The organism is Cereibacter azotoformans (assembly GCF_021391315.1).
In the GTDB taxonomy this organism is placed as follows: Bacteria; Pseudomonadota; Alphaproteobacteria; order Rhodobacterales; family Rhodobacteraceae; genus Cereibacter_A; species Cereibacter_A azotoformans.
Genome location: NZ_CP090022.1, coordinates 728,862 through 786,024 on the forward strand (window position 1 = coordinate 728,862; position 57,163 = coordinate 786,024).

The 57,163-nt window shown below is 67.5% G+C and carries 44 protein-coding genes, 1 tRNA gene, 13 pseudogenes and 1 riboswitch (1 of these 59 running past the window's edge); of the genes and pseudogenes, 43 read left to right on the forward strand and 15 right to left on the reverse strand.

Features of this window, described 5'->3' with window-relative positions:
- Nucleotides 1-319 precede the first annotated feature (319 nt).
- The 13 genes from LV780_RS18605 to LV780_RS18665 are packed head-to-tail and all read left to right on the forward strand — an operon-like array spanning nt 320 to nt 14,158.
- Entirely contained in the window at nt 320-1,057 is a 738-nt protein-coding gene (locus tag LV780_RS18605; RefSeq protein ID WP_233864209.1) for a hypothetical protein, read from the forward strand.
- Nucleotides 1,058-1,116: 59 nt separating this feature from the next.
- A complete protein-coding gene (locus tag LV780_RS18610; RefSeq protein WP_108222546.1) occupies nt 1,117-1,575 on the forward strand; it encodes a hypothetical protein in 459 nt (152 codons plus the stop codon).
- Nucleotides 1,576-1,588: 13 nt separating this feature from the next.
- A complete protein-coding gene (locus tag LV780_RS18615; RefSeq protein ID WP_108222545.1) occupies nt 1,589-3,100 on the forward strand; it encodes an FHA domain-containing protein in 1,512 nt (503 codons plus the stop codon).
- A 21-nt stretch (nt 3,101-3,121) separates the two neighbouring features.
- Complete coding sequence (locus tag LV780_RS18620; RefSeq protein WP_108222544.1) at nt 3,122-3,703, forward strand: FHA domain-containing protein; 582 nt, start codon at nt 3,122-3,124, stop codon at nt 3,701-3,703.
- Nucleotides 3,704-3,710: 7 nt separating this feature from the next.
- Entirely contained in the window at nt 3,711-4,838 is a 1,128-nt protein-coding gene (locus tag LV780_RS18625; protein ID WP_108222543.1) for a PP2C family protein-serine/threonine phosphatase, read from the forward strand.
- Entirely contained in the window at nt 4,838-5,953 is a 1,116-nt protein-coding gene (locus LV780_RS18630) for a serine/threonine protein kinase (protein WP_108222558.1), read from the forward strand. Before LV780_RS18625 ends, LV780_RS18630 begins: the two co-directional genes overlap by 1 nt.
- Nucleotides 5,953-7,179: a trypsin-like peptidase domain-containing protein gene (locus LV780_RS18635; protein WP_108222542.1), complete on the forward strand. Its 1,227-nt coding sequence runs from the start codon at nt 5,953-5,955 to the stop codon at nt 7,177-7,179. Before LV780_RS18630 ends, LV780_RS18635 begins: the two co-directional genes overlap by 1 nt.
- Nucleotides 7,176-7,895 carry an ATP-binding cassette domain-containing protein gene (locus tag LV780_RS18640; protein ID WP_011910357.1) on the forward strand — a complete coding sequence of 240 codons (720 nt, stop codon included), beginning with the start codon at nt 7,176-7,178 and terminating at the stop codon, nt 7,893-7,895. The genes LV780_RS18635 and LV780_RS18640 overlap by 4 nt, the downstream gene beginning before the upstream one ends.
- Nucleotides 7,895-9,085, forward strand: a complete 1,191-nt coding sequence (locus LV780_RS18645) for an ABC transporter permease family protein (protein ID WP_108222541.1) — start codon at nt 7,895-7,897, stop codon at nt 9,083-9,085. Before LV780_RS18640 ends, LV780_RS18645 begins: the two co-directional genes overlap by 1 nt.
- On the forward strand, nt 9,078-10,694 hold the full coding sequence (locus LV780_RS18650) for a formylglycine-generating enzyme family protein (protein ID WP_108222540.1): 1,617 nt from the start codon (nt 9,078-9,080) through the stop codon (nt 10,692-10,694). Before LV780_RS18645 ends, LV780_RS18650 begins: the two co-directional genes overlap by 8 nt.
- 17 nt (nt 10,695-10,711) lie before the next feature.
- Nucleotides 10,712-10,975, forward strand: coding sequence for a hypothetical protein (locus LV780_RS18655; RefSeq protein ID WP_011910354.1), 264 nt, complete (start codon nt 10,712-10,714; stop codon nt 10,973-10,975).
- 16 nt (nt 10,976-10,991) lie between these two features.
- Entirely contained in the window at nt 10,992-12,266 is a 1,275-nt protein-coding gene (locus tag LV780_RS18660) for a serine/threonine-protein kinase (protein WP_108222539.1), read from the forward strand.
- A gap of 2 nt (nt 12,267-12,268) precedes the next feature.
- A complete protein-coding gene (locus tag LV780_RS18665; RefSeq protein WP_233864069.1) occupies nt 12,269-14,158 on the forward strand; it encodes a vWA domain-containing protein in 1,890 nt (629 codons plus the stop codon).
- A 994-nt stretch (nt 14,159-15,152) separates the two neighbouring features.
- Here LV780_RS18665 and LV780_RS18670 read toward each other — a convergent pair.
- The 3 pseudogenes from LV780_RS18670 to LV780_RS18680 form a co-directional block, all read right to left on the reverse strand.
- A pseudogene (locus LV780_RS18670) lies at nt 15,153-15,693 on the reverse strand (hypothetical protein); the annotation flags it as partial.
- A gap of 469 nt (nt 15,694-16,162) precedes the next feature.
- A pseudogene (locus LV780_RS18675) lies at nt 16,163-16,968 on the reverse strand (3-keto-5-aminohexanoate cleavage protein).
- 207 nt (nt 16,969-17,175) lie between these two features.
- Nucleotides 17,176-19,377 (reverse strand): annotated as a pseudogene (locus LV780_RS18680) (heavy metal translocating P-type ATPase); the annotation flags it as partial.
- A 132-nt stretch (nt 19,378-19,509) separates the two neighbouring features.
- Here LV780_RS18680 and LV780_RS18685 point away from each other — a divergent pair.
- From LV780_RS18685 to LV780_RS22130, 16 genes and pseudogenes are all read left to right on the forward strand, one after another.
- Nucleotides 19,510-19,938: a MerR family transcriptional regulator gene (locus LV780_RS18685; RefSeq protein WP_108222654.1), complete on the forward strand. Its 429-nt coding sequence runs from the start codon at nt 19,510-19,512 to the stop codon at nt 19,936-19,938.
- Nucleotides 19,938-20,261 carry a YnfA family protein gene (locus LV780_RS18690; protein ID WP_108222655.1) on the forward strand — a complete coding sequence of 108 codons (324 nt, stop codon included), beginning with the start codon at nt 19,938-19,940 and terminating at the stop codon, nt 20,259-20,261. The genes LV780_RS18685 and LV780_RS18690 overlap by 1 nt, the downstream gene beginning before the upstream one ends.
- Before the next feature lie 539 nt (nt 20,262-20,800).
- Nucleotides 20,801-22,054 carry a sugar transferase gene (locus LV780_RS18695; protein ID WP_280523351.1) on the forward strand — a complete coding sequence of 418 codons (1,254 nt, stop codon included), beginning with the start codon at nt 20,801-20,803 and terminating at the stop codon, nt 22,052-22,054.
- Nucleotides 22,055-22,067: 13 nt separating this feature from the next.
- Entirely contained in the window at nt 22,068-23,651 is a 1,584-nt protein-coding gene (locus LV780_RS18700; RefSeq protein ID WP_233864073.1) for a lipid II flippase MurJ, read from the forward strand.
- Nucleotides 23,652-23,835: 184 nt separating this feature from the next.
- Entirely contained in the window at nt 23,836-25,236 is a 1,401-nt protein-coding gene (locus LV780_RS18705; protein ID WP_233864078.1) for a right-handed parallel beta-helix repeat-containing protein, read from the forward strand.
- 62 nt (nt 25,237-25,298) lie between these two features.
- On the forward strand, nt 25,299-26,531 hold the full coding sequence (locus LV780_RS18710) for a polysaccharide biosynthesis/export family protein (protein ID WP_108222658.1): 1,233 nt from the start codon (nt 25,299-25,301) through the stop codon (nt 26,529-26,531).
- A complete protein-coding gene (locus tag LV780_RS18715) occupies nt 26,531-27,904 on the forward strand; it encodes a beta-galactosidase (protein ID WP_108222659.1) in 1,374 nt (457 codons plus the stop codon). The genes LV780_RS18710 and LV780_RS18715 overlap by 1 nt, the downstream gene beginning before the upstream one ends.
- On the forward strand, nt 27,894-29,546 hold the full coding sequence (locus tag LV780_RS18720; RefSeq protein WP_233864079.1) for a GumC domain-containing protein: 1,653 nt from the start codon (nt 27,894-27,896) through the stop codon (nt 29,544-29,546). Before LV780_RS18715 ends, LV780_RS18720 begins: the two co-directional genes overlap by 11 nt.
- Nucleotides 29,547-29,653: 107 nt before the next feature.
- Nucleotides 29,654-30,724 (forward strand): polysaccharide deacetylase family protein, encoded by a 1,071-nt coding sequence (locus tag LV780_RS18725; RefSeq protein ID WP_233864080.1) that lies wholly within the window; start codon nt 29,654-29,656, stop codon nt 30,722-30,724.
- Entirely contained in the window at nt 30,721-32,115 is a 1,395-nt protein-coding gene (locus tag LV780_RS18730) for an O-antigen ligase family protein (RefSeq protein WP_108222662.1), read from the forward strand. The genes LV780_RS18725 and LV780_RS18730 overlap by 4 nt, the downstream gene beginning before the upstream one ends.
- Nucleotides 32,112-33,323 carry a glycosyltransferase gene (locus LV780_RS18735; protein ID WP_108222663.1) on the forward strand — a complete coding sequence of 404 codons (1,212 nt, stop codon included), beginning with the start codon at nt 32,112-32,114 and terminating at the stop codon, nt 33,321-33,323. Before LV780_RS18730 ends, LV780_RS18735 begins: the two co-directional genes overlap by 4 nt.
- Complete coding sequence (locus tag LV780_RS18740; protein ID WP_108222664.1) at nt 33,320-34,459, forward strand: glycosyltransferase family 2 protein; 1,140 nt, start codon at nt 33,320-33,322, stop codon at nt 34,457-34,459. Before LV780_RS18735 ends, LV780_RS18740 begins: the two co-directional genes overlap by 4 nt.
- Complete coding sequence (locus tag LV780_RS18745) at nt 34,456-35,616, forward strand: glycosyltransferase (RefSeq protein WP_108222665.1); 1,161 nt, start codon at nt 34,456-34,458, stop codon at nt 35,614-35,616. The genes LV780_RS18740 and LV780_RS18745 overlap by 4 nt, the downstream gene beginning before the upstream one ends.
- On the forward strand, nt 35,585-36,640 hold the full coding sequence (locus LV780_RS18750) for a hypothetical protein (protein WP_233864081.1): 1,056 nt from the start codon (nt 35,585-35,587) through the stop codon (nt 36,638-36,640). The genes LV780_RS18745 and LV780_RS18750 overlap by 32 nt, the downstream gene beginning before the upstream one ends.
- Before the next feature lie 130 nt (nt 36,641-36,770).
- Nucleotides 36,771-37,147 (forward strand): annotated as a pseudogene (gene tnpA, locus LV780_RS18755) (IS66 family insertion sequence element accessory protein TnpA); the annotation flags it as partial.
- Nucleotides 37,131-37,202 (forward strand): annotated as a pseudogene (locus tag LV780_RS22130) (transposase); the annotation flags it as partial. The pseudogenes tnpA and LV780_RS22130, both read left to right, overlap by 17 nt.
- Before the next feature lie 2 nt (nt 37,203-37,204).
- Here LV780_RS22130 and LV780_RS18760 read toward each other — a convergent pair.
- A pseudogene (locus LV780_RS18760) lies at nt 37,205-37,560 on the reverse strand (transposase); the annotation flags it as partial.
- A 112-nt stretch (nt 37,561-37,672) separates the two neighbouring features.
- Here LV780_RS18760 and LV780_RS22195 point away from each other — a divergent pair.
- From LV780_RS22195 to LV780_RS18795, 7 genes and pseudogenes are all read left to right on the forward strand, one after another.
- Nucleotides 37,673-37,792 (forward strand): annotated as a pseudogene (locus LV780_RS22195) (IS110 family transposase); the annotation flags it as partial.
- Nucleotides 37,793-38,336: 544 nt separating this feature from the next.
- Nucleotides 38,337-39,536, forward strand: a complete 1,200-nt coding sequence (locus tag LV780_RS18770; RefSeq protein ID WP_108222773.1) for a GTP-binding protein — start codon at nt 38,337-38,339, stop codon at nt 39,534-39,536.
- The gene (locus LV780_RS18775) at nt 39,533-39,790 is read left to right on the forward strand and encodes a DUF6525 family protein (protein WP_108222774.1); all 258 of its coding nucleotides are present in this window, start codon (nt 39,533-39,535) and stop codon (nt 39,788-39,790) included. The genes LV780_RS18770 and LV780_RS18775 overlap by 4 nt, the downstream gene beginning before the upstream one ends.
- Nucleotides 39,791-39,808: 18 nt before the next feature.
- Nucleotides 39,809-39,995, forward strand: a riboswitch (cobalamin riboswitch).
- 186 nt (nt 39,996-40,181) lie between these two features.
- On the forward strand, nt 40,182-40,748 hold the full coding sequence (locus LV780_RS18780; RefSeq protein WP_108222775.1) for an ABC transporter substrate-binding protein: 567 nt from the start codon (nt 40,182-40,184) through the stop codon (nt 40,746-40,748).
- Nucleotides 40,745-41,689 carry an ABC transporter permease gene (locus LV780_RS18785; protein WP_233864084.1) on the forward strand — a complete coding sequence of 315 codons (945 nt, stop codon included), beginning with the start codon at nt 40,745-40,747 and terminating at the stop codon, nt 41,687-41,689. The genes LV780_RS18780 and LV780_RS18785 overlap by 4 nt, the downstream gene beginning before the upstream one ends.
- 274 nt (nt 41,690-41,963) lie before the next feature.
- A pseudogene (locus tag LV780_RS22135) lies at nt 41,964-42,017 on the forward strand (hypothetical protein); the annotation flags it as partial.
- A 27-nt stretch (nt 42,018-42,044) separates the two neighbouring features.
- Nucleotides 42,045-42,212 carry an ATP-binding cassette domain-containing protein gene (locus tag LV780_RS18795; RefSeq protein WP_011910323.1) on the forward strand — a complete coding sequence of 56 codons (168 nt, stop codon included), beginning with the start codon at nt 42,045-42,047 and terminating at the stop codon, nt 42,210-42,212.
- 427 nt (nt 42,213-42,639) lie between these two features.
- Here LV780_RS18795 and LV780_RS18800 read toward each other — a convergent pair.
- Nucleotides 42,640-42,732 (reverse strand): annotated as a pseudogene (locus LV780_RS18800) (HNH endonuclease); the annotation flags it as partial.
- Here LV780_RS18800 and LV780_RS18805 point away from each other — a divergent pair.
- The 3 pseudogenes from LV780_RS18805 to LV780_RS18815 form a co-directional block, all read left to right on the forward strand.
- Nucleotides 42,729-43,587 (forward strand): annotated as a pseudogene (locus LV780_RS18805) (IS5/IS1182 family transposase); the annotation flags it as partial. The pseudogenes LV780_RS18800 and LV780_RS18805 overlap by 4 nt on opposite strands.
- 530 nt (nt 43,588-44,117) lie before the next feature.
- A pseudogene (locus tag LV780_RS18810) lies at nt 44,118-44,434 on the forward strand (integrase core domain-containing protein); the annotation flags it as partial.
- Nucleotides 44,435-44,472: 38 nt separating this feature from the next.
- Nucleotides 44,473-44,586, forward strand: a pseudogene (locus LV780_RS18815) (transposase); the annotation flags it as partial.
- A gap of 46 nt (nt 44,587-44,632) precedes the next feature.
- On the opposite strand, the gene LV780_RS18820 reads toward LV780_RS18815, so the two are convergent.
- Nucleotides 44,633-45,022, reverse strand: coding sequence for a hypothetical protein (locus LV780_RS18820; RefSeq protein WP_205029389.1), 390 nt, complete (start codon nt 45,020-45,022; stop codon nt 44,633-44,635).
- The gene (locus tag LV780_RS22140) at nt 44,920-45,138 is read right to left on the reverse strand and encodes a transposase (protein WP_407647921.1); all 219 of its coding nucleotides are present in this window, start codon (nt 45,136-45,138) and stop codon (nt 44,920-44,922) included. The genes LV780_RS18820 and LV780_RS22140 overlap by 103 nt, the downstream gene beginning before the upstream one ends.
- 398 nt (nt 45,139-45,536) lie before the next feature.
- On the opposite strand from LV780_RS22140, the pseudogene LV780_RS18825 reads away from it, so the two are divergent.
- From LV780_RS18825 to LV780_RS18835, 3 genes and pseudogenes are all read left to right on the forward strand, one after another.
- A pseudogene (locus LV780_RS18825) lies at nt 45,537-45,704 on the forward strand (transposase); the annotation flags it as partial.
- Nucleotides 45,705-45,880: 176 nt separating this feature from the next.
- Nucleotides 45,881-46,912: an IS110 family RNA-guided transposase gene (locus tag LV780_RS18830; RefSeq protein ID WP_108222813.1), complete on the forward strand. Its 1,032-nt coding sequence runs from the start codon at nt 45,881-45,883 to the stop codon at nt 46,910-46,912.
- Between the two features lie 383 nt (nt 46,913-47,295).
- Nucleotides 47,296-47,370 (forward strand) — tRNA-Asn (locus LV780_RS18835).
- 510 nt (nt 47,371-47,880) lie between these two features.
- Here LV780_RS18835 and LV780_RS18840 read toward each other — a convergent pair.
- A protein-coding gene (locus LV780_RS18840; RefSeq protein ID WP_117345120.1) for an IS3 family transposase occupies nt 47,881-48,968 on the reverse strand; the annotation gives its coding sequence in 2 pieces (ribosomal slippage) (nt 47,881-48,707 and nt 48,707-48,968; 1,089 coding nt in all).
- Between the two features lie 638 nt (nt 48,969-49,606).
- Here LV780_RS18840 and LV780_RS18845 point away from each other — a divergent pair.
- Nucleotides 49,607-50,191: a hypothetical protein gene (locus tag LV780_RS18845; RefSeq protein ID WP_117345072.1), complete on the forward strand. Its 585-nt coding sequence runs from the start codon at nt 49,607-49,609 to the stop codon at nt 50,189-50,191.
- A gap of 62 nt (nt 50,192-50,253) precedes the next feature.
- Here LV780_RS18845 and LV780_RS18850 read toward each other — a convergent pair whose 3' ends face one another.
- From LV780_RS18850 to LV780_RS18880, 7 genes are all read right to left on the reverse strand, one after another.
- Nucleotides 50,254-51,456, reverse strand: coding sequence for an IS256 family transposase (locus LV780_RS18850; RefSeq protein ID WP_117345032.1), 1,203 nt, complete (start codon nt 51,454-51,456; stop codon nt 50,254-50,256).
- A gap of 393 nt (nt 51,457-51,849) precedes the next feature.
- Nucleotides 51,850-53,271 carry a DUF4041 domain-containing protein gene (locus tag LV780_RS18855; RefSeq protein WP_233864087.1) on the reverse strand — a complete coding sequence of 474 codons (1,422 nt, stop codon included), beginning with the start codon at nt 53,269-53,271 and terminating at the stop codon, nt 51,850-51,852.
- A 70-nt stretch (nt 53,272-53,341) separates the two neighbouring features.
- Entirely contained in the window at nt 53,342-54,019 is a 678-nt protein-coding gene (locus tag LV780_RS18860) for an AbiU2 domain-containing protein (protein WP_146172361.1), read from the reverse strand.
- A gap of 1 nt (nt 54,020) precedes the next feature.
- Entirely contained in the window at nt 54,021-55,988 is a 1,968-nt protein-coding gene (locus LV780_RS18865) for an AAA family ATPase (protein WP_108222748.1), read from the reverse strand.
- A 44-nt stretch (nt 55,989-56,032) separates the two neighbouring features.
- Complete coding sequence (locus tag LV780_RS18870) at nt 56,033-56,494, reverse strand: DUF6262 family protein (protein ID WP_108222747.1); 462 nt, start codon at nt 56,492-56,494, stop codon at nt 56,033-56,035.
- A complete protein-coding gene (locus tag LV780_RS18875; RefSeq protein WP_146172360.1) occupies nt 56,491-56,937 on the reverse strand; it encodes a hypothetical protein in 447 nt (148 codons plus the stop codon). Before LV780_RS18875 ends, LV780_RS18870 begins: the two co-directional genes overlap by 4 nt.
- On the reverse strand, nt 56,930-57,163 hold the end of the coding sequence (locus LV780_RS18880) for a hypothetical protein (protein WP_108222745.1). The gene runs 1,578 nt beyond the window's last position; only the last 234 of its 1,812 coding nucleotides appear in the window; its start codon lies off the right edge, out of view; its stop codon occupies nt 56,930-56,932. Before LV780_RS18880 ends, LV780_RS18875 begins: the two co-directional genes overlap by 8 nt.

Below are 57,163 nucleotides of genomic sequence, written 5' to 3' on the forward strand. Positions count from 1 at the left end.
GCCGCGTGCGCGGCAGGGTTCGGGAGGAACGGTACAGCTGCGCAAGGCGGCACCTCGAACGATTGCGCCGCCGAGAATAGGAAAGGGCCGCGGCACCTGTAAACCCGATATCTCTGCAATGACCGCGAATTGCACTCAGATGATTTTAAAATTACTGAATATTGGTTAATTATCGAGATGAAAAGATTGCGGCGCAGGGGCCGCGACCTGTTGAAGCAGAGGGCGATCCCAATAGCGGCAAGGATCAAATCGGAGCCATCCCGGACTTGCGAATCAGTTTCGGTTCATTGGAGATGTGCTCACATATTTTTGAACGGTGATGCCTTTGACCAGTAAGCTCCTCACAGCCGCACTTGTCGGCATGATTGCACTTGCCAGCGGATGCACGACGGAAACGGTCGGCCACTCCACCAAATCCGCGCCCTCCGGGTTTTCGGTCAGCAGCAAGACCCCGAAGGAAGTCGCGCTCGAGAAGCAGGTGAAGTCGCTCAACCAGCAGTCGCGTGACATCGTGGTCCGCAACACGGTCGAAGGTGCCGTGGCTGGGGCTGTGGTGGGATGCGGCGTGGCGCTGCTCTTTGGAGGCAACGGCGACGATTGCGTGAAGGGCGCGGCAGCGGGCGCGGTGGTTGGCGGCGTCGGCGGGAATGCCGTGGGCCAGCAGGCGGCGCAGAAGAACCGCGATCTGGTCAAGCGCGACGAGGTTCTGGCGAAGCTGAAGGGCATCAACGCCTCGCTCGGGTCGGTGCAGACGAACCTGCGCGACGTCCTGCGCTCGCAGAATGCCGAGATCGCCTCGCTGAAACGGCAGGTCGATGCCAACCAGATCACGCAAAGCGCCTATGACAAGCGGGTGCGGGCGATCAACTCCAACCGAACGGCGGTTGTGAAGGGACTGCAGACGGCGGAGACGAACGTGAACAAGGAGCGCATGGAACTCGTCTCGCTGGAGAAACAGGGCGGCGGGTCGCTGTCGACGCTGCGCTCGGCGGCATCGAGCACCGAGAAGCGGCTGGCAAGCCTGCGCAGCACCGTCTCGCTCATTCCGACGAAATGAAGAAAGCGGGGCCGGCGCGGATTGCCGGCCCATTCCTTGCCCGCAGAGGATAAGCCTGCATGCGTTCCAATTCCTTGCCCGTCGTAGCACTTCTGATCGGCACGGCGCTTGCCGGATGTTCGGGATCGACCGATCCCGCGACGGCGAATCTTTTTGACAATATCGCCAATCTGAATTCCGGCGAATACGACCGGCAGATCGCGCAAAAGGATGCCGAGGCGGCGGCCATTGTCCGCACGAACCAGCGCATGCAGGTCGATATCGACTCGATGCACCGGCAGGCGAACGTCAACCGCCGGACGATCGCGGGTCTGAACCGGCAGATCGCCTCGGCCCGGTCCGAGGCGGCCTCGGTCCGCAGCCAGCTCGGCGGCGACAGGATCCGGCTCGGCCAGCTGAACGGCTACGAGCGCCAGCTGGCGGCGGTGGAGCGCGAGGCCTCGGCCGGCAGCGATCCGGCGGTGCTGCAGGGCGAGATCGCGCGGATCCGCGCCTCGATCCGCGCCCTGGCCAACTGAGCGGAGCAGCAGCATGATGCAGGCAATTGGCGGCTTTGGGCGGGGCGTCGTTCTCGGGCTGGGCCTCGCGCTCGCCGCAACCGGCGCCGGCGCGGAGGGCGTGGCCGAGACGCGCTCGCCCGCGACGGGGCTTGCGGTGGTGGACTGCAAGCCGGCGGCCCCCGCGCCGCAGGACAGCTGCACCCTGCGCATCCCGCCGCTGCATGCGCGCGGCGACATGCGCGGCTCGGGCGCGGGCTTTTCGTTCATCCGGCCCTCGGACAGCCGGTTCCCGGCCGCGGTCCTTCCCTCGGCGACGATGCTGCTGGTCGACCGCACCCCGGGTCCGGGCGGGGCGCGCAAGCCCTTCATCCGGTTCGAGAAGGAGCTGGTCGAGCGGCTGATAGGCGCGCTGCCCCCACAGGAGCTGGTGGCGATCTACACCTTCGACGAAGGCGGCACGCTCCAGCCGCTCGTGCCCTTCACCGACCTGCGCCAGCGCGCGATTGCGGGGATGGAGGGCTTCGTCGCCGGCGGGGTCAACACCCACATCGCGCTGAACCTGCTCGATGCGATCAAGGTCCTTTCCGAGCGTGACGACGTTCTCTACCGCAACATCGTCGTCGTGACCGACGGCGAGGAGGAGGGGCTGTTCGACGATACGGTCCACGAGAGGGCGGTGGCGGAGCGGATCGCCGTCTCCTCGCTCGGCTTCTTCTGGCGCGGCACCGGCAGCGCCGAGATCGGGCGCGCGAAGGACTACCTCGACACCCGCATCACCACGCCGGGCTTCGGCCTGACCACGACGGTGATGCTGCGCAACCGGACCCAGGCGCTGGCCGCGGTGGACGAATTCGCCGGGCGCTACGCCTCGGCCCTGCAGCAGTCGGGGCTGATCGTGCCCGAGGGCAAGCCCGAGGCCGCCGACGTGGTGGTGGAGACGGCGGCGCCGAAGGTGGGCGCGCCGGGCGGAACCGCGACCATCACCCACCGCGTCCGCTTCGAGCCGCACAAGGCCGAGGCCCCGCCGGCGGCGGAGCCGAAGCCCGAACCGGGGCTGATCTTCGGCTATCCGCGGATGTGGGTGCTGGGCGGCGGGGCCGGGGCGATGCTGCTGCTGATCGTCCTTGTCGCGCTGGTCGTCTTCGTCCGTCGCGGCGGCGACGGCGGCGAGGACGAGCTTCCGCTGGGCGAGGACGACGATCTGGACTTCGGCGCGCCCGGACGGCCGATGATGGCGGCTCCCGCCGCCCCGGTGCGCGCGATGGCGACGCTGGTGCGCGAGGACACGCGCGAGCGGCTGGTGGTGCCCTCGCCCACGGCCACCATCGGGCGGGCCGGAACCAACGCCGTGCCCATTCCCGACGACAGCGTGTCGCGCCTTCATGCCGAGCTGAAGCTGTCCGGCGGTGGCCTGATGCTGACCGACATGGGCAGCCTGAACGGCACCTTCGTCAACGGCCGCCGCATCAAGGAGGGGACGTGCGTGAAGGACGGCGACCAGATCGGGTTCGGCCAGATCCGCCTTCGGCTCGTCGCGCCGTGAGCAGATACAGGAGAGACTGACATGCCGAGCGACAAGACCAAGTGGATCTTCGAATCCGACGACCGACCGGCGCGCCGCCGCGACTTCACCGACCTCGGTCCCGACGATACCAGCCTTCTGGGGCCTGCGCCCGGTATCGGCGCGGCGCCGACCGCGCTGGACGCCACGCGCCTGGTGCAGGTCGCGGACGAGCGCACGCGGATCGAGATCGTCGAGGCCATCCCGTTCGAGGAGGAACTTGACCCGGTGGTGGGCTGGCTCGTGGTGACCAAGGGGCCGGGGCTCGGACGCTCGGTCAACATCGGCGCGGGGATGAACATCGTCGGCCGCGAGAGCAGCTGCCGCGTCAGCCTGCCCTATGGCGACATGACCATCTCGGGCGAGGATCACCTGCGGATCGTCTATGACGACGTGAGCCGGTCGTTCCTGGTCGTGCCGGGCAGCGGCAAGAACATCACGCGGCTGAACGGGCAGGTGGTGACGGCGACGCTGCCGCTGCCCACCCATTCCACGCTGGAGCTGAGCAAGAAGACCACCGTCCGCTTCGTCGCCTTCTGCAACGAGGAGTTCGACTGGGGCGACATCGCCCCGCCCGAGGCCTGAGACGACGATGGCGCAGGTCCACGGCCAGCAGATCCTCGGGCGCAGGGAGACGCAGGAGGATGCGTTCGACATCATCCTCCAGAACGAGACGGACCCCCGCTCGGACGTCCTGATGCTGCTGGCGGACGGGATGGGCGGACATGCGGGCGGCGAGGTGGCAAGCGGCCTCGCGCTGCGCGCCTTCGCCCACCATTTCACGCAGGTCGCGCGCGCCCCGCGCCCCGCCGACCGGCTGCAGGAGGCGCTGGAGGCCGCCAACGAGGCGATCCGCGGCGCGCTGGCGCGGGACGCGAGCCTGAGGGGCATGGGCTGCACCCTGATCGCGGCGATCAAGCTGCCCGACCGGCTGGTCTGGGTCAGCGTCGGCGACAGCGCGATCTACCTGCTCCGGCGGGGGACGATCCGGCGCATCAATGCGGACCACTCGATCTTCGGCGAGCTGATGACGCTGGTCGAGGCGGGGCGGATGACGCGGGCCGAGGCGGCGAGCCACCCGCGCCGCAACGTGCTGCGCTCGGCGCTGACGGGGGGTCCGCTGACGCTGGTGGACCTGAACTCGGTGACGCTGGAGCCGGGCGACGTGGTGCTGATCGCCTCCGACGGGCTGGACGCGCTGTCGGAGGCGGAAGTGGTCGAGATCGTGGGCGAGCGGTTTCGGGCCGGACCGCGCGCCGTGACCGAGGCGCTGCTGGCCGCGGTCGAGCGCAAGGCGAACCCGTCGCAGGACAACACCTCGGTGATCCTCTACCGCCACGCGGGGCAGGGCGCGGCCCCGGCGCGGACGCTTCCGCGCAGGCTGGCGGCAACGGCAGGGACGGGGGCCGTGCTCGCGCTGGCGGGACTGGCGGTTTATGCCGGGATGGGGGGCTTCTCGGACCCGCCGGCCCCGCCGACGCCCGAGCCGCCGCGCGGCGCTGCCGAGATGCGCGCCATCCCGGCCCCCGTCGAGGAGGCACCCGCCGCGAAGCCCGAGGCCGCCGAGCCTCCGCCACCCGAGGGTCCCGCCGCAAAACCCGAGGCCCAGCCTGAAAAGCCCTCCGCACCCGAGGCGAGCCCGGCGCCGGCACGGCGACCCGCCGCCCGCGAGGGACGCCCGGTCAAGGACGACGCGCCGGCCAGGGCGGACGAGACATGATGACCGAGCCGCGCCTTCCCAGCGGCACGCGCATCGCCGGTCATGTCATCGTGGACCAGATCGGCCGGGGCGGGTTCGGGATCACCTACCGGGCGAGCGTGCTCGAGACCGGCGCAATCGTCGCGCTGAAGGAATACTTCCCCTGCGACATGGCCCACCGCGACGCGCAGGGCTTCGTCCGCCCGCTGCCCAAGGCCGAGCGGATGTACCAGGAGGGGCTGCGGGCCTTCATCACCGAGGCGAACATCCTGAAGGCGCTGCCGCAGCAGGCCGGGCTGGTGCGGGTGCGCGGCGCCTTCGAGAAGTTCGGCACCGCCTATTGCGCGATGGACTTCATCGAGGGCGAGCCGCTCAGCCGTCTCGTGCAGGCGACGATCCAGCGCACCGGCTTCATCGCCGAGGATCTGCTGCGCAGCTTCCTCGCCCCGATCTGCCTCGCGCTCGAGACGGTGCATTCCACGAACCTCGTCCACCGCGACGTGAAGCCCGCCAACATCATGATCTCGCGCCGCGACCAGCAGCCGATCCTGATCGATTTCGGCGCCGCGCGCCCCTCGGGGCAGCGCGGGTCGCTGGCGATGTTCACCCGCTGCTATGCCCCGGTCGAGCTGTTCCCCCGCGCGCAGGTGCGTTCGGCGCAGCCGCTGGAGGAGGGGCCGTGGAGCGACATCTATTCGCTGTCCGTCATGCTCTACGAGATGGCGACGCGGCAACTGCCCCCCAGCGCGCCCGACCGGGCGGCGGCGGTCGCCGCGGGCGGCCCCGACCCTTACGTGCCGCTGACGGCGCTTCTGGCGCAGCGGCGGTTGCGCGGCAGCTACTCGCCCGCCTTCGCCTCGGCCGTCGATGCCGGCTGCGCGCTCTGGCCCGAGGCGCGGCCGCGGACGGTGCGCCAGTTCGCCTACATGGCCGGCGTCGAGATGGGCGCGGCCCCGCCGCCGTCGCGCCGCACCTCCACCGGGGCCGCGCCCTCGCCGTCCTCGGCGGTGCCGCGGACTCAGCGACGGCCCGTGAACCGCCAGTCCATCGCCATGGTGCTCCTGATGCTGCTGATCGCGGGCGCGGCTGTGGCCTATGGCGTCGTCTCGCGCCAGCCCGCCTGGGTGGCCTACTGATGCCGAGACTTCTGGGCGCGCTTTTCGGATTGCTCTGCGCCGCGGCCGCCGCGGCGCAGGACTTCACCTCTGTCGCGCGGTTGACCGATGCGTCGGTGGGCCGGATATTCGTGGATCATCCCCGGGGATTGATGACCGGCGCCGGCATGGTCTTCGGCCAGAGCGCCGGCGGCGGGTTGCTCTACCTGACCAACTTCCACGTCGTCGAGGACGGCGGCGGAATCGCCGTCTTCTTCAAGAAGGGCGAGGCGATCTCGATCTACAGCGGGACGGTCCTTGCCGTGTCGCAGGAGAAGGACCTTGCGGCGCTGCGCCTCACGCCCGAGGAGATCGGCACGCCGCCTCCGCCACCGCTGGCCATCGACACGCGACGGCTCGAAAAGGGAGAAGCCGTGGTGGCCATCGGCTATCCCGGCGCAGCCGACGGCACGATGGGCCGCGACATCAACATCGCCGCCTTCGAGACCACGCTGACCGGCGGCAGCGTGAGCCGCGTGCTGATGGGATCGTGGCGCGGCGCCTCGGCGGAGATCGAGATCGTCCAGCACACCGCACCGCTCAGCCCCGGCAACTCGGGCGGGCCGCTGCTTGATCAGTGCGGGCGGGTGATCGGGGTGAACACGATGGGCGCGACGGATGTGGCGGGGATCTACCTCGCCTCCTCGGCCGGCACCATCGCGGACTTCCTGGCCGAGGCCCGCCTCCCGGTGCAGACGGCCAGCGGCGGTTGCGGTGGGAAGCCAGCGTCCCCGGCCTTACCGGCCGCGGCGCCACCCGCCGCCCCGGCGGAGGCGGAGGGCGGCGTGCCGATCTGGATGATCCTCGGCGGAACCGGCGCCTCGCTGGCGCTGATCCTGGCGGTGATGGCGGTCGCGGCCGGCAGCCGAGGCAGCGAGCCCGCGGCGCCCCGGGTTGCGCTGACGCTGACCATCACCGCGGGCGGATCGCGCCGGCGGCGCGGCATCGGACGTGCGAGCCTGCAACGCGGCGTCATCATCGGACGGGGCGGCGCGGCCGAGGTGGTGATCGACAGCCCGCGCCTCAGCCGGGAGCATCTGCGGCTGACGCTGGACGGGCGGCGGCTGATGGCGACGGACCTCGGCTCGACCAACGGGACGGTGGTGGACGGCAAGCCGCTGCCGCCGAACCAGCCGCGGCAGGTCAGCGAGGCGACGGTTCTGGTGCTGGGCGGCGAGGTCGAGATCCGGCTGAGGGCAGGATCATGAAGGATCTGGCGCCTCCCGACGTGGCGGCATCGGACGCCGTCGCCGACATCCGGGATCTCTCGGTCCGGCTGGGAGAGCGGTTCGAGGTGGCGATCGAGCAGCTCTCGGTCGCGCCCGGCGAGGTGCTGGTGCTGGACGCGCCGAGCGGCAGCGGCAAGAGCACGGTGCTCGGGCTGGTTGCGGGTGCGGTTGCGCCTCAGGCGCGGCCTTCGCGACATCGGGTGGCGGGACACGATCTGGCCGTGGCGCCGTGCCCGCCGGGGCCTGCGGTGATGGGTTTCGTGCTTCAGACACATGCGCTGGTGCCCTATCTGACCATGGGCGACAACGTCGGCCTGCCGGCGCGGATCGCGCGGCTGCGGGTGGCGCCCGACTGGGCGCGGGAGGTGGTGGGCTCGCTCGGCCTCGCCGATCTGCTCGACCGTTTTCCGGCCCAGCTTTCGGTGGGCCAGCGCCAGCGCGCGGCCGTGGCGCGGGCGATGCTCGCGCGGCCGCGGCTGCTGCTGCTGGACGAGCCGGTCTCGGCGCTCGACCCCGCCAATGTCCGCGCGGTGGAGGAGCTTATCCTGCGGCTTGCCGGGGATGCGGGCTCGGCCGTGCTGCTTGCGGGCCACCAGATCGCCGGAAGCGCCTTTGCCGCCTGCCGCCGCGTGCGACATCGGGTGGAGGCTGCGGGTGCGCTGACGCGCTCGGTCTTCCAGGCGGAGGCGGTCTGATGCCGCTGCCCCTGGTTCTGGCGCTGCGCGAGTTGCGGCACGACTGGATCTCGGCGCTCTGCTTCGTGGCGGCGCTGGTGGGCGTGCTGGCGCCCATGCTGATCCTGCTCGCGCTGAAGACGGGGGCGCTCGACTCGATGGTCGAGCGGCTGGTCGACGACCCGGCGAACCGCGAACTGCTGGCCGTGGGCGCCGGTGCGCATGACGAGGCCTTCTTCCGCTGGCTGGAGGCGCGGCCCGAGGTCGGTTTCGTGGTCCCCGCCACGCGCAGCATCAACGCGCTTGCGGATGCCGTGGTGGCCGCCTCCCCCCGCCGCGTGGTGGTGCGGGAGGTGCCGCTGGTGGTCTCAGCCGCGGGCGATCCGCTGCTTGCGGGGGAGGTCGGGCCGGGCCGCGTCTGGCTGAGTGCGCCGCTTGCGAAGTCGCTGGGGGTCGCGCCCGGCGGGGAGCTGACGATGGTGATCGGGCGGCGCATCGACGGCCTCGAGCAGACGGCGCGGCGGCGGCTGGAGGTGGCGGGAGTCGTTCCGGCCGGAAGATACGGTCGCCCGGCGCTGTTCCTGTCGCTGCCGGACATGCTGGCGATCGAGCGGTTCCGCGACGATCCCGCCGTCACGCCCGAAAGCTGGCTGGAGGCCGCCGCGCCGCCTGCGGCCTTTGCCAGCTTCCGCCTCTATGCCCGGACGCTCGCGGATCTTGGCGCGCTCTCGGCGGTGCTGGAGGGGCGCGGCGTCGCGGTGCGCCCGCGGGCGGAGAATGCGGCGGTGCTGCTGCAGGTGCGGCGGGGCGCGGACCGGCTGTATCTTGCGGTCGCGGCCCTGGCCGCCGTCGGGTTCTGGGCTGCGATGGCCGCCAACCTCCGCGGCATGGTGGAGCGGCGGCGTCTGGCCTTCAGCCTGCTGCGGATGCTGGGCCTGACGCCCGCGCAGCGCGCGACGGTGCCGCTGATCCAGAGCCTCGTGCTGATCGGGGCGGGGCTCGGCCTGTCGCTCGCCCTCGTCCTGCCGGCCGTCGCGCTGATCAATGCGAGCTTTCCTGCCGTGGCCGAGGGGGCGGCGCTCGCGCGGCTCAGGCCGGACCAGCTGGGCGGGGCGGCGGTGCTTGCCTGCGTGACGGCGCTGACCGCGGCGCTCTGGGCGATGGTGGCGGTGCTGCGGATCCCGAGCGAGGAGGTGTTGCGTCATGGCTAGGGCATGGGGTCTTGCGCTGGCGATCCTGCTGGCTGCGCCGCCCGTCTCGGCGGCCGAGATCACGGTGGACGAGAAATACTGGAACCCGCAGCCGACCGAGGGCGACCTCGTGCTGCCGATGCCCTGCGGCGGCGCGATGGCGTTCCGCCCGGTGGCGACGCCCAATGCCGATGGTGCGGTGGGCGACGTTCCGGTGATCCTCGGCCGCGAGGACGAGGACCAGCCCTATCTGGTCGGCACGCGGCGGTCCTATGTCTCGGGCGGGTTTCCGGGGACGGGCGAGCCGGCGGCCAAGGCCATGTTCTACATGGCGAAATACGAGATCGCCGAGGCGCAGTACCGCGCGGTGACGGAGGGCTGCACGCAGAAGGAGCCGCGCCGGCGCGACTTCCTTCCGGTGAGGGAGGTGACGAAGACCGAGCTTGACGCCTTCGCGCAGGCCTGGACGGTCTGGCTGATGCGGAACGCGCCGGAAAGCCTCGCCCTCGCCGGTGCGGCGCCGGCACATCTGCGGCTTCCGACCGAGGAGGAGTGGGAGTTCGCTGCGCGGGGCGGCCTTGCCGTCGATCCGGCGCTGTTCCGCGGCGCGCTGCCGCCGATCCCGCCCGGCCACTCCGCGTCGGAATATATCGCGCATGGCGGCAACGACAGCGCGGGCGGCAAGGTGCAGGCGATCGGCACGCTGGCGCCCAACCCGCTCGGGCTGCACGACATGCTGGGCAACGTCTCGGAATATGTGCTGACCCCCTTCGCGATGGTGCGCCACGGCCGGCTGCACGGGCAGGCCGGCGGCCACGTCAAGCGCGGCGGCGATGCGCGCACGCCGCTCGACCAGATCACCAGCGCGACCCGGTTCGAGGTGCCGCCCTTCGACGTGCATTCGAAGGACGTGACGCGCGAGGCCTTCACCGGCGGGCGGCTCGTGCTGTCCACGCTCTCGATCACCTCGGCCGACCAGGCGAAGGCGGTCGCGGCGGCGCTCGAGACCCTGTCGCGGGCGGACCCGGCGCTCGATTCGGCGGCCTCGGAGGCGGAGGTTCTGGCGCTGCTCGACCGGCTCCAGCGCGAGGCCGGCGATGCCGCCGACCGCAGCCGCTTTGCCGCCATCGCCCGGACGATCCGCGAGGCCCGTGCCGAGACGAACGCGCAGCGCGACCGGACCATTCGCATGATCCTCGGCTCGTCGGTGCTGACCTGCGACCAGATCGTGCAGCGGTATCTGAACGCGCTGGCGATCGCCGCGCTGGTGCCGAGCTATGACGGGCTGGCCGCCGAGGCCGAGGCGAGCGGCGACGTGGCACTGGCGCAGGAGGTGGCCGAGGCCCGCGCCGAGGCCCGGGCCAAGCTGCGCGAGATGGAGGAGGCGGTCGGCCGCGAAAGCGTCGACTACGCCAACCTGATCGAGGGGCTTTCGGCCGAATTCTCGCAGGAGCTGCTGGCGGCGCAGATCGCCGCGGTGCGCGACGAGCACGAGAGCCGCGGCCCGCGGCGCGGCGCCTGCCTTGCTGCGGCGCAGACCCATCTCGACCGCCGGGGCCAAAGCGGGATGAACGACCTCGCCGCCATCCGGTCCGACATGCAACAGATCGCGGCCGCGCAGGCCCGCTAACCTGAAGGAGCAACCCAATGCGGGACTTTCTGAACAAGTCGCTCGCGGTCCTGATCTGGATCGCCACCGGCTTCAACGTCGCCCTGTCCTGCTATACCGGCGCGATGATCATCCGCTATTCGCCAAAGTACATTGTCGGCGACAGTGCGGTGATCCTCTACGGCTTCCTGATCATCCTGTTCGGGGTGACGCTGTCGCTGGTCTTCGCGGGCATCTGTTTCCAGATCATGGACATCCGCACCTTCACCAAGCATGTCGCGCTGAACCAGCGCCGGGTGTGACGGCGGGGTGACGGCGATGGCGAGCGAACTCCAGCCCGGCGACGTGATCCAGGACACCTACCGCGTCGAGGCGCGGTTGGGGCAGGGCGGCATGGGCACGACCTGGCGCGGGGTGAACCTGACGACGCAGGACGTGGTGGCGATCAAGGTGATGACGCCCGAGATCGCGCTGGTACCCAAGGCGGTCGAACTGTTCCGCCGCGAGGCGCAGCTCTTGCGCAAGGTCCAGAGCGACGCGGTGATCCGCTACGAGACCACGCTTCAGGACCGCGAGGGGCGGCTTTACCTGATCATGGAGTTCGTCGACGGCCAGCCGCTGTCGCATTACCTCGAGCGCGGGGCGCGGCTCGCGCCCGGGGACGTGCTGCGGCTGGGGCGGCGGATGGCGGGGGCGCTGGCGGCGATCCACGCGCTCGGCATCGTCCACCGCGACGTGGCGCCCGACAACATCATGCTGCCCGACGGCGACATCGGCCATTGCAAGCTGATCGACTTCGGTCTTGCCTCGAACACCTCGGGGACCGAGGCCTCGATCATCGGGTCGAGCTATGCCGGGAAGTACTCCTATTCCTCGCCCGAGCAGTTCGGGCTGCACGGGGCGCGGGTGGGGCCGGCCTCCGACATCTACTCGCTGGGCCTCGTGCTGATGAAGGTCTGCGGGCTGAAGGTGCCGGGCGAGGGAATGGGCATGGCCGCGGTCGAGGTGCGGCGGGAGAACGTGACGATCCCGCGCGACGCGGGCCTGCCCCCGGCGCTGGCGCGGCTGCTCGAAGCGATGCTGCGCACCCGGCCCGACGAACGCCCCGCCGATCTGCAGAAGCTGTTCGCCGAGGCGGCGCCAGTGCTGGAACGGGCGGCGCCGGCCCGCGCGCCGCGCCGACTGGGTCTGGCGCTTGCGGCCGGGGCGGGCGTTCTGGCCGCCGCGGGGGCGGGGATGTGGTTCGCTCTGCCCTATCTCGACGCGCCTGCCGGCAGCCGCGTGGCGAAGGACGCCCGTGAGGTGTTGGCCGCGCACGATCCGCTTGAGCAAATCGAACGCCGCTTTGCCGCGGGCGATGTCGAGACGGCCTTCGCAAGCCTGATGGCGCTGGCGAACGACCAGGCCTGCCCGCCCGAGACCCGGAGGGAAGCCTATCTCGCGCTCGGGCGGATGTACGATCCGGGCAGCTTCAACGCCAGCCGCAGCCCGTTCAAGGCGCCCAATGCCTCGGCTGCGCGGCGGAACTATCAGGCGGCTGCGGAGCTCGGCTCGGCCGAGGCGCGGCACGCCCTTGTCCTGCTGAGGGAATGACGATGCTGCGCCTGCTGGTTCTGGTTCTGAGCCTCGCCGCCACCGCCGTCTGGGCCGAGGATCGCCGCCCGCTGGTCATGGAGGGCAAGTCCGCCCTGCCGCAGCGCGTTCTGGTGCGCGAGGGGGGCGAGCGTCTGGAAACGCCCGGCGGCCGGTCGCTGGATGCGGTCGTGCCGCTGCAGCAGTTCTACGTCTATGCGCGGCAGGACGGCTGGGTCGAGGTCGGGCCGGGGCAGGACGGGCGCGATCTGGGCTGGCTGCCGGTGCAGGCGGTGGCCGACTGGAACCAGAACATCGTGGCCACGCTGGAGGTGACGGCGGGGCTGGAGCGCACGCTGTTCTTTTCCGATTTCGACGCCGCCTATGAGGTGGTCGAGGCCGAGGACCCGGGCCGCGACGCGGCGGCGCTGCGCGCCGAGGCCGAGGCGGCCGAGCAGAGCGGGGCGCCCTCCGACCGCATCGTCGCGCTCGGCCCGCGCGAGGCGATCGACCAGCGGCAGCGGCTGCACGTGCTGCCGATCCTCTCGGCCGAGGAGGCGCTGTTCGAAAGCGGCGCCTTCGTCAACCTGCTGAAGGTGGCGGTGGCGCGCACGCAGGCGCCGTCGGATGCCGCCCGACCCATCGGCCAGCCGATGCGCGCGGGCATCGTCTTCGTCGTCGATACCACGCATTCCATGGCGCCCTACATAAGCGCCACCCGCGACGCGCTGCGCGAGGTCTATGGCGAGGTGGCGGCGGCGGGCCTGACCGACCGGGTGTCTTTCGGGCTGGTCGGCTATCGCGACAGCCTGAAAGGCCAGCCTGCGCTGGATTACGCCGCGCGCACCTTCGTCACCCTCGAGGAGGGGCGGACGGCCGAGGGCTTCCTCGCCGGGATCGCGCAGATGACCGAGGCCACGGCCTCGAGCCGGAACTTCCGCGAGGACAGCTATACCGGGATCGACCATGCGGTGACCTCGCTCGACTGGTCGGGGTACGACGTGCGCTTCCTCGTGCTGGTCACCGATGCGGGGCCGCGCGAGTCGACGGACGACCTGAGCGGGACCGGCCTCAGCGGGCAGGCGCTGAACCGGCTGGTGCATGAGGACCTCGGCGGCTACATCGCCGTGATGCACCTGCTGACGCCGAAGGGCGGCGAGGTGGGCGACCATGACCGGGCGCAGCGGCTCTACAGCGAGCTGACGAGCTTTCCCAACCTTCCGCCGCTCTACTTCCCGGTGACCGAGGGGCAGGCCTCGGCCTATGAGGCAGCGGCGCGCCGGCTCGGGCAGGTGGTGGTGAGCCAGATGTCCGCGGGGGCCGCGCCGCCGGCCGAAGGCGGCGAGATCGCCGAGGCGATGGGGCAGGCGATGCAGACGCTGCATCTGGCCTGGCTGGGCCGGCAGGAGGGGGCCGAGGCGCCGGACGTCTTCGAGGCGGTGATCGCCGACCGCGATTTCGCGCAGCCCGCGCTGCGGCCGGTCTCGATCCGGCTCCTGCTGTCGAAGGCGCAGCTGTCGGATCTGGCCGAGGCGCTGAGCATCATCGTCGAGAAGGCCGAGACGAACGTGCTCGATCCCGACCGTTTCTTCGAGCAGGTGCTGGGCGCCGCCGCCGACATGAGCCGCCGCCCCGAGCGGGTGTCGCGGCGGCAGGACGAGACCCTCGCCGGCGCGGTCGCGGTTTCGGAACTGCTCGAGGGTCTTCCCTACCGCTCGCGGATCATGACAATCACCTCCGACGACTGGGTGCGGATGTCGATCTCGGAGCAGCAGGCCCTGGTGAACGATCTCTACGACAAGCTGGAGCGTTACCGGCGTTACAATGCCTCCTCCGATCTCTGGGTGAACTACCTGGGCGAGCCGGGCGCGGAGGGGCTGCTCTATCCTATGCTGCTGGACGATCTGCCCTAGAGCCATGATCGCGGTGTGACCTGACCGGATCGGTGGCCTCTCCCGCGGCGTTCTCCTTCGAGGGTTGCGCCAGACGGGCTGGTGCCGAGCCTCGAGAACGGGGGAGAGACCGCATGCAGGACAGCACGTTCATCGGGCTGGATGTCCACAAGGCGACGATCTCGGTGGCTGTTGCGCAAGGAGAACGCGGGGGCGAGGTCCGGCACTGGGGCACGATCCCGAACCGGCCCGATCACGTCCGAAGGCCTGCCGAGAAGCTGGGCTGCGACGGACGGCGGCTCCAACGAGGCGGGGCCTTGCGGCCATGGCCTCCATCGCCAGCTGACCGAACTCGGGCATGACTGCATGGTCGTCGCGCCCTCGCTCATTCCGGTGAAGGCGGGCGACCGGGTGAAGACCGACCGGCGCGACGCGACCATGCTGGCGAAGCTGCATCGGGCGGGCGAGTTGACGGCCGTTTGGGGTGAGGGGCGTCCCGGAATTGATCCCGTGGATCAATTCAGCCCCGAACGGGCGGAGCCCCGACGCGGCGCACGAGGCGATGCGCGATCTGGTCCGGACACGTGCGACGGCGGTGCGGGTCGCAGGCAAGGCGCGCCAGCACTTGCAGGGCTTCCTCCTGCGGCACGGCCGGATCTATCCCGGGAAGAAGGGCTGGACGAAGGCCTATCGCCGCTGGCTGACGACGGTGCGGTTCGCGCACCCGGCGCAGCAGGTTGTGCTGCAGGATCATATCCATGCCGTGACCGATGCCGAGGCCCGCATCGAGCGGCTCACCAGGCAGATCGCCGACCTGATGCCGGGCTGGAGCCTGGCGCCGGTGGTCGAGGCCGTGCAGGCGATGAGGGGGTTCGGCATGGGCCTCGGACCGGTGGCGGCACCATGCCGAACCCTTCATCGTGGCGGTGACGGTGATGGCCGAGGTCGGCGCCCGTGCGGGTCTGACGCGCAGGACGGAGAAAGGACACTTCGACCCTTCCGATGCGCAGGGTTGGGGGCGGAACGCGGTGACCATGTCGAGCGCGGCCTTCCGCTTGGCGTGCCCGTCCGCCTGCGTGACCTCGGTCTGCACGACGAAACCGTGAGGGTTTCCATCGGGCTTGCGTCGGGAAAACGGTCCACTGGACGGTCTCCTTATCCTCCTCCCATGAAACACAGGACCGCGCCAGCGCCGGGGAATTCTTGTAGAAACGCGCCTCCTGACCGGTGAATGGGGCGTGGGTGGCGTTCGAACGCATCTGGCCCCGGAAGTCGACGTCCTTGTTTGCGGGTTCAGGGTTTCGGCGGGGTCATCGGGCGATCTCGGGCTTTGTTTCGGTGGATCCGGTTTCAGAGGTGGGAGGACGGGCTGGCGGATCGTCAGGCCCACCACCGGGCCCTGCCGCTTCCTGTTTCGCTTTCGGCTGCAAGCTCTTCATCGACGCGTTCGCCATGGTGCTCGAACCCGAGGCGCACCATGGCTCACCCTTGATGAGCGTGCCATCCACCGAAAAATTCTCGTCCGATAGGAGCGGCGCGATCTCGCGATGGGCGAGCCTGCGGACGATCCCGACTTCACATGGGTCCTGGGCACAGCCAGGCTCAGGGCCTGCCGGCACGGCGAGGTCGTCGTCCATCAGGGTCAGGCCGAAGCGCCGGAGGCCCCCCGCCCAGAAGGCGAAGAGCCAGCGCTTGCCGCCGAGGGCGGCTCCCCCGCAGTGCCCGCTCGGAGCAGTTGTTCGACCGGCAGACCGGGACGCCGTCAGGAACCGGGTGAAGCCCCGCCAGTGATCGCGCGAGAGCCGGTAGTCGATCGCGGGGGCCAACTCGGCGTGCTTTGACAGGAGCGCACCTCGGCGCCTGCGTTCGAGGTCATCGACCTGCGGAGCCGACCGCGGTGGAAGTGATGGGACCATTCGCGGCAAGGCAAACCTGTGTCCTGGTGAGCGTGCGACCGCTTGGCCGGCTGGGAATTGCCATGGTTCTCCCCCGGCACAGGGGATCAGTCCGGTCGTCTCGGTCCATTCATGCGCTTGGCGGCAATCCGAGGATGGCGCGCGCCTGCTGCCAGCTTGCAACGGGGCGTTCGTGCGTCTCGCAAAGCTCCACCACACGGCGGACCAGAGCCGCGTTGGACGGCGCAAGCCGGTCCTTGTCGAGGCGCACGTTGTCCTCGAGCCCGGTGCGGGCATGACCGCCCGCAGCGACCGCCCATTCGTTGAGGACGATCTGGTTGGACCCGATGCCGGCCGCACACCACGGCGCGTCCGGCCCGAACAGTCGGTGGACCGTGTGGATGTAGAAATCGAAGACCTCGCGGTCGACCGGCATCGCGTTCTTCACTCCCATCACGAACTGCACGTAGGGCGTCGCACGGATCCGGCCGTCGCGATGCATCCGCTCTGCCTGGAAGATGTGGCTGAGGTCGAAGGCCTCGATCTCGGGCTTCACGTCGTACCGGATCATCTCGGCGGCCAGCCAGTCGACCTGATCGGGCGGGTTCTCGTAGACGCGGGAGGGGAAATTGTTCGACCCGACCGAGAGCGACGCCATGTCGGGGGCAAGAGGCAGCATGGCGCCCCGCTCCCGCCCCGCGCCGGATCGCCCGCCGGTGGAAAGCTGCACGATCATGCCGGGGCAGTGCCGCTCGATCCCTTCCTTCAGCCGCGCGAACCGCTCGGGACGCTGGTGGCCCTGCCCTCGTCGTCGCGCACGTGGCAATGGGCGATGGAGGCGCCCGCCTCGAAGGCTTCCTGCGTCGACTCGATCTGCTCGGAGATCGTGACGGGAACGGCCGGGTTGTTGGCCTCGCAGATGATGAAGGGTGTCATGTCGTCCTCCCGGAATTGGTGCTTTGAAGGGCGGGCCGCGTACGCCCGTGCGATGAAGGCCCGGCGGCCCTGAGGAAATCCCGCAGCACGGCGTTGAACGTGTCTGCGGATTCGAGGTTCACGATGTGCCGCCCCGGCAGCGCGACATGGCGCCCGTGCTGAACGGCACGCGCGATCGCTTCGAGGTCGGCGGGCGGACAGGCCCGACGGGCGGAGGAACAGCAGCCGAAGGGCGTTCATCGTGACCAGCACGGTGGCGCCGGTGTCCGCGAGGACGGCGATCCAGAGACCGGTGATGCCGAGCACCGTCGTCACGAGGAAGACCGCCTTCAGCCCCAGCGCGATGGCGATGTTCTGGCGGATGTTCCTCATGGTCGCGCGGGCAAGGCGGATGGTGGCCGCAGCGTCCGTCACACGGTTGCGCAGGATCGCGGCGTCGGCGGTCTCCAGCGCCACGTCCGTGCCCGAGCCCATTGCGACGCCGACATGCGCAGCGGCCAGCGCGGGCGCGTCGTTGATGCCGTCGCCGATCATCATCACGCGCGTGCCCCTCGCGAGGTCGCGGATCGCCGCGACCTTGTCTTCGGGCATCAGCTCGGAGCGACACGCCATCCCGAGCCCGTCCGCGATGGCCTGAGCCGTTCGCGGATTGTCCCCTGTCAGCATGACCGGCGAAATGCCAAGGGCGCGCAGTTGTGCGACCGCCTCGGCTGCATCGTCCCGCGGTTCATCCCGCAGGGCAATCAGGCCCAAGGCCACGTTCTCGCGCAGCACGAGGACCACCGTCTTGCCCTCGGCCTCCAGAGCCGCCACGCGGACCCCGAGGTCGCCCGTGAGGGCGCTGCGCTCCTTGGCCAGCCGCGGAGAGCCGACGCAGACGGACACTCCGTCGATCACCGCCTCCGCGCCCTTGCCGGGCAGCGCACGGCCGCCGGTGACGGCAGCGGCGCCGATGCCCCGCCGGGCGGCCTCCGCGCAGATCGCCTGGCCGAGCGGATGGCTCGCACCGCTCTCGACGCCCGCGGCGAGCGCCAGCAGCTCGTCGTCGCGCCCCGCCAGCGCGGAAAGGTCGGTCACGCAGGGCCGGCCATTGGTGAGTGTCCCGGTCTTATCGAAGGCCACGCGGGTGACCCGGGCCGCTTCCTCGATCACCGCGCCGCCCTTCATCAGGAGGCCGTTGCGAGCGCCCGTGGATAGCGCCGAGGTGATCGACGCCGGAACCGAGATCACCAGCGCGCAAGGGCAGCCGATCAACAGAAGCGCCAGCGCCCGGTAGATCCATTCGCCCCATGCCATCCCGAAGAGCAGCGGTGGAACCACCGCCACCAGCGCCGCGGCGCCGACGACCGCGGGCATGTAGACACGGCTGAAGCGGTCGATGAGGCGCTCGGTCGGCGCGCGGGCGCTCTCGGCCTCTTCCACCAGCCGCACGATCCGGGCGATGGTGTTGTCCCCGCCCTCCCGGATGACCTGCACCCGCAGCAGCGCCTCGGCGTTGATCGATCCGGCGAAGACCCTGTCGCCCGGCTCCTTGAGGCCGGGAACGCTCTCGCCGGTCACCGGGCTTTCGTCGACGCTCGAGGTGCCCTCGATCACTTCGCCGTCGCAGGGCACGCGGTCGCCGGGGCGAACCTGCACGACCTGGCCCACCTGAAGCCTGTCGGCCGGGACTTCTCGTGTCTGTTGGCCCACCTCGAGGCGCGCGGTCTTTGGCACGAGCCTTGACAGGGCGCGTATGCTGTCGCGTGCCTTTCCGGCCGAGACGCCTTCCAGCAGCTCACCGACCGCGAAGAGAAAGACGACCAGCGCGGCCTCTTCCGGCTCGCCGATGACCAGCGCACCGCCGGCGGCGATCGTCATCAGCATCTCGATGGTGAACGGCATCCGCGCCCGCGCCATCGCGACGGCGCGCTGCGCGACAGGCAGGAGCCCGATCAGGGTGGCGAGAACGAAGCCCCACTGCGCAATTTCGGCCGGAAGGATGAGGCGGGAGGCCCAGGCCGCCGCGAGCAATGCGCCCGTGCCGATGACCAGGCGACCCCTGGAGGTCTGATGCCACGCCGGCGTCAATGCGTCCTCGGGCGGTGGCGCGTCTTCCGCCTCCGGAGCCGCCATGGTCTCGGTAGTGGGGAGCAGATCTTCGGGAAGGACGAAGCGGCGCGGGCGCCCCTCCGGCTTCGCGCCCTTGGGCGCAATTCCGAAGCCGACGCCGCGCACCGCCTTCTCGACGGCCTCGGGCGAGGTCTGCCCCTCGTCCAGCGTCAAGCGCAGGCGTTCGGCCATCGGCGCGACATCGACATTCGCGACGCCTGGCAGCCGCTCGACCGCGCCGCGCACCTTTGCCGCGCAGGCGCCGCAGTCCATGCCCGTTACCCGCCATTCGCGTTGTTCCGTCGCCCCGTCCGACATGAGGTGCTCCATTTTGATTCTCGGTCGGACTTCGATATACGATCTCCAGTAACTGTAGGTTCAAGCCCGCCGCGAGGTTCCGCATCGCCGGCTCGGATCGGCACACGAGCCCCCGACCGGAGGAGATGACGCTTGCTGTCCATAGGCACCCTTGCCAGGCGGACCCGCACGAAGGTGCAGACGATCCGTTATTATGAGCAGATCGGCCTGATGCCGGAGCCCGGTCGGACGGCAGGCGGTCAGCGCCGCTACGGAGATGCCGAACTCGGCCGCCTCGCGTTCATCCGCCACGCGCGCGAGCTCGGCTTCTCCCTGGGGGCCATCCGGGAACTTCTGCAACTTTCTGACACCCCGGAGCGGTCCTGCGCCGAAGTCGATGCGGTGGCCCAGAGACAGCTTCGCGAGGTCGAGGCGCGCATCGATCGGCTCCAGGCCTTGCGGGTGGAACTGCAACGGATGATCAGCGAATGCAGCGCCGACCGGGTCGCCCATTGCCGCATCCTCGAGGTGCTGCGCGACCACGACGAGTGCCTTGCCGATCACGACGGACTGCGCGTCTGATGCCGGCTGTGATTGTCTATCCTCTCGCCGCATTGGCCGAAATCGCCGGCTGCTTCGCCCTCTGGGCCTGGTGGCGCGGCGCATCGGCCTGTTGGCTGGTGCCGGGGCTGGTGAGCCTCGCGCTGTTCGGCTGGCTTCTGGCGCAGGTGGACGCCGGCTTTGCCGGTCGTGCCTTCGCCGCCTATGGCGGCGTCTACATCGCCGCCTCTCTGTTCTGGATGTGGGGCGCCGAGGGGCAGCGGCCGGATCTCTGGGATCTTGCCGGCGCCGGGCTGTGTCTGATCGGTGCCACCGTGATCCTGGCCGCCCCGCGCCCCGGATAATCCCGCGCCAGCTGCCGCAGCGCCTTCCAGAAAGCCCCGCACCCGATCATGTGGAGGCTCAGAGAATCCTCCCGCCGAGGGGCATCCCGACATGCATGTCGAATGGCAGGCGGGATCAGCCATTTGTCACCATGACCCAGTCCTTCCGGGCAGGGTGTGATGCAGGAATCACGTGAATAGATGTGCAAAATTGCTGATTTGTCCGTAAGCGGTATAACAGGTTGAAACGCAATTCGCCGGCTTGGACATGGGTATTAATCCCACCTCTTTCGGTCGTTCGTCAAAATATGAAGGGATTCTCCCAAGTTATTGCGGACAAAGTATTTTACTGGAATGGCCACTTTCGTGGCTTCCCTTTCCGTTCGCTGAAAATTGAGGCGTGACGGTATTTTCAATTTCTGCGTGAACTGGGTATCGCGGTTTGGTCATGTTGACACAGTGGATCGCAAGGTTATCTTGAGATTGGCCGATTTGAGATTCGCCTTTTGGTATCCTATGCGAAATGAACGAATGCTCTGTGGTAATGAAAGTCTGGCATCATGATGAAAGCGCGGACCGACGCGGCTGTCTTGTCTGTGAGCAAGGCACCCGACGCATCTGATGTTCCGGAACGCGGTGCATTCATGGGGGCCACCAAAGTTGCCCCGAACATTCCTCTCGGCACATTTCAGGAAAAAACGCGCGATATTGCGCTGTTGCAAAACGAGTTGACCGGATCCGACATCGTATCCCCCCGGACACGGCGTCGGCTGCCGAAGCAGATCGGTTTCAAGCCAGGATATCCCTTGGCATACCGCGCTTATAATGTCGTCGCAGCCCTTCTTATTCTCACGGGGGCGCTGCCGTTCCTGCTCGTCATTTCGCTCGCCCTCCTTGCAACGCAGGGGCGCGAGATATTCTATGGCGGGCCGCGTCTTGGCAAGGACCTCAAGATCTTCCGGATTTACAAGTTTCGTACGTTGAACACCGCCGCGGCGGCCCGGATCACCGGAGACCGGACACTGCCCAGCAACTCGGGCCTGGAAACTCCCTTGGGGAAATTCCTGCGGGATACGCGGCTGGATGAGTTGCCGCAGATCCTGAACGTTTTGCGTGGCGACATGAATCTTTGTGGTCCGCGCCCGGTGCGTCCTGAAATCGCCGCGATAGAACGCGCGCGTATTCCCGGCTATGATATGCGCTTCACGGTGAAGCCGGGTCTCGTGGGACCGGCGCAGGCGCTGATGAGCCACGGAACTTCGAAGAGGATACGTGCGCTGTTCAACAACACCGCCTGCCGCCGCCCGGTGTCCATGAAGGCCGAACTCACGCTTCTCTCTGCGATCGGTTTCGCCGTGCTCCGGCGCAGCGCCGCCGAGCTTTACGTCAAGATCCGTCACAAGGTTTGGCAGGGCTGGTCGAGTGTCCGGTCGTTCATCAACCGGATCGTCCGGACCTTCGCCGGGCCGAACAGCCACGATTCGGTCTGGGTGGCGCTTCCCTGTGTTCCCTCACTGCAGAAGGTCGAGCTTCATCCGGGGCAGATCCTGGAGATCCCGTCCCTCGCAGGGCAGTCCGCCATGATCGAGGGTCCGACAGGTGTTCCGGTGACGCTGGTCGTGGCATTGCCGGGCGGGGGCACGCGGCGCGCGCGCGTCACGTTGAAACCTGCCGGAACGCCGGGCCGCTATGCCTATGCCGCGACCACGGCGGCATCGGGCTACATCATCGAACGTTACCTGCTGGGCCTCACGGTGTTGGGGCCGACGCGTCGCCGCCAGGTCGCAAGCCCGCACAACGTCCGGTTCGGCTAAAGGATCGGCGTTCGTGCAGGCCAGCAACACCTCGATGAACGCCCCTGCCGGTGCTGCTGCGCCGGGAAAGTCCAGGATGCGCGTCTCGTCGCTTCTGTCGGCGATGATGCACTTTGGCGGCCAACTGGTCGGGATCCTTCTGGCGCTGCTGGTGTCCCATCTGATCGCGCGCCGGCTGGGTATCGGGTCGGAAGCCGATGCCTTCTTCTTCGGTCGCCGGATTGCCACCAGCGTAATCGAGACACTCAGCCAGGTGATGGCGGTCTTCTACATACCGTTGGTTGCCGCACATGCCATCGGCTCGGGGCGCGGCTTCCTGAAGGCCACGCTGCGGCATGCCGGGATCGCCGCCGTCGCAGGTGCCGGTCTCAGCCTGCTGATCGGCTTCGGAGCCGGTGCGGCGACCGGCCTTCTCGCCCCCGGCTTCGAGGCGGACGCGGCCGTGCTGGCACGGCAGACCCTGACCATCTTTGCGGCCGTCCTGCCGGCGACGATGGCCTGCATCGTCTTTGCCGCGGCGCTGAACGTGGCGGGGCATTTCGGAATGCCCTCGATGATCCGGCAACTGCCGCGCGCCGCGATCGCGGTGACGATCGCGGTGGCGAGCACCAGCCTCGTGCTGACGGCCGCCAGTGCCTTTGCGGTCGCATGGTTCGTGGTGGCGGCGATCATGTTCGTTCAGGTCCTGCGCATGACCCGCGGATGGCAGCCCGAGGCGGGGATCGTTGCGCATCCGGCACGTCCCCTGGCCTTCGGGATCGCGGCGGTTCTGCTCGTGGTGGCGGCTCTGGCGAGCACTTGGCTCGAGACCGCCTTTGCGGCGGGCGTCGGCCCGGGTGGCATCACGCGACTCGAGATGACGCAGCGGCTCGGCACACTGCTCGGCAATGCGCTCGCGACCGCGCTCTCGCTCGTGGTCTTCACCGCATGGTCGAAGCGCACGGCGGCCGGAGGCGAGATCCTGGCCTCCGATCTCTGGCGGAGCGTCTTCATCGGGATGGCGGTGCTGCTGCCGCTGCAGGTGTACCTCGCACTGCATAGCCAGACGCTGGTCTCGTTCCTGCTGGGACATGGGCGTTTCGGCGCCGAGGACGTGCGGGAGGTCGCCGAAAGCCTTCGGTGGATGACGCTGGCCCCCCTGAGCGCCTTCGTTCTGCGCATGGTGCTGGTGCGCATCCTCGTGGACCGGACGCTGTCGGTCGTCCGGCTGCTCGCCATCAGCGTGACGGTCGATACGGGGGTGAAGTTCCTGCTGTTCGCCTGGCTGACCCCGGAGTTCGGTGTGAACGGGATCGTCCTGGGGCAGGCGGTGTCGCCGCTGGTCACGCTCGCCTTGCTGGCGGGTCTTCTCCGGCGCCGCAGGGTGCTCGCCGGCCCGGTGCGGCTGGGACGCGAATCCGGCCTGGCCGTGGCGGCGATTGCCGCGGTCGCCGGTATCGTCCTCGGATCGCTGTCAATGGGTGCCGGCTCAGTCATCTTCGGCCTGGCTCCCTCCGCAGGCGCGGATCTTGCGACGCTCGCGGTGTCCGGCGGGCTGGGGATCGGACTGTTTTTCCTTTCGAAAAGGGTGCTTCGTGTCTCCATTGCGCTCGACTGACGCTCCGGCACCCCTCCGTTCGTATCGTCGGAACAACCTTTCGTATCAAGGCGAGAAGTTGCCGGTTCCACCGCACCGTCGGCGGAATGCAGACCATCTACGTCGAACGGACAAAGTTCACCGATTTGCAACGCCAACCGTCCACATTATGCCCGCCCGCGCACTAATGTGGAAAGGTAGCCAATTGGCGTACACTAGAATTGTAGAGAACCTTGTTCTCACTTCGACCCTGCGACTCGAGGGGCCGGAGTGGGACAATACGCTCGTCCGCAACGTCACGATCAAGGACGTCAAGGGCGACGGCCTGATGCTGCGCAATGTCAGCAACGTGCGGATCGAGAACGTCACGATCGAGAATGTCAGCGGCACCGGGATCAAGCTGAGCAAGACCGGCTCGACCCGGAACGTCGAGATCGTGGACAGCACGATCAACGGCACCGGCCGCGACGGCATCAACTCGGGCGAAGCGACGGGTGTCGATCATGTCGGCCTGAAGATCATCGGCAACACGATCTCGAACACGGGGCTGGACGGCGGTTCGAGCGGGCTCCTGCACGGCATCTACCTGCAGAGCTCGGAGTTCCTGGTCGAGGACAACATCCTCATCAACAGTCACGACGGCAACGCCATCTCGGTGCGCAGCTCCGGCATCGTGCGCGGCAACCACATCGACGGCGCCTACAAGAGCGGCATCGCCTATTACGCCGACCATCCCGCTGGCGCGAGCAACAAGCTGGTGATCGAGGAGAACGTGGTCGTCGATGCCGGCAAGGGGGGCGCGCGCGGGGACATCAACCTGCTGAACCTGCCCGGCGGCAGCGATCCGGTGGACACGATCATCGTGCGCAACAACACGCTGTCGGGTGAGAAGGGCGTCGTCATCGACGCGGACTATGCCGCGAAGAAAATCGCGACCACGTCCACGGGCAACGTGACCGTCAGCGAGGCCGAGGCGCGCCGCATCATGGATCAGGACGATCAGGGACCGGCCGGGGCCTCTCCGCCGGAAACCGTCCGGCCCTCCGAGCCGAGCCAACCCGACGTGCCGAACCAGCCTGACGACGTGCAGGAGGGTCGCGTAGGCCTGTCGCTCTCCGGCGTGGGCACGCGCACCAAGGTCGAGATGACCCGCGACGACGTTCTTGCCGAGACCATGTCGGCGGCGAGACAGAAGATCGCTGCGGCAAACCTCGATGAGATCGACGTCCGGATCACCGCAACCAAGAACGGGGCGGCCGCCTCGCTCGGCATCGACAGCGGTCGTCTCGGCGTCGCGAGTGCGGGTGAGACGTCTGCCGATGCCAGCCAGATCCTCGGCAGCGAGTCGATGGTCTTCGACTTTTCGAAGCAGCCTGGCGAAGTGGTCGATGTTACGATCGACCTCCTCCTGCAGGGAACGGCAGTGCTGACAGGCTATCGGGATGGCGTGGCGATCGGAACGCAGACCGTCAGGGGCACAAGCGTATCGTTCAGCGACGACGAGGGCTTCGACAGGCTGGTCCTGTCGGCGGGAACGTCCAAGACGGGCATTTCGGTCACCGGCTTCGAAGCCGAGTATAGATATGATGACAGCTATCTGATCTGATCCCGTCAGGACACAGGCGGGGGCGACCACCAGGCCGCGAGGCGCAGCGAGTGAGAACGGTTATGAAGGATGACATCTTCCGGCACGTCTTGCGCAGCGTCTCACGCCTGGCCGTCGCCCTCGCCCTTGCAACGACTGTGGCTCTGGCCGAAGACCTGCCAGAGCCACAGTTCCGGCTCGCACCCGGCGACGTCATCGATATCTCGATCTTCGCGAACGCCGACCTGTCCGGCAGCTATCCGCTGCGCGAGGACGGATCGATCGCCCTGCATCTGGTGGGGGCGTTGCAGGTCAGTGGCAGCACGCCCGCCGAGGTCGAGCAGATGTTGCGCGACCGTCTCGGATCGATCATCCCCGAGCCGATCTCAACCACCGTGTCTGTCTCGCGCTGGCGGCCGGTGGCGCTTCTCGGCGTCGTGGCGCAGCCCGGACTTTATGACTACAGCAGCGGGCTCGACGTGATGCGCGCGGTGGCGCTGGCGGGCGGCTTGTCGCGCCTCGCCTCGGACGCTCCGGTGACGCAGGCGATGCGGATGACCGAAGAGGCCGGCCGCCACCTGGGCCTGAAGGCGCGACTGGCCGCTCTTCTGCTCGAGGAAGCGCGGCTGCTGCAAGAGCGAGCGGGAGGCGCCGATCTGCCGATCCCACCTGAAGTCGAACAACTGGTCGGCGCCGTCACCGCCAAGCGGATGATGGAAGAGCAGGTCCACCTGATGAATCTGCGCCGGCAGATCCACGAGATCCGCACCCAGGGCGAGGAGGAACGCGCGAGCCTCTCGCTGATCGAGGCGCAGTCCTTTGCGGAGCGGCGCTCGCTGTCGCAGCGCCAGATCGAGGAAATCGATCGCGACCTCGAGAAGCAACGGTCGCTGCGGGAACAGGGGCTTGCGGTGGCTGCGCGCTATCTCGAGGTCACGCTGGCCGCGGACCAATATCGCAGCAACGAACTGGAAGCGGCTGCGTTCGAGGCCGCCGCCCGGCAAAGCGCCAGCGCCGCGACCAGCGCCGCGCGCGGGCTTGTCAGCCAGCGCGACGAGGAGATTACCCAGCGCCTGACGGTCGTCCGGCAGGAGATCGCGGAAACACGCGCCACCCTGGCGGCAAGCCGCAATCTGCTGGTCGAATTCGGCGGCGGCGCCGGGCTCGCCGATTCAGACGCGCAGCCGCGCTATCTCGTCACGCGCCGGACGGAGGCGGCGACCCGGACCTACACCGCCACGCCGATGTCGCTGCTGCAACCCGGAGATACGCTTGAAGTGCTTCTCGACCCGCAGCTTCCGGAAGGGCCGCAGTGATGGGACTGGCGCAGCGGGTCGGGGTGCTTTGGGTGCTTTTGACCTGCCTTGCCACGTCGGGCAGCGGGGCTGCGGCCGGAACCATCGACCTCAGCCGGCTCGTCGTTGAGCCAAACCCGCGTATCGGTCTTTCCTTCCCCGGCTCGCAGGTCCGTTACTATCCCTACATGGCCAAAGCCGGTGTCGGCGTTGCGCGGATCGCCGTCACCTGGCAGTTGATCGAACCGGAGCGCGGTCGCTTCAACTGGCGCGGCCTTGACGAGCGCGTGGGCGCGTTGCTCGCCCTCGGGGTCCAGCCGTTCCTGACCTTCGAGTCGAAATCCGACTGGGGTACGCGGCCCGAGACCTCCAAGGTCAAGAACGGCGACCCGATCGACCTCGGTCTCTGGACGCGCTTCGTCGGTCAGGTGGTCGAACGTTACGATGGTGATGGCCGGGATGACATGCCCGGGCTGAAGGGGCGCGTCGTCTATTATCAGGCCGCGAACGAATGGGAGAGCCCGACGAACCCCTCGGGCGGGTGGATCGGCTCGGGCGCGTCGCTGATCGCCTATGTCAACGCCACGCACGACGCCGTGAAGGCTGCCGATCCGCAGGCGATCTTCGTTCTCGGGGGGATCGCGTCCTTCAATCTGGATGTCCTGCTTGTCGCGCTCGACCGTGCGGATTTCCGGGTTCAGCAACGCTGGAGCGACACCTCCACCACGGTCTTTGACCGCGAGCGGATCAAGAGCCCCGATATCAAGGCCCTGATCGACGAGCGGGTGATGCCGGTGCTGCGCGAGGCGCGCTATGATGTTGCGGATGCCCATCTCTACGGCCCCGAAGATCGCGACGCCGCCCGGCTTGCGCTTCTGGCCGAGTTGAGCGGGCGGCCGGTGATTTCGGCGGAATGCGGCGGCCCGTCGCGCGACTACGGGGATGATTATACGCCCGAAGGACATTTCGTTGCGGCCGTGCATCGGAACCTGAATGTGCTCGCCGCGGGCGGCGCCTTCTGCCTGTGGTTCCGGCTGGGCGAGGACGATAAGACCACCTGGGGCAACCGCTTCACCGCGCTCTATACCAATGACGCGCAGCCGAAGCCCGGCGTCTGGGCCTTCCGGCTGCTGGCCCGTCTGCTGGGGCCCGGTGTCGTGCCGCATCCGCTGCCATCGGGTGGCTTCGAGCTGCGCGGAAGCGGTGCGCCTGCGCGTCTCGCCTGGGGGCAGGGTGCAGCCGAGGTGCAGGACTGGGCGCAAAGCGGCGGCACGCCCGCCTGGTGCCTGAGCGATCCCGTCCGGGGGCTGCTCGCGCCGATGGGCACGGACTGCGCCGGAGCCTTCATTGTTGCAGGGTCGGACGTGGCCCGGCTGCTTTCTCTTGATCCATGATCGGCCATTACAGATGTTGACACATTTCCGGGATCTCATTCGTGCCAGCCATCGGATGATCCTCGCCTGCGCAATCGGGGCGGGACTCGTTGCGTTCGCCCTCAGCGCCATCCTGCTCCATGCCCGACCCTTGTACGAGGCAACGGTCACCGTCACGATGGAGCCGTCGGAGGAGGAGTTGCGCTTCAACCGCAGCTTCATGGGGGTCAGCCAGTTCAACCCGGCCACGATCATCGCGCAATCGCACATCGAACGCCTGCTGAGCCGCCCGGTTGCCGAGCGTGCGATCGACCTGCTGATCGAGGAGATGGGCGGGCAGTTGCCGGCGAAGGAACCGACCCTGTTGTCGGCCATCACCACCGGGATCTGGCAGGCCTGGAACACGCTCAACTACGGCTATTTCGTGCCTCTCAGCGAACGCGAGCAGATGGTGGCCGATCTGCAGAACGCGCTCGATGTCGAGATCGTCGAGGGGTCCTACATCCTCAGCATCAGCGTCAGCTACGACGTGCCTGAGATTGCCGCGGCTGCGGCGAATGTCATTGCCCGCGCCTATGTCCAGGTTGCGCAAGACGGGTTCCGCCGCGACGCGTCCGTGATCGCCGCGACGTTGGCAGAGGCCGAGAAGGAGGCGCGGGGCAGGCTCGCCGAGAAGCGCATCGAGCGGCAGGCGCTGGCTGAAAAGCTCGGGGTGTCCGACCCCGTCACGGAACGGGCGGTCATGCTGCAGGCGCGGCAGGACGCGCGGGATGCCCTGCGCTCGACCGAAGCCGACCTGAGCGGCGAGGCGCGCCGGCTCGAGGTGCTTCGGCAATCCCTGATGGCGCAGACCGATGTGACGATCGCGCGCGGAATCCGCGAGGTTCTCGCAACGGGTGAGGCGGACTTGCAGCAGCTGCAGGAGCTTCGCCGCCAGCGGCAGCAGACTCTGGTCGATCAGGAGGCCGCCCTGGCCGCACTTGACAAGGCACAGGCGCTGCTGCGTGTCCACGATGATCAGCTCGCGACGATCGACGCCGATCTTGTCCAGTTGCAGGAGCGGCGCGTGGCGCTGGATCTCTCGAGCCGGGCCGAGCTGTCGCAGGTGATGATCGTCAATCCGGCGACCACGCCGCTCTATCCGAAATTCCCGAAGCTGGCGGTGAACACCGTCATCGCCGTCATTGTCGGGGCGATCTGTGCGCTGGTTCCGGTCGTGGCACGGGATGCGTTGGGGACGCAGATCCGTACCAATCTCGACGTCGGCCAGATCCCCGGCGCACGGTCGCTGCCTCCGCTGGCGCGCGGCCGGATCGCCCGAGGTCGGCGGCTGGACCCATCCTATGTGGAGCGGCTGATCCGGCGCGTCTCGGCGGACCGCGGCGGCTGGCCGGGACGCGCGCTGAAGGTGACGGGCTTCTTGCCTGACGCACAGCTCGGGCAACTGACGCGCATGTTCGACGGGGCGACGGGCCGCGATGGCAAGCCGATCCGTGCGGAGGCGATGCCGGCGCTGACGGCGGCCCCCGACTGGGCGTCGCTCTCGGGTCAGGTGGTGGTGCTCGCGTTTCGGTCCGGCGATCTCGAACGGGAAGAGCTTGAGGCGCTTCAGGCCCGTGTCGAGGCCCTGCAGATGAATTGCTACTATCTGGTGGTGCTGTGAGGCCGAGGCCCGACCGACGATCCGCGCGGCGACGGACCCTGCTGCGCTTTGCGGCGTGTGTCTGCCTCGCCCTGCTGCTGCCGGCGGCGGCCGCGGACCAGGGTCACATGCTGACCGTGCTTCCGGCATCGGCCCTGCTGGTCTGGCTGGGAAGCCGCGGGATGCGGCGTCCGGGCGGTGTGCCGGTGGTCGTCTATCACAGCGTCGCGCCCGAGGCCGACTGGCTGCCCTGGCGCGACAGCATCACCGTCCGACCCGACGTCTTTCGCCGGCACATGCAGGCGCTGCGGGACATGGGGCGGATCGTCGTCTCCAGCTCCTGCCTGCGCGAACGGCGGGACTCGGGGGCGCCGTTCGATCCGAGATGGGTCGTGCTGCATTTCGACGACGGCTATCTCGACAACATGCTGCATGCCGCGCCGATCCTGCGGGACTTCGGTCATGCTGCCACGATCTTCGTGTCGGCCGATTTCATCGACTCCAGCAGCGGGCTGCGCAGTCACGGCATCGGCTACATGAATGCGGACGAGCTGCGCGCGATGGATGCTGACCCTCTGATCGAGATCGCGTCGCATGGTCTCGACCACGGCCGCATCCCCGTCTCGGACCGGATCGTGGACCATCTCGACGCCGGCAACTGGCGCCGGTATGCGCCGCATATCTGGTCGTTGTCGCCAGGCCCGAAGGCCCGGTGGTTCGAGGCCGCCGATCCGGCGCCCCTGCGCCTCGGCGCTCCGATCCATCAGAGCGACTCGAAGCTGTGCGGCCGCTGGTGGCGCGATGGCGCGCGGGAGAACGAGGCCGAGCGCGACCGGCGGGTTCAGGCGGAGCTGCGCGAGGCGCGCGCGCGACTCGAGGCCGTTCTCGGGCGCGAGGTGCGCTTCCTCTGCTGGCCCTTCGACAGCTGGACGCTGGCCGCGCGTAGTGCGGCCGAGGCGGCGGGGTTCCGCAGCTTCACCGGCGGGCGCGGCGAGAACCTGCCGGACGAGGATCCGGCGGTGCTGAGCCGGGTGCATGTCCATGATCATGCCTTCGGCGGTGGCCCGCTCTGGCTCGAGGATCTGGGTTTCCGGGCCAAGCTCGGCTCGATGAGCGGCAATCTCTACTGGGCGCCGGTGGTCATGGCCGCATCGCTCATCCGGCGGCGCCGCTTCGCGAAGCCGGGGGTTCATGCATGACCCGCCTGCGGCACATCGGCGAAAGCCTGACGATCATCACCACCTCGGCGTTTGCGGGGTTGGCGACGCTGGTGGCGGCTTTGGCTGCGTCGCCGGTCCTGGCGATCGGGGTGCCTGTCGCGCTGCTCGGTGGTGTCGTGCTGCTCAGCTACCCGTTCTGGGGTCTTGGTGTGCTGGTCTTCTTCAGCCATCTGGACAGTATCGAGAAGCTGATCTTCGGTTTCCTGCCGCTGTCCTTTTTCAAGGCGCTTACCGCGGCAACGCTGGTCGTGACGGTGCTGACCGCCGCGCAGCGCCGCCCCTGGATCGCCGCGGTCCTGAGGGATCCGGTCGTCGCGGCGGCGCTGATCTTCGGCGCGCTCGGGGTCGTGTCCTTCCTGCTGGCGGCTGAACGTGCCGTCGCTCTCACCGAGATGCGCAAGCTTGCCAGCCTTCAGGTCCTGCTGCTTCTGATCGTGGTTCTGGTGGACACGCCGCGCAAGGCGGGCGTGATCGCGTGGATCCTGATCGTCAGCTCGCTGGTTTCGGCCCTGATCCTGATGGCCGACACCGTGCTCGGCACCCATCTGGTCGCGGCTTCCGAGGCGGCGACCACGGCCCAATCCTCGGAAGGGTTCGTGCGCTCTTCGGGCGCGTCGGACCAGAACCCGACGACAGCGGCCTCGCTTCTGCTCGTTGGGGTGATCATGGCGCTCGTCCATGCGATCGAGACGCCGCGGTTCCGGCTGCTCATGCTGGGTGTTGCGGGTCTCGGGACGATCGCGCTGATCTTCTCGTTCGCGCGCTCGGCGGCGATTGCCTATGCGATCGTGGGCATCTGCCTCGCGTGGCGCTATCGCCGCTCGCGCTACACGCCCTTGGCCATGTTCGGAGTGCTGGTGGCCGCTGTCGGCGCGCTGCCCTTCATTCCGGCGGAGTACTGGGAGCGCATGGCCACGATCTTCGGCGGAGGAGGCGATTGGACCCTGGGGCGCCGGCTCAGCTACAACCTGATCGGCATCCAGCTGTTCGCGGAACGCCCCGTCTTCGGCATCGGACCGGGCAATTTCGCCGAACGTTTCAATGATCCCGAATTCCGGTTCTATCCCGGCCGGACGCTCCTCGGACGCGAGCTGCACAACATGTATCTGTCCGTGCTGACGCAATACGGCGTCGTGGGCGCGGCTGCCTTCTACGGGATGCTTGGCGGCGCGTTGGTGGCCCTGCGCCGGGTGCTTCGCGCACCGGCCAGCGAAACCCTGCGGATCTGGGCGCTGGCGCTGGGGTTCGGCTATTCGGCCTACCTCATCGCAAGCCTGTTTCTGCCGAACGAATACACGAAATACACCTGGATCCTGTGCGGCCTCTGCGCGGCGCTCCACCGCGTGAACGAGAAGGAGCGGCAGGGATGAAGATCCTCGTGGTGGTCAGCGAGTTTCCGAAGCTGACCGAGACGTTCGTCTATCGCAACATCGCCGAGTATCGCCGCGCGGGACATGGGGTCCGGCTTTTCTACGCCAAGAAGCATTTTTCGCAGGAACTGGTCCACGGCTTCGCCCGCGAGACCGCCGACAGCGCCTTCACCTTCGGCTTCCTCGCACCGCAAAGCCTTCTGGCGCTCGGGCGCGAGGTGCTGCGCCACCCGGTCCGACAGATGCGGCTCTGGAAGATCCTCGCCCGCAGCCACCGCCACGAGATCGGGCGGGGGCTGCGCAGCTTCGCGGTGCTGCCGAAGTCGGTGGCGCTGGGGCACTGGTGCCGGTCGCAGGGGATCGACCATATCCATGCCGAGTTCGCGGGCTTCCCCGCGACGGTCGCCATGATCGCCGCGCGGGTGTCGGGTGTGCCGTTCAGCTTCTCGGCCCATGCCAACGACATCTTCGTGTCGCAGGCGCTCTTGCCCGAGAAGGCGGCCGAGGCGCGTTTCGTGCGCGCCATCAGCCGCTACAACATCGACTGGCTGGGCCGCCTTCCGCGCTTTCCGGCCGACCGGCTGCGGCTGATCCATTGCGGCGTGCCGCGCGCGCTGCTCGAAGCACCCGAGCCCGACCCGCCGGGCTCGGGCCCGCTCAATGTGCTCTACGTCGGCTCGCTGATCGAGAAGAAGGGGGTCTTCCATCTTCTCGAAGCCCTCGCGCAACTGCGGGACCGGATGCCCCTGCGCTGCCGGATCATCGGCCGCGGCGATCTGGAAGCCGCGATGCGGCAGGCGGCGGAGCGGCTCGGTCTGAACGGGATCGTCACCTTCGACGGACCAAAGGATGCGGAGGCGGTGCGCGCCGCCTACGGCTGGGCTCATGCCGTGGTGGTGCCCTCGGTCGTGGGCGCCGGGGGGCGGGTGGAAGGCATCCCCGTCGTGGCGATGGAGGCGCTGGCTCACGCCCGGCCACTCGTCGCCTCGCGCCTGTCGGGGATCCCGGAGCTGGTCGAGGATGGTGTGACCGGCTGGCTTGCGGAGCCCGGGGATGCGGCCGGGATCGCCCGGGCGCTGGCGGCCATCCGGGAGGACTGGCCACGGGCCCTCACTCTTGCGCGCGCCGGGCGCGACCGCGTGCGCGCCGAATATCTGATCGAGGACAATGCCGCAGAGCTTCTGCGCGCGATCGAGGAGGCCGCATGACCTGGATCTTCTGGCTGTCCGCCGGGGCGCTCGTCTACAGCATCATCGGATATGGCGTGCTGGTGACGGCGCTGTCGCGCCTCGCTCCCCGGCGCGAACCCGTGCCTCCAGAGGCGCCCATGACCTTCAGCTTCCTGATCGCCGCGCACAATGAAGAGGCGCATATCGAAGCCAAGATCCGCAACACGCTGGCACAGGATGCGGGAGACCATGCGGTCGAGGTGATCGTGGTCTCCGACGGATCGACCGACCGGACGGTTGCGCTTGCGCGGGGTGTCGCGGATCCGCGGGTGACGGTGTTCGAGGTGAGCCGGCACCAAGGCAAGGCGGATGCGATCAACCTCGGGCTGCAGTCCTGCCGCGGCGACGTGGTGGTGTTCACCGATGCCAACAGCCTTCTTGAACCGGGCTCGCTTCTTGCGATCGCCCGGCATTTCGGCGATCCGCGGGTGGGCGGCGTCTGCGGCCGGATCACCGTTCCGTCGGCAAGGACCGGGCCCACGGGCCGGGCTGAAGGCCTCTACTGGCGTTACGATCAGGCGATAAAGGCGGCGGAGTCCCGTCTGGGGGGCACGGTCTCGGCTCAGGGGTCGATCTATGCCATCCGGCGCGACCTGACCAGGCCGCTCATCATGGGATGCGCGGACGACTTCCTGATGTCGGTCAATGCCGTCGCTGCCGGCCGGCGGCTGGTGTTCGAACCGCGCGCCGCAACCTCGGAAGCGGTCAGCGAGAAGGTCGGTCGCGAGATGGGGCGCCGCACCCGCTCGACCGAGCGCGGCTGGCGGGCGCTGATGGTGCACCGCGCCCTGATGAACCCGCTCCGGACCGGCTGGTATGGCTGGCAGCTGTTCTCGCACAAGCTGGTGCGGCGGCTGAACCCGCTGTTCCTGATCGGGCTGTTCGTCTCGAACCTGGCGCTGATGGGACAGCACTGGTTCTATGCCCTGACCGCGGGCGCGCAGGTGACCTTTTATGCGGCGGGTCTCCTGGCCATGACCGTCCCGGCCATCCGAGGGTTTCGGCCTGCGGCGCTTGCCGCCTTCTTTCTCTTCACCCATCTGGCCATGCTGCGTGGGATCCTGCGCTACTACAGCGGAAAGAAAAGCGTCAGTTGGCGCCCGGTGCGCGAATGAACGGACCGATCCGGCTCGGCTTCTTTCTGCCCCATTTCCGTCACGGCGGCGCCGAGCATGTCGTGCTGCTGCTGCTCCGGCATCTCAACCGTGGCAGGTTCCGGCCGGTGCTCATCCTGCAACGGGGCGAGGGCGAGTATCTGAAACTGCTGCCGCCGGATGTCGAGTTGATCGTCCTGCACCGGCCCCGGCCGCCCGCCTGCGGGGCGGAACTGGCGCGGGTTCTGCGCAAGGCGCGGATCGACGTGCTCTACAGCGCGACCAACGCCACGAACATCTATGCGGCCGTGGCGGCGTGGCTGGCCGGCGGCCGGACGCGCACCATCATCAGCGAGCATACGCCGCTCGCCTTCAGTCTCTCGACCGCGAAGCTGCTGGCGCTGCGCCGCTTTGGCATTCGACGCGCCTATCCGCTGGCCGATCTGATGGTTGCCCCGCTGGACCGGATCGGCGACGAGATGCGGGCCTATCTTGGCGCCGCGGCCCCGCCGTTCCGCTGCCTCCCGAACCCGGTGGTGGGAAGGCTCGCCCCGCTGCGGGATCAGCCCGCCACCGCCTTGCGGATCGTCAGCGTCGGGCGGCTGGCGGGCGTGAAGCGCTTCAACCTGCTGATCGAGGCCTTTGCCGCATTTCACGCCCGGCTGCCGGCGGCAAGCCTGACGATCTTCGGCGACGGGCCCGAGCGGGAGGGGCTTGAGCGCCTCGTGGCGCGGCTCGGGCTTGGCTCGGCTGTGGTCCTCGCGGGCTATGTCGAGGACGTGCCGTCCCGGTTGGCCGCGTTCGACCTGTTCGTCTGCACCTCCGAGCGCGAGGGGTTCGGCAATGCCATCGTCGAGGCGATGGCCGCCAGCGTCCCCGTCCTGAGCGTTGACTGCCCATTCGGTCCGCGGCTTCTGCTGCAGAACGGCCGGACCGGGCATCTGATCGCCGAGGCGGACCCGGACTCGGTCGCCCGTGCCATGACCGAGATCGCCGCCGATCAGCCCGCGCGGCAGCGCTATGCCCGCGCGGCGCGCGACATCGCGGCATCCTTCAGCGTGGCCGGGGCGGTCGCGGCCCATGAACAGGTCTTTGCCGAGGTTGCGGCCAAGACGTCGGCAATGTCGAGACAGGAAGGAGAGAGCGATGGCGGTTACGATCGAAACTCGAGGGTCTGAGATCCGCGACACGTTTCTGGCGAAAATGGCCGAGACGTTCGATGCCCAGGCGGTCGAGCGCAAGGCCCGGTGCTGGGACTGGATCTTCAACCCGCCGCTCGGACCCGAGGCTCCGGCGGTCAGCGTGCTGACGGCCTGGCGGGAGGATCGGTTCGTCGGCGGCAGCATCACGGGGGTCAGCGCCTACATGCTGCGCGGCGAGACATGCTATTTCCTCTCGCCGTACGGCACGAACATCGACCCGAAGGAGCGCGGACTGGGGATCAGTCTGATCAAGGCGTTCTATACGGGTCCCCACCGTCGCATTGGCATCCCGATCGATGAGCGGTTCGCCCGCGTGAACGAGAAGTACGGCGCGCACAGCAGGCCGCGGGTGCAGCTTTTTGCCCCGCTGCGGGCCGGCAGCGCCCTGACGCGTCGCAAGCCCGCTGCGGCGCCGGTGACCCGTCTGGGAAATGCCGTCTGGTCCGCCTGGCGCGGCATCTCGAGCCTTGCCGGCCCCCGGCTCAAGCGGGGGGAAACCGTTACGGACGCTCAGGATTTCGGGGCCGAGCATGACGCCTTCTGGCACAAGGCCGCGGCGCATCACCCCTTTATCGAGGTGCGGAATTCGGCCTTCATGACCTGGCGGTTCCGCCACATGCCCATTCAGAGCTACGACATCCTGCAGCTGCGGCGCGAGGGCGAACTGCGCGGCTATGTAGCCGTCGGACACGAGGTGGACCCGCAGCGTGGCACCGCCCAGGTGGCTGATATCCTCACGGTCGATGACGATCCGCGCGATCTCGCCCTGCTGTTTCGTGCAGCGGCCGATCGGCTTGAGGAACTGGGCGCCGAGGTCGCCGCCTTCGGCTGCGTTCCAAACGAGGCGCTGCTGCAGGCGGCGCAGATGGCCGGATTTTCTCGCACCAAACCGACGCGGCCGGCGCAGGTCTATTACGGCTCGCCCGAGGACACGGCATTTCTGGACGAGGATCTGCGCAACCTCTACCTGACTCGCGCAGACCAGGACGAGGATTACTGAAAAGCCGCCCATGCCAGGACGCCGTGGGCATGTCCCGGAAGGATGATTGTTGTTCAGATCGCGCCATGACCTGTGCTGTGACCAACTCCTCCATCTGATGCCAGAGTCCGGCCGAACCAGAGGACCGGACATGAAGAGATCGAGATTCACCGAGGAGCAGATCGTCGCGATCCTGCGGGATCAGGAGAGCGGCGTGAAGACGGCGGAGGTTTGCCGCCGCCACGGGATCAGCAGCGCGACCTTCTGCGCCTGGAAGGCCAAGTTCGGGGGCAGGGAGCCTTCGGAGGCGACGCGGCTGAAGGCTGTGGAGGACGACAACGCCAGGCTGAAGCGGCTGCTTGCCGAGGCCATGCTCGACAACACGGCCTTGAAGGATCTGCGTTCCGGAAAGTGGTGACGCCCGCCGCCAGGCGCGAAGCGGTCGCCCATCTCGAGGAGCGCTACGAGATGAACGCGCGGCGGGCGTGTTCGGTTCTGGGCGCGGACCGGGCTCGGCCTCGTCCCCAGCGAGCACTCCAGCGGCTCCACCACCCGCCGGGGAAGGATCACGAAGGCAGGCAATGCGCTGACCCCGAACGCCCGGCAGGCGAGCGCGATGCTGACCCCCTTCGTCGCCACCGCCTTCTCGGCCAACTCTCGGCGCTGAGCTGACCGCGTCACTTTTTTCCAAGCGCCTCTCGCAGCAGATCGGCCTGCATGCTCAGGTCCGCGAACATGCGCTTCAGGCGCCGGTTCTCGTCCTCCAAGGCCTTCATCTGGCTCATCATGGACGCGTTCATGCCGCCATACCTGGCCCGCCACTTGTAGAACGTCGCGCTGCTGATCCCATGCTCGCGGCATAGCTCGGGCACGGGTATCCCGCCCTCAGCCTGACGCAGCACGCTCATGATCTGGGCCTCGGTGAAACGGCTCTTCTTCATCGGAAGCTCCTCGTCCATCTTGCCGAGAAAATTCTACGGTCCCATCCCCTTGACCCTGGGGACGATTACCGGGGTGATCTCGACCCGCAAACGCACCGATCCCGGCGAGGATTGGCTGGGGCGCATGCTGGCGAAGAAGCCGCTGAAGGTCGTGGCCATCGCATTGGCCAACCGCATGGCGCGACAGGTCTGGGCAATGCTGAGAACAGGCGAAGCCTGGCGGGCGGCCTGAGGGCAGGGAAGCCCGGCCGATAGCGGCCTGATCGAACTGGCGAGGGCAAGGTGAGATGATGGCACACTGACGGAAGCGAGGAGGGATACCCCGTTCGGACCGAAGCGCACCAAGCGCGCGCCATTGACAGGGACCCAATCTTCACGCAAGGGCTCCGCCCGTTCCCGCCTCAAACTGTCCACCGGACAGTTTGCCGCTTCGCGGACCGGCGTTCACTTCATCAGGGCGCGCGGGCAAGCCGCAATCGAGACGCCGAATACATGGCCGCACCCGACCAGTTGCCGAAGACGCCGACCCCCCTTGTCACGCGGGAGCCATCCATACATGGTCCGAGGACAATGGCGAACGCGATCGCCCATGCCCATGTGAAGACGGACAAGGTGGACGCTCCTCGGACGCTAACGGCGCTTGATGAAGACGTTGTCGATGCATCGGCCTTTGCCGCACCGGGGCGAGGCCGGTCGCGGGAAACGCGGTGTCTCGGCCTGCGCGGCGATATATTATAACATACGGTCCGCTCCACCTGACGCCAGAGGAGCCCGTGATGACCGACACCCGCCTTCCCGTAACCGTGCTCTCCGGCTTTCTCGGCGCCGGCAAGACCACGCTTCTGAACCACGTCCTGGCCAACCGCGAGGGGCTGCGCGTCGCTGTCATCGTCAACGACATGTCCGAGGTGAACATCGACGCCGATCTGATCCGCGCCGGCGGCAGCCTCTCGCGCGGCGAGGAACGCCTGATCGAACTGACCAACGGCTGCATCTGCTGCACCTTGCGCGACGATCTGCTGAGCGAGGTGCGCCGATTGGCCGAGGAGGGGCGCTTCGACTACCTCCTGATCGAATCCACCGGGGTTTCCGAGCCGCTGCCCGTCGCCGCCACATTCGAGTTCCGCGACGAGGAGGGCAGGTCGCTCTCGGACGTCGCCCGGCTCGACACGATGGTGACGGTGGTCGATGCCGCGAACCTCACCCGCGACTTCTCGGCGCAGGATTTCCTGAAGGATCGCGGCGCGGCGCTGGGGGATGAGGACGACCGCAGCCTTGTCCAGCTTCTGACCGAGCAGATCGAGTTCGCCGACGTGATCGTGCTGAACAAGGTCTCCACCGCGACGCCCGACCAACTGGCCACGGCGCGTGCAATCCTGCGGGCGCTGAATGCCGATGCGGCGATCGTCGAAACCGACCACAGCCGGGTCGATCCGCGCGCGATCATCGGCACGGGGCGCTTCAGCTTCGAGGCCGCCCACCGCCACCCGACCTGGGTCAGAGAGCTTTACGGCTTTGCCGACCACGTCCCCGAGGATGCGGAATATGGCATCACCAGCTTTGTTTACCGCGCCGAGCGGCCCTTTGATCCCGCAAGGATCGCCGAGTTCTTCGACACGCCGCTGCCCGGCGTGATCCGCGCCAAGGGCCATTTCTGGATCGCGACGCGGCCCGACTGGGCAGGCGAATTCTCGGTGGCGGGGCCGATGGTCGAGGTGAAGGCGCTCGGCCTCTGGTGGGCCGCCGTGCCCGAGGCGCACTGGCCGCCCGAGGCGCGCGAGCGGATGGCCGCGCGCGTGGCGGGCGAGTTCGGCGACCGCCGGCAGGAGATGGTCTTCATCGGCATGCTAGGTGAGATGAACCGGGCGCGGATCTCCGCCATGCTCGACCGCTGCCTCGTGCCCGAAACCCGTTTCGCCCCCGAGGTCTGGGAGGGACTGGCCGACCCGTTCCCGCGCTGGGGCCGCGCGGCATGAGGCGCAACCTGAGAACCGCGCTGCGGCTGCGAGGGCGCGAGAATGCGATGCTGGCCCATGACCGGCTGCCGCCCGCGGCCCGGATCTGGGTGACGCAGGCGGTGCTGCCGTGGTGGGCGGCCTCGGTCCGGCGGATCTGGACGCGGGCGCTGGCTGGTTCGGGCGGCGAGGCGGCGGCGCTGGCTGCCCTCGCTGCGGCCGAGGCCGCGACACTGGCCCGAGAAGCGCGCCGCGGACCTTCCGCAGGTTGTTGACAGACCCGGCACTTTCGCCCATCACAGGGACGCTTTGGTTCCCGCGGCAGCACCGCGGGCTAAGAGGGAAGCCGGTGGGAATCCGGCACTGCCCCCGCAACTGTAAGCGGCGAGCCTTGCTTCGAAACCACTGGCCAATGGCCGGGAAGGGAAGCCGGGCGCCCGAGCCGCAAGCCAGGAGACCTGCCAGAGCCACAGAGACGACCACGGGCGGAGGGCCCGGGGGGCGTGTTGCCGCAGCGCCTGCACGCGCACGGCCGACCGTTCCCCGCCCGCCGTTCCCACGACAGGAGAGCCGCCCGGTGCCCCGACGAGACCTTCCCCCTCCGCAGGCCCGCGCCTCGCCCGCGCGGCGCTGAGCCATTCCCCCTGCACATCCAACGGAGTTCCCATGCTGCGCCGCATTACCCTTGCCGCGTGTCTCGTCACGCTTTGCCCGCTGCCCGCGCTCGCCCGCGACGGCATCTTCGACATTGCCGCGCCCTTCGAGATCAAGGGCCCCGACCCGTCACTTTCGGGCGACATCTTCCTGAAGATGGATCTCGCCGAGACCCTGGTGAATGCCGATGCCGAGGGCCGGCTGCTGCCGGGCCTATCCGACCGCTGGGATCAGTCCGACGACCGGCTGAGCTGGCGCTTCCACATCCGCTCCGGCGTGCGCTTCCATGACGGGACGCTTCTCACGGCCGAGGCCGCGGCACAGTCGCTGCGGATTGCGCGCTCGCGCAAGGGGCTGCTGGCGAAGGCCCCCATCGCCGCGATCGAGGCCGAGGGCGACGAGGTGGTGATCTCGCTGACCGAGCCCTTCGCGCTTGTGGCGACGCTTCAGGCCGAGCTGCCGGTGCTGCCAATCGCCTGGTATCAGCAGACCGCGGCGGTGGCGCGCGGGGTGACGGGCGCGGTCCTCGACCCCTACGAGCGCAGCTTCGGGCTGAAGACGAGGGCTTTCTCCCATTGAGCGGGGCGCTGTCGCAACTGGGCTTCCGGCTGGCGCAGGCTCTGGGTGTCGCGCTGGTGGTGGGGCTTCTCTCCTTTCTGATGATGCAGGCGCTGCCGGGCGATGCCGCCTTCCGCATCGCCGCAGGGCGCTATGGCTATGATCTGGTCACCGCCGAGGCGGCCGCCGGGGTGCGGGCGGAACTCGGCCTGGATCGCGGGCCGCTGGCGGCGTTCCTTGGCTGGATGGCGGATCTGGCACGGCTGAACCTCGGCACCTCGCTCGTGTCGGGCGAGCGGGTGGCAGAGGAGATCGCGCACCAGCTGGGCGCGAGCCTGCACCTGGCGGGGGCGGCCCTGGCGCTGTCGCTGCTGATCGGGCCGCCGCTCGGCCTCTGGGCCGGGCTTCATGCCGGCGGGCGGTTCGACCGGGCGCTCCTGGTGGCCTCGGCCGCCTTCCGCTCGGTGCCGCAGTTCCTGATGGGGCTGGTGCTGATCGTGGTGCTGGCGGTGCAGTTCCGGCTGCTGCCGGCGGCAGGCCACGGGGCGCCCGCGCATTTCGTGCTGCCGACCCTCACGCTGGCGCTGGGGCTGGCGGCCGCCTCGGCCCGGATCACCCGCGACGCGATGGCCCGGATCGAGGCGAGCCCGCAACACGCCTTCGCTCGCTGGAAGGGGCTGTCGGAGCGACAGGTGCTCTGGCGTCACGGGCTGCGCAATGTGGCGGCGCCGGTGCTGACCTTCCTCGGCATGCAGTTCGTGACGCTGGCCGAGGGGGTCGTCGTGGTCGAGACGATCTTCGGCTGGCCCGGCATCGGGCACGCGCTGATCCACGCGGTCCTTCACCGCGACGTGCCGATGGTGCAGGGGACGGCGCTGCTGATGGGGCTGGGCTTCGTTCTGGTCAATGCGCTGACCGACGTGGCCGTGCGCCGGATCGACCCGCGGGGGGTGGGGCAATGAGGGCGCGACAGAGCCTGATCGGCTGGGGCCTGCTGGCGCTGGTGCTGGCCTTCGCCGCGCTGGCGCCGCTGGCCGATGCGGTGGGTCCGCTGCGCCAGAACCTGATGCGCGTGCTGGCGGGGCCGGATGCGCTGGCGCCCTTCGGCTATGACCACCTTGGCCGGTCGATGATCGCGCGGCTGGCGCACGGGCTGCGGCTGTCGCTGATGATCGCGCTGGCCGCGGCGGCGACGGCGGCGGCGGTCGGGATCGCGCTCGGCACGCTGGCCGCCTGCTGGACCGCACCCCGGCCGAGGTCTCGGGAGGTGAACTCCAGCGCCTCGCGATCCTGCGGGCGCTGCTGCTCGATCCGGTGATGCTGTTTGCCGACGCGCCGACATCGCGGCTCGATCCGGTGACCCAGGCCGAGGCGGTGCGGCTCCTGGCCGACCTCGCGCGGGCCGAAGGGCTGGCGCTGCTCTTCGTCAGCCATGACCGCGCGCTGCTCGCCGCCATCTGCGACCGCATCCTGACCCTGCGATGAGCGCAAGGCGAGGCGGGTGCTCGTCAGTCGGCTCAGCTGAGGAACGAGCCCCCTGCTGCGGGCAACCTCGGCTTATCCTGCCAGACGCGGAACAGCTTGCAATGACCGATTTCCGGCCTTTGCCAAAACCGCCATGCTGCTGATGCGAAAGACAGCTCACCGCCCTCCTGCGCATCGCCTCGGGTTGCGCTGCGCCTTGCGCGACCGTCGGCGAAGGGCTGCTCGACCCCATCGCTGCATCGTGCTCGACTGGCCGCTTCGAAGGCCCGCGCCCGGAGGGTCGACCGGCGGCTCAGGGCCGACCTTGCTCTGTCACACGGCTCGAGCGCCACCGAGGTGGCACTGCGCGGCACGGGGGCATCGGGCGAGGGGGCAATGTAACAAGGGGGTGGTGAAATCGATGCTACCTTACAGGAAGCAGAACCCGCTTGCGCAGATTGCAGGACGAACAGGCGGCCACCACGTTCTGCCAGCTTGTCACCCCGCCGCGGGCACGGGGGAGGACATGGTCGAAGGCCGACCGTGTTCTCGAAGAACCGCAACCGGCTGCTGGAGACGGACGTCGCGCAGAAGTTCCTGGCCGCGATCCTCGCCCATCACGAGATCGCACCGCTCCTGTCGGACGAGCACTTTTCCGTCCATGGCACGCTGATTAAGGGTGAGCCTTGGTGCGCCACTGGTTCGAGCACCATGGCGAACGCGTCGGTAAAGAGCGTCCAGCCGAGGCCGGAGCAAGCCGGCGGGGCGGTCCAGACGATCCGCCTGCGCGTCCACTCGCGGCCAATGCTGAACCCACCGAGACGAAGCCCGAGACAGCCCCCATGGCCCTGCCGAAGCCACGAAGCCGCACCCGCGAGGTCTACTTCCGCGGCGAGAAGCGCTCGAATGCCACCCATGCCTCGGTCACCGATCCGGAGGTCCGGCTCTACAGGAAATCCCCCGGCGCCGGGTCACGCAGGCGGACGGGCACGCCGAGCGGAAGGCTGCACTCAACATGGTCCACCGTCACTCGCCCGTTTCCACGAAGCGGCTGACGCTCGGGGCCGACAAGGCTTATGACGCCGAGGAGTTCGTCCGGGATCTGAAGCAGGCCTGCGTCACTCCCCATGTCGCGCAGAAAGCGCGCTTCTACGCAATCAACGGCCGGACCACCCGGCACGAGGGCTACGCCCTCTCGCAGCGCTGCCGGACGAAGATCGACTTGCGTCGAGCCAACGATCCACTGGATCGTTGCCTGATCCTCCTCACCTACGGCTGGCCCAAGACCGTCGGGCCGATGGCGCAGATGATGCTGCACGGCGCGGCGCGCGTCGGCGCCCGGTTCACCTTCACGATGGCGGCCTGCAACCTTTCCCGGTTGCCGAGGCTGCCCGCCTTCACCGGAATGAGCGAGGGCGCGACGACCATGCAGTCATGCCCGAGTTCGGTCAGCTGGCGATGGAGGCCATGGCCGCAAGGCCCCGCCTCGTAGCGCCTCGTAGCAGAAATGGAGCCCCCGTCCGTCGCAGCCCAGCTTCTCGGCAGGCCTGCGGACGTGATCGGGCCGGTTCGGGATCGTGCCCCAGTGCCGGACCTCGCCCCCGCGTTCTCCTTGCGCAACAGCCCCCGACATCGTCGCCTTGTGGACATCCAGCCCGGCGAACGTGCTGTCCTGCATGCGGTCTCTCCCCCGTTCTTGAGGCTCGGCACCAGCCCGTCTGGCGCAACCCTCGAAGGAGAACGCCGCGGGAGAGGCCACCGATCCGGTCAGGTCACGCCGCGATCATGGGGTGAATCGCGCCGGGTTTGCCCACGCGCTGAACACGCGACCGCGCAAGACGTTCGGCTGGCAAACGCCGGCAGAAGCACTCGACCGACTGCTCAAAATGGATACGATCGAACGTGTTGCGACGACCGGTTGAATCCGCCCAGTATCTGTCCATTCGCTACACTGAACGTTTGGCGGAAGACGGGATCGAACCGTCGGTGGGCACCGTCGGCGACAGTTACGACAACGCGTTGGCGGAGACGATCAACGGACTGTTCAAGGCCGAAGTCATCCACCGCCGTGGCCCGTGGAGAAGCTTCGAGGCGGTAGAATACGCAACCCTCGAATGGGTCGACTGGTTCAACAACCGCGTCGATGCAATGCATCGCCCCTCGAACCCATCGGAAACATCCCGCCTGCCGAAGCCGAGGCGAACTTCTACGCCGCTCTGGACGCTGAACCCATGGCCGCGTAACTAACGAAAATCAGCCTCCGGCAAACCCGGCGCGGTTCAATAACCTCGTGCAGGCGATGGGTGGCACCGGTATCTCCAAGAGCCAGGTCAGTCGGCTCTGCGAAGAGATCGATGAGCGGGTGGATGCCTTCCTGACCCGACCGATCGAGGGCGGCCGGTTGTGTCGGGTCAGTCGGCCCATCTTGGGCAAGGCGGCGTTTACTGGGACCCTCGGGCAGAGTCCTGCGGGCCCGGCGGGGTCCTCGGCGGTTGCGTCTTCCAGCGCGCCACGAACTGCTCGTAGCTTCGCTCGGCTTGCCGCGCCAGATCCGCTTCCCGCTCCCGCAGCTCCTTCACGTTGTAGGCGTAGGCCGGGCCGCGTCGGTTGCCCTTCTTCTGCGGCAGCCCGGCTCGGAGTTCCATGTCGCGGGTCTTCCTGGCCACCAGCGCCGGGCGCGCCCAGAGATAGTCCTGCTCCTTCGTGAGCAGATGCCAGCGCAGCACCGTCAGCTTGCGCGCCAGCGCGACCGCCGCGACCTGATGCCCGCGCCTCGCCCGGATGCGGACGAAGAAGGCATGCAGCGGCCCGGCGCCTTCGCCGCGGCCCACGCCGCCTCGACCAGCATGGCGCGCGCGTGGCTGCGCCCGACCTTGCTGATGCGGCCATGATGCGCCGCACCCAGCCCCGACTGACGATCCCGGGGATCGAGGCCAAAGCAGCTCACCAGCTTCTGTGGGGTCTTGAAGCGGCGTATGTCGCCGATCCGCCATGAGGCCGGTGGCGACCGTCACGTTGACGCCGGTGATGGTCAGCAACCGACGCACCTCCGCGCTGTCCAGCGTGCCCTGTGCGATGGCGCGATCGGAGCTCCTGCAGATCCTCGCCGAGCCGGTCGAGTTCACGGACATGCCGGTCGATGGCCGCCCGCTCGTCGTCCGGCAAAGGCTGGCGCGACAGCCAGTCCCGTCCGTGGCCATTGAACAGGTCGGCGTGCGGACACTTCGGGATCAGGTGGCTGTGAAGGATGGAATGCACCTCGTTCTTGATCCGGGTGGGATGGCGCACGACCTCACAGCGCCGCGCCACCAGCCGGAACGGAGCCCCGATCCTCTCATACCGGTTACCAATCCCATCGAACGGCTGAACAAGGAAGTGAAGCGGCGTGCCGACGTCCTGGGGATCTTCCCGAACGAGGCCTCCATCATGCGCCTGATCGGCGCGATTCTGATGGAGCAGACCAAGGAATGGACCGTCCAGCGCGGTCGCTATCTCACGCTGGAAACGCTCGCGCGGTCTGCGATGACCGCCAGCGTCACCCGCGGCCGCGCGCTGCGCTACGCCGGAGGCTCCGCGCGCGGCCTCCTACACCACTTAGCGTAATCGCCACGTCCCACCCGCGGTCGTCGCCGTTGCAGGATGGGTCTGTCGCTCCGGCACTTCGCCGGGGCTTGAGCAAGGAGGATGCGATGGGAGTGTTTGCGGCGTTGGACGTGTCCCAGGAAGAGACAGCGATCTGCGTGGTGGGGCAGGACGGGGTGCTCGTAGCCGAGACGAAGGTTCCGACCTGCCCGGATGCGATCACCGGCTGGCTGGCCGAACGCGCCAGCGGTCTCGAGCGGGTCGGCATGGAGACCGGGCCTCTGGCGGTCTGGCTCTGGAACGCCCTTACGGAAAGGCAGGTCCCGATCATCTGCATTGATGCGCGCCACGCCAATGGCGTGCTGAAGATGATGCCGAATAAGACCGACCGGCATGATGCCCGCGGGCTCGCGCAGATCGTCCGCACCGGGTGGTTCGAGGCCGCGCAGATCAAGAGCCACGATGCCTATGTCAACCGGGCGATGCTGACCGCGCGGGAGGCGCTGGTTGGCATGCGCGTCAGGCTGGAGAACGAGATCCGGGGGCTGCTGAAGACCTTCGGCATCATGTTCGGCAAGCGGGTCGGCGGGTTCAAGCGCCGCGCCGAGGAGATCATCCGGGACGAGCTGACCGTTGTCCCGGACCTCGTGCCGATCTTCGAGGCGCTCATGCAGGCCAGGCGGGACATCCTCGCCCGCATCGCCGCGCTCGATAGTCGGATCAGGGCGGTTGCCAGGCGTCATGCGACGGTCCGCCTGCTGATGACTGCGCCCGGCGTGGGACCGATCACGGCAATGGCGGTTGTCGCGGCCTTCGATGATGCCTCCCGCTTCCGCCGATCCTCCAGCGCGGGCGCTTATCTTGGGCTGACGCCCAGGCGCTACGAGTCCGGAGAGATCAGCCGGAACGGGCGGGTGTCCAAACGGGGAGATGCCTTCACGAGGAAGTGCCTGTTTGAAGCCGCGAACGCAATCTTCTGCCGGAACCTGGGTGGCCCACGCCTGCGGGATTGGGCCAAGGCGATTGCCGAGAGGACCGGGCCGCGCAAGGCAAAGGTGGCGCTGGCCCGGAAGCTGGCGGTGACGCTGCACGCCATGTGGCGCACCAACACGCCCTTCCGGGAGGCCGCGGTGGCATAAGGAAAACGAACGGAACGACGCTGACAGCCAGCGTAACGGAATGCGTCCAGCCGGGACGCGCGGCGAGGGTGAGATCGCTCCCGGGTATGCGGTACCGACCGCGCACACCACTTCGATCCACCCGACCCTGAACGCCAACATGTGGCTCCCGCGCGGTGACCACGGAGAGAACCTCAGAGCCCGGCACCCAGGATCAACGGCAGAGAGATCAGCGCCTGACCAAGGCGATTAGAGAACGAAGTGGGACGCCATCCATGTGTGTGCGCTTGAAAAGCAGGCGACAACTCCTTTGACGAAGATCGCAGGTCTCGGCGAAGAAAAATAGCGATTCCTGCAAAATCGCTCTGGACGCCTCCCAAACCCGTTGATATATGGCGCCCAGTTCCGGCGTAGCTCAGCGGTAGAGCAGTTGACTGTTAATCAATTGGTCGTAGGTTCGATCCCTACCGCCGGAGCCAAAAATCCTAAGGATTTCAGCTACTTACAGAGCCCCCTGACGGGGGCTTTTGTAGTTTCGCGGGCTGCGTAAGTTGGGCGTAAGAGCGCGCTAACGCCAGCGATAGTGCGTAAGTTCCCGACTCCGTTGAGCGATCAGCAAAGCGCCCCACACCGAGAGGTGCAGGGCGCGCGGCGTCAGGCCAGCAGGATTAGGGACCAGCCCCGCCGCTGCGGTCGTTGGATTAACGAGGGACGCACCGCCTTACCTCGTCGCGGCTGGCATCAACCGCGCACCTCTCGCGCCCTACTCGCTGAGAGGCTTTTCAAACCCGATTCCCTTGCATCGGTCACACATCCGCAGCGCCTTCACATCGGCACTGAAGAATGGGCGTGCGCACCGCATACAGCACCGCCAGCCGACATGCCGAACCACCACTGGCGGGCTACGGTCAATGTCCAGCACAGGTTCCCGCCGCGCGCCGCCGTCATACGGTAATCCTCCCGGTTTTAGCGGGATCCGGCCGTAGAATTCACGCGGCCATCTTCAGCTTCATGGTAGGTGTGACCCCGCCGATGCCCATGTTGGGGCGTTCATTGTTGTAGTTCCAGAGCCATTCGGTGGCGATCTGCTGCACTTCCTCGATGGTTTCAAAGATGTAGAGGTCCAGCCATTCATGCCGGACCGTCCGGTTGTAGCGCTCGACGTAAGCGTTCTGCTGCGGCTTGCCGGGCTGGATGTAGGTCAGGGCGATGCCCTGCTTCGAAGCCCAGGTCATCAGCGTGGAACTGACGTATTCCGGGCCGTTGTCCACCCTGATCGCCAAGGGCTTGCCGCGCCACTCGATGATCTGGTTCAGCGACCGGACGACCCGCTCGGCGGGCAGCGAGAAGTCGACCTCGATACCCAGACCTTCGCGGTTGAAGTCGTCCAGCACGTTCAACAGCCGGAACTGCCGCCCATCCGCCAGCCGATCGGCCATGAAATCCATCGACCAGACCAGGTTCGGCGCCTCGGGCACGGCCAGTTCCTCGGGCTTCTCCCGCTTCAGCCGTCGCCGCGGCTTGATGCGCAGGTTCAGTTCCAGTTCGCAGTAGATCCGATGGACCCGCTTGTGGTTCCAGACGTGCCCTTTGACGTTCCGCAGGTGCAGGAAACACAGCCCGAACCCCCAGGTCTTGTGGACATTGGTCAGCCCGACCAGCAGGTCTGCGATCATCTCGTTCTCTTCGTCGCGCTTCGGGCTGTAGCGGAAACAGGTCTCGCTGACGCCAAACGCCCGGCAGGCCAGCGCGATGCTCACACCCTTCGTCGCCACCGCCTTCTCGGCCAGCTCGCGGCGCTGAGCTGGCCGCGTCACTTTTTTCCAAGGGCCTCGCGAAGCAGGTCGGCCTGCATACTCAGGTCGGCGAACATGCGCTTCAGCCGCCGGTTCTCGTCCTCGAGGGCCTTCATCTGGCTCATCATGGACGCGTCCATGCCGCCATACTTCGCCCGCCACTTGTAGAACGTCGCAGTGCTGATCCCATGCTCGCGGCACAGTTCGGCCACGGCCAAACCGCCCTCCGCCTGACGCAGCACGCCCATGATCTGGGCTTCGGTGAAACGGCTCTTCTTCATCGGAATCTCCTCGTCCATCCTGCCGAGAAAATTCTACTTCCGCATCCCTCTAACCTTGGGGAGGATTACCGCATGAGCATCCGTGGGGTAAGGGGCGGTCACGCCTCAGGCGTGAGTTCTGCAACAACGCCCGTTGCACCTATGAATGACTGGCAAATAATCAAAAGAATGCGACACTCAGAACTGTGTGTGTGGTGATGGGTGCTTGCCCGGCATGAGGCTGGAGCAGCATCGCACGCTGTTCTCCCAAACTACCGGTCGTTTTGCGGCGGTTTCGGGCGCAGGTCGGGCGCTGACCGGTAGTTTTACAAATGCGCCGGTGGGGCGGAGACCATAGCCCGAAGTGAGCGGCAGGTTAGAGGCGACCGTTCCCAACCGTGTGCTCGGCCGATCAGAGCGACGCCGGAAGAGCCTCTCGCTCAGGTGCGGCCATATCCTGAAGCGCTTGGTTTCGGCGGGCGAGGGTTTCGTGTAATCATGCCGAGGTTCTGAACTCGGATGCCATCGAGCGCGGGCGCGCCGGAAAAGTTTCACCCGTCATGCAGGCTTCCAGTTTCGTGCCGGTGCGGCTTCAACAGGTGTTGCCTGCCTTGATCAGGACGTGTTTGTCTCGTTGCGTGTGAGACGGCGGAGGCAAGATGCCGAAGTTCAGTGTGAGAGGCAGCAGAGGTAACATCTATCAAATCACGGTGACGGGGGCCGGATCCGACCTTCGTATCCACTGCAAGTGTCCAGCCGGACGCATTGCGGGGAAGTTTTGCAAGCATGTGAGCGCACTGCTGAACGGCGACATCACGAACGTCATCGAGGGGGCTGATGACGTCCATCTGCTGAAGGAAATGCAGCAGGGAAGTCCCTTGTCGGCAAGGGCTCGCAGATATGAAGAGGCGGCGGGCGAAGACCTGCGCATAGCGGAGTTCTCGCATGTGATTTCCATCGACCTGTTCCTGGAGAATTTCTCGGCGCAGGTCGAAGAGGCCGGCTGGAAGATCGAACGCAGATTGCAGCCGGAGCGGTTACCTTACGTCCTTCCTCAAGAGCGGCTTGAGTTTTTCGGGAAGAAACGAGGTGGCGTCTGGAGAGCCACGCCCAGCCATATACTTCACTACGAACCATTCACAGCCGAAGTCAACCATGACGACCAGATGGCGTTCTTTGGCGGGCAGGAGACGATCGAGGTGCGGCTGGAGGACGTCAAGCCCAAGAAGACGCCATGGCGGTGATCGTGTCCCATCTTGTGGTGTAGCTGACCGCGGGCCTCGTGCTCGGAAGCGGGTCGAGCTGGTCAGTCGCGCTGCGCGGCAGGCAGGCTGACGGTGAGATCATCGCAGACCGGAGCGAGGGTTTCCAGCGTCAGGTATCGGCCGCGCTGGACGGTCCATTCCTCGGTCTGCTCCATCAGGATCGCGCCGACCAAGCGGCGGATGGATGCTTCGTTCGGAAAGATCCCGACCACGTCGGTGCGCCGCTTGATTTCGCCGTTGAGACGCTCGATCGGATTCGTGGAATGTAACTTGGCGCGGTGCTGGGCGGGAAAGGTCATGTAGGCCAGCACATCCTCCTCAGCCGTGTCCATGAGCGTGGCGAGCTTCGGCAGCTTGGGCCGCATCTGGTCGGCCACGAGCCGCCATTGCGCCTTGGCCGCCGCGTGGTCCGGCTGGGCGAAGGCGGTGGCGATGAAGGCGGAAACCACCCGTCGGCTGTTCTTGCCGGCATGCGCCAGGGCATTGCGCTGGAAATGGACCCGGCAGCGCTGCCAGCTGGTGGACAGCACCCGGGCCGTGGCAGCCTTGATGCCCTCGTGCGCGTCGCTGATCACCAGCTTCACGCCGGAGAGCCCGCGGCGCACGAGGTCGCGCAGGAACTCGGTCCAGAACGGCTCGGCTTCCGAGGCCCCAATGGCCATGCCCAGGACTTCGCGTCGCCCATCCGTGTTCACGCCGACGGCGATGGTGACGGCCACCGACACGATGCGCCCGCCCTGGCGGACCTTGAGGTAGGTGGCGTCGATCCACAGATAGGGCCATTCGCCCTCGATCGGCCGCGTGAGGAAGGCGTCGACCCGCTCGTCGATCTCTTCGCAGAGCCGGCTGACCTGGCTCCTGGAGATCCCGGTCCCGCCCATGGCCTGCACGAGATCATCCATCGCGCGGGTCGAGACGCCCTGGACATAGGCTTCCTGGATCACGGCCGTCAGCGCCTTCTCGACCGAGCGCCGCGGCTCGAGGAAGGAGGGGAAATAAGAGCCGGTGCGCAGGCGGGGGATGCGCAGTTCGACACTTCCGGCCCGGGTCTGCCAGTCCCGGTCGCGATAGCCGTTGCGCTGCGCCAGCCGCTCGCTGCTCTTCTCGCCGTAGTCGGCGCCAGTCCTGGCGCCCACCTCGAGCTCCATCAGCCGCTCGGCGGCGAAGCCGATCATCTCGCGCAGCAGGTCGGCATCAGCGCTCTTCTCCACCAGCGCACGGAGGTCCATCATGGGTTTGGTCATCGGGGGCATTCCTCGGTTCAAGGTTGGCTCAGCAACCCGACCCTACCGAAAAACCCGATGACCACCGCACCGCCGCCCGCCCGCTACGGCGCTTGATGTGAGCGCGCGAGCGGGCGGCGGCGCTACCGGCGAGCTACACCATTTGAAGGGACGTCACCATGGCGGTTCGAGGGCAAATGGCGAAGCAGCTTGCCGCGCTTGATCCCGCATATTCTAGAAACTCTCTGTCCGCAGAGGCTGGCAGGTTGAGTTGGAACAGCCTGGCTGGCGAACGGCGATGACGTTTCCTGTCCGCCGAAGGTCGTAGCCGCATCGCACACCGTTTGTTGGAGTGCCCGGCAAAGCTGGTTTTGCCTGCCGGGCACGAGGCGTTCCGTTTGTGTGCCTGGTTGGTCAGATCGACACCGGAAGAGCGTCTTCCGCAGGTTCTGCCAATTCCTGAAGCGCCTGGTTTCGGCGGGCGAGAGTCTCGTGCCACTCCTGCGCCTCCCGATCCTTGAAGAAGGCGGCGGACGGCGCCAGGCGAGCGACGGCTTCTTCGACCTCCTCGAGCTTCACGCGGAAGAACTCTTTCCGGAAGTTTGACATGTTGATCCTGCGGTCGGCGAACTCGCGATGAAGCGCTACTTCGAGGGCCGGCGCCTCGTCGCTGTAGATCATCGCATGGGTGTCGAACGAGAAGGGCACAGAGGCATCGCCTAGTTCTCGCACGCGGTCGTCCGGGTCCAGGCGGCGGGTGAGGCCGATCTTGACCACGTCCTCGCCGAAGGATCCGATGTTCGAGATGATGTAGACGTAGCCGGACTTCGTCATCTCGGCCATGGCGCGTGCGCGCTCGCTCGCGCTGTGCGCCTCGGCAAGAGAGGCTTCAAGTTCGGTGATGCGGCGACGCATCTCATCGGTCGCAGAGCCGGCCTCCGCCTCTCTGCGTGCCTTGTCGAGGAGTTCCTGGTATTTCCGTTCTGCGCGCTCTGCGGCCTCCGCCTCGGCCAGCAGTTTCTTCTCCTCACGCTCCATCCGTGCCAGTTCGGCGCGCTCTTCCTTCTCGGCCTTCAGGCGTTCGCGACATTCGTGTGTCAGCCGCAGCTCCTCGATCTTCAGCGCAACATAGGCGTCGCTGATCGAGAGGTTCATGGAGCTGTTCTCGCGGTTGATCGCGGTGGCCGCCGCCATGATCCGCTTCTCCATAGCCACCGCGTTGTTCCAGCGGGTGTTCGCTATGGCGGCCTCGCACTCGTTGTTGAATGCGCGCATCGTCAGGCGCATTTGCCGATTGACCATTGTCTGACCCTTCGACCGGCTTCCATCGACAGTCCAGCCCGTCGGGCAGATCGTGGCAGTTCCCTGCGTGATCATCGCCTTCTGACGCTCCCGCACCTCCTTGATGCGGGACTTGTAGGTCTCGCTGTCCCCAAAATCGAAGTGCGGCTCGTAGACACCCAACTCGGCGAACGCAAGACGTTCGTCGTAGATCGCCACCTGCTGCTCAAGTCTGTCAAAGACCTTGCGTTTCTCGGCGTAGCTGGCACGCAGATCTTCTACCCGCCGGTTCTCTTCGGCTGCGGCGGCTTTTAACTTCGTCACCTCCTCATCGATGGACAGAATAGGCGCAAACCGCCCGCGCATCTCGTCCACCACACCGGTCAGCCGCTCGCATTCGCGCGCCTTCTCGTTCTGTACTTCCACGATCCTGCTCGCGGCACGGCGCGCTTTCCGGGCGTATATCAGCCACAGGATAAGGAAGAGTGGTGTTGACAGGAACCAGACAAGGATCCCCAAGACTACTGGATCCGCGAGCGCGCTGGAGTCGTTCACAAGAATCTCCCATCAAAAAGTAACGCGGCGATCATATCACGGTCTTCACTGCCGCATCTGATTACAGCGGTCACAATGATTTCCACTCCTCAACGTCCCTCAGCACCGGCACGTTGCGCCAGAATTCGCTACAACAACGTTCGGCGTAAGCGATCCGGTCGGGGTATGGGTTACTGAGACGATCCCAGAGATAGCCAAACTCGCCGACAAGCGAGACGGTGGTCACGGCGAGCCTCAATAAGCCATCATACGTGGCAGGGTCCACGTCCACTCCAGCCTTTGCGAGTTTCTTGCGATCATCGCTTTCGATGACACGATGAGCAAAATATTCCGTGCGCAGAAGTCGGATATGATGGTGTTCCGGTGAGGCTTCCGCCACACCGTATTCTTCAAGAAGATTCGCATGGCGGCCGGCAAGAGTGGCCTCGTCAAACTCGATCCCAAGGGTCGCCAGCTGCTCACTGCGTCGTGCATTAAGGTCATCAAGCGCAGGGAGCTCGTCAAATGCCCGGCGAAGTGATACGGAGTTCCGTGCCTTGTCCCAGGCTCTCGCGCAATACAAAATCACGGCAGCCTTGACGGCACTTCGTGCGACCAATCCGGCATATCCGGAGTAAGATCCGTTGAGACGATCCGCGATCATCTCATTCTGGCCAATCGCCACCTTCATGAAGCCAATATGCCAAGCTGCCTCATCCGCCTCGTTGCGGAGTTCCGTGATCAGCGCATCAAACTCAACTTCATTCACTCTATACTTCCATCGCCTCGGGTACATAATCTGTGTATGAAGAGAATCCGTATGCCTGCCGCAGCCTTTTATCCAGCCCAACAGAGCGTGCTGTTGAAGCAGGCGTGTTCTCTATAGCAGCCGCTAGGGCGCGTCGGTCCCCCAATATGATGACTTGCTCCGTGGCTCTCGTGATGGCGGTGTAGATCAGGGTCCGGTCCAGCAGACGGGATGGGAAGACCGGAATGATGACGCGCCGCCACTGAGAGCCTTGGGCCTTATGGACCGAGATGGCATAGGCCAAGTCCAAGTTGTCCGCGTCGGCAGCATCGAGTTCGAACGGCTTGCCGTCGATCGTGACGTGCGCGATGCCGTCGATCACCGACTGGACTCGGCCCATCGACCCGTTCATGAGTTCCCGGTCCCAGTCGTTCCGGGTCCAGATGATCGGATCGCCCTCGGCAATGTCGCTGCGACCGGGGAAGAGGGTGCCATCGGTGGCCTGCCGTCGTAACGCATGGAAGTGACTATTGATGGCGTCGATACCGGCCGGGCCGGCCTTGACCGGTGCAATGATCTGGGTGTCGCCGGGGTCGGCACTCGATGAGCGCATATCCCGTCCGATCCCGCTGATGACGCCAATCGCGTCTTCGGGCGCGGTGGGGATGAAGGAGACGCCAGGGCGGATCCCCTCATAGGTTGCGAGGGCAGGGGGCTTCCCCAGCCGCACCGCCTCGGCGACAGAGGGGATGCCGCTCGCATCGGGCTGTCGGAGCACCCGATCCAGCACCACATGGGGTATGCGCTCGGTCTGACACAACACATGGAACGTCAAGCCGAAGCCAATGGGGGGCAACTGGGCCGGATCTCCCACCAGCATAAGGTTGGCGTCGCCCAGCACCTTCAGGATCCGCCAGAGCGTCGGCAGATCGAGCATCGACGCTTCGTCGACGATCACCATGGCACCAGGCGGCAGCGTTTCGGCGTCGGAGCGCGCCATGGATTGAAGAAAGCCGGCGATGGTCCGAGCAGGGCGGCTGGTCGCAACTGCCATGCGCTGCGCAGCGCGACCGGAGAGCGCCATCAGGTGCAGGGAGCGGCCGAAGGACTCCGCGAGGTCACAGATGCCGCGAAGAGACGTGGTCTTGCCCGAACCGGCATATCCGGCGAGCACCATCACTCGTTGGGAAAGCGCCGTCTGGATCGCCGTCTTCTGCCTCTCGGTAAGAGGATGGAGTTGACCGGCGTCGAAGACTTCGATGCGGGCTTCGACCAGCTTCGGGTCCGGCTTCGGCACCACCAGGTCGTGATAGGGTTCAGAGCGCAGGCAGTCGGTGATGGTGCGGGCGATGAACTCCTCCATCACGGCGGCTCCGAACGGCTGCAGGCCATCGCCCAGCCGGCAGGCGCCGCCGCTCTCCACCGCGGCGTCGATCGCCGACAGCGCGGGGTGTCCGGCGGGCGTCGCTGCGCTATTGAGGAGTTTCGCGACGCCCGCCTCGACGTCGCGCTCCGCCGCGAAGGTATCGTTCCGGTCCAGCGCGGCGTAGAGCACAGCTTCAACGGCCGCCACTGCGCGCCGCGGATCGTCCGGTGCGATGCCGAGGGCCGTCGCAATCTGTTCGACCCTTCGCCAGGGCAGGAAGGCGGTCAGGAGGTAGGGGTTCTCCCTAAGAGCCTCGACCCCTTCGCCACCCCAGCACCGGGCAACCCGGATTGCGGTCTGAACTCCCACGGCCTCGACCACCCCGTTCCGCTCTAGCCAGTCAAGAAGATCGGCCTCCTGTGCCTTTACGTCGAAGGCCGCGAAGGTCGTCTCGGCCAGATCGTGCCCCAGGATCTCGATGACACCGGGATCCCGACCAGCCAAGGCGTCGCGCAGATAGCGTCCGAAGCGATTGGCGAGCCGCGCCGCCAGTGCCGGGCCGATCCCGCGGAACTCGCTGTCCGCCGCGATGTAGTTCGCAAGTGCGCCGAAGGGTTTCGGCATCGGGACGGTGCTGGCCGATGGGCCGGGACGCTGTGGAGATCGGGTCACTCGCCGGGGTCCTCGAAGAGCGGTCCGGCGCCCGTTGGGCGGGAGCGACGCCCGGCGGCGATGAGGTGTTCCTCGATCAGGCACTGCTGCCGCAGGCGGGCGCGCAGGGCCGCGTTGCGTGCGGTCATCTCGCTGAGGCGCCGTTCGAGGAGGGCAACCCGGCGCTGCTCCTCGCGCAGCCGGGCCAGCGGGACCATGGCCTCAGGAGGATCGTTTACAGTGCTGTCGGTTCCGGCCTCCTCGATGCCGGTCAGTCCCTTGGCCTCCACCGCCGCCTCGATCATGGCACGGGCGTGTCGGTTCTTGTAGAGGATCTGGCGGTCGAAGCCGCATGCGGCGGCCACGGCCGACACGTTCAGCTTGCCGTTGCGCGCGGGCAGCGCCTCGACATGGGCAAGGTAGTGCTCGAGTCGCGCTTCGTACTCCCGGGCCATGTCGAGCGACGATTTCCGGGTCATGTCCGCCCTCCGCGCGTCCGCGGGGTCGTCGGGTTGCGATTGATCGGGGTGAGGGGCCGGTCGAGATCGCACTCCGGGATCTGCCGCACGCGGGCCCCATTGATGAGCCGAAGGTTGCGCTCGAGAAGCGTCCCGTTTTCGGCCTCCAGGCGGCGGATCTCGGCCTCGAGGCGGTCGATGTGAGCCTGAAGGGCGTCGATCTTCCGCGTCGTCGGGCGCGGCCCCAGGACGCGCTGGCGAGGGGCCTCCGACTTGGCAAGGCGGGCCCGTTTCAGATCCGGGATGCGGCGCAGAGCCTCCACGGCCCGCTCGATGCCAAATTCCTTCAGGACGAAGACCCGGACCTCCGGCCACGAGGGCACGTCCGGTCGGCCGATGATCCAGTCCGCGGTCATCGCGATCTCGGCCGCGCTCATGTGGCGCTTGGGGCTCAGGCTACTCATCGGAAGCATCCGATCGATCTGGGATCATTCCGGTCCGCGCCAGCGATTTCCCGGGCGCCACCGGGTCGAACTGCGGGGTCGGTCCCATCCTGGCCACCAGGACGGGCGAGCCATCGACCACGTCGGCGCTCTCTAGGATGGCGATGAGTTGCTCAAGCCGGGCGATTTTACGGTCGAAGGTCTCCATCCACCGCGGCGAGGCGCGGAGGCCGCCGGCGATCCGCTC

Excerpts from the sequence above, each read along its gene's own strand:
- LV780_RS18605 (WP_233864209.1), top strand. The coding sequence starts at position 320 with ATGCCTTTGACCAGTAAGCTCCTCACAGCCGCACTTGTCGGCATGATT.
- LV780_RS18610 (WP_108222546.1), top strand. The coding sequence starts at position 1,117 with ATGCGTTCCAATTCCTTGCCCGTCGTAGCACTTCTGATCGGCACGGCG.
- LV780_RS18615 (WP_108222545.1), top strand. The coding sequence starts at position 1,589 with ATGATGCAGGCAATTGGCGGCTTTGGGCGGGGCGTCGTTCTCGGGCTG.
- LV780_RS18620 (WP_108222544.1), top strand. The coding sequence starts at position 3,122 with ATGCCGAGCGACAAGACCAAGTGGATCTTCGAATCCGACGACCGACCG.
- LV780_RS18625 (WP_108222543.1), top strand. The coding sequence starts at position 3,711 with ATGGCGCAGGTCCACGGCCAGCAGATCCTCGGGCGCAGGGAGACGCAG.
- LV780_RS18630 (WP_108222558.1), top strand. The coding sequence starts at position 4,838 with ATGACCGAGCCGCGCCTTCCCAGCGGCACGCGCATCGCCGGTCATGTC.
- LV780_RS18635 (WP_108222542.1), top strand. The coding sequence starts at position 5,953 with ATGCCGAGACTTCTGGGCGCGCTTTTCGGATTGCTCTGCGCCGCGGCC.
- LV780_RS18640 (WP_011910357.1), top strand. The coding sequence starts at position 7,176 with ATGAAGGATCTGGCGCCTCCCGACGTGGCGGCATCGGACGCCGTCGCC.
- LV780_RS18645 (WP_108222541.1), top strand. The coding sequence starts at position 7,895 with ATGCCGCTGCCCCTGGTTCTGGCGCTGCGCGAGTTGCGGCACGACTGG.
- LV780_RS18650 (WP_108222540.1), top strand. The coding sequence starts at position 9,078 with ATGGCTAGGGCATGGGGTCTTGCGCTGGCGATCCTGCTGGCTGCGCCG.
- LV780_RS18655 (WP_011910354.1), top strand. The coding sequence starts at position 10,712 with ATGCGGGACTTTCTGAACAAGTCGCTCGCGGTCCTGATCTGGATCGCC.
- LV780_RS18660 (WP_108222539.1), top strand. The coding sequence starts at position 10,992 with ATGGCGAGCGAACTCCAGCCCGGCGACGTGATCCAGGACACCTACCGC.
- LV780_RS18665 (WP_233864069.1), top strand. The coding sequence starts at position 12,269 with ATGCTGCGCCTGCTGGTTCTGGTTCTGAGCCTCGCCGCCACCGCCGTC.
- LV780_RS18690 (WP_108222655.1), top strand. The coding sequence starts at position 19,938 with ATGCCGGCTGTGATTGTCTATCCTCTCGCCGCATTGGCCGAAATCGCC.
- LV780_RS18695 (WP_280523351.1), top strand. The coding sequence starts at position 20,801 with ATGATGAAAGCGCGGACCGACGCGGCTGTCTTGTCTGTGAGCAAGGCA.
- LV780_RS18710 (WP_108222658.1), top strand. The coding sequence starts at position 25,299 with ATGAAGGATGACATCTTCCGGCACGTCTTGCGCAGCGTCTCACGCCTG.
- LV780_RS18715 (WP_108222659.1), top strand. The coding sequence starts at position 26,531 with ATGGGACTGGCGCAGCGGGTCGGGGTGCTTTGGGTGCTTTTGACCTGC.
- LV780_RS18725 (WP_233864080.1), top strand. The coding sequence starts at position 29,654 with ATGCTGACCGTGCTTCCGGCATCGGCCCTGCTGGTCTGGCTGGGAAGC.
- LV780_RS18730 (WP_108222662.1), top strand. The coding sequence starts at position 30,721 with ATGACCCGCCTGCGGCACATCGGCGAAAGCCTGACGATCATCACCACC.
- LV780_RS18735 (WP_108222663.1), top strand. The coding sequence starts at position 32,112 with ATGAAGATCCTCGTGGTGGTCAGCGAGTTTCCGAAGCTGACCGAGACG.
- LV780_RS18740 (WP_108222664.1), top strand. The coding sequence starts at position 33,320 with ATGACCTGGATCTTCTGGCTGTCCGCCGGGGCGCTCGTCTACAGCATC.
- LV780_RS18745 (WP_108222665.1), top strand. The coding sequence starts at position 34,456 with ATGAACGGACCGATCCGGCTCGGCTTCTTTCTGCCCCATTTCCGTCAC.
- LV780_RS18750 (WP_233864081.1), top strand. The coding sequence starts at position 35,585 with ATGGCGGTTACGATCGAAACTCGAGGGTCTGAGATCCGCGACACGTTT.
- LV780_RS18770 (WP_108222773.1), top strand. The coding sequence starts at position 38,337 with ATGACCGACACCCGCCTTCCCGTAACCGTGCTCTCCGGCTTTCTCGGC.
- LV780_RS18775 (WP_108222774.1), top strand. The coding sequence starts at position 39,533 with ATGAGGCGCAACCTGAGAACCGCGCTGCGGCTGCGAGGGCGCGAGAAT.
- LV780_RS18780 (WP_108222775.1), top strand. The coding sequence starts at position 40,182 with ATGCTGCGCCGCATTACCCTTGCCGCGTGTCTCGTCACGCTTTGCCCG.
- LV780_RS18795 (WP_011910323.1), top strand. The coding sequence starts at position 42,045 with ATGCTGTTTGCCGACGCGCCGACATCGCGGCTCGATCCGGTGACCCAG.
- LV780_RS18830 (WP_108222813.1), top strand. The coding sequence starts at position 45,881 with ATGGGAGTGTTTGCGGCGTTGGACGTGTCCCAGGAAGAGACAGCGATC.
- LV780_RS18845 (WP_117345072.1), top strand. The coding sequence starts at position 49,607 with ATGCCGAAGTTCAGTGTGAGAGGCAGCAGAGGTAACATCTATCAAATC.
- LV780_RS18850 (WP_117345032.1), bottom strand. The coding sequence starts at position 51,456 with ATGACCAAACCCATGATGGACCTCCGTGCGCTGGTGGAGAAGAGCGCT.
- LV780_RS18865 (WP_108222748.1), bottom strand. The coding sequence starts at position 55,988 with ATGCCGAAACCCTTCGGCGCACTTGCGAACTACATCGCGGCGGACAGC.
- LV780_RS18870 (WP_108222747.1), bottom strand. The coding sequence starts at position 56,494 with ATGACCCGGAAATCGTCGCTCGACATGGCCCGGGAGTACGAAGCGCGA.
- LV780_RS18875 (WP_146172360.1), bottom strand. The coding sequence starts at position 56,937 with ATGAGTAGCCTGAGCCCCAAGCGCCACATGAGCGCGGCCGAGATCGCG.